The 56,431-nt window shown below is 48.5% G+C and carries 61 protein-coding genes and 1 pseudogene (1 of these 62 cut by a window edge); 25 read left to right on the forward strand and 37 right to left on the reverse strand.

Annotation, left to right across the window (positions count from 1 at the left end):
• From ABJO30_05970 to trmD, 3 genes are all read left to right on the forward strand, one after another.
• Positions 1–302: 30S ribosomal protein S16 (locus tag ABJO30_05970; protein MEP3232355.1), on the forward strand; the 302-nt coding region annotated here is incomplete at its 5' end.
• 75 nt (positions 303–377) lie between these two features.
• Positions 378–920: a ribosome maturation factor RimM gene (rimM, locus tag ABJO30_05975; GenBank protein MEP3232356.1), complete on the forward strand. Its 543-nt coding sequence runs from the start codon at positions 378–380 to the stop codon at positions 918–920.
• Positions 910–1,602, forward strand: coding sequence for a tRNA (guanosine(37)-N1)-methyltransferase TrmD (trmD, locus tag ABJO30_05980; GenBank protein MEP3232357.1), 693 nt, complete (start codon positions 910–912; stop codon positions 1,600–1,602). The genes rimM and trmD overlap by 11 nt, the downstream gene beginning before the upstream one ends.
• 100 nt (positions 1,603–1,702) lie before the next feature.
• On the opposite strand, the gene ABJO30_05985 is transcribed toward trmD, so the two are convergent.
• On the reverse strand, positions 1,703–1,930 hold the full coding sequence (locus ABJO30_05985) for a hypothetical protein (protein MEP3232358.1): 228 nt from the start codon (positions 1,928–1,930) through the stop codon (positions 1,703–1,705).
• Between the two features lie 144 nt (positions 1,931–2,074).
• Between ABJO30_05985 and ABJO30_05990 the strand changes: the two genes are divergently transcribed.
• From ABJO30_05990 to leuB, 3 genes are read left to right on the forward strand one after another with little or no spacing between them, the layout of a single operon-like run.
• Positions 2,075–2,335 carry a hypothetical protein gene (locus ABJO30_05990; protein ID MEP3232359.1) on the forward strand — a complete coding sequence of 87 codons (261 nt, stop codon included), beginning with the start codon at positions 2,075–2,077 and terminating at the stop codon, positions 2,333–2,335.
• A gap of 59 nt (positions 2,336–2,394) precedes the next feature.
• Positions 2,395–3,000 carry a 3-isopropylmalate dehydratase small subunit gene (gene leuD / locus ABJO30_05995; GenBank protein ID MEP3232360.1) on the forward strand — a complete coding sequence of 202 codons (606 nt, stop codon included), beginning with the start codon at positions 2,395–2,397 and terminating at the stop codon, positions 2,998–3,000.
• Positions 3,001–3,045: 45 nt separating this feature from the next.
• Positions 3,046–4,170, forward strand: coding sequence for a 3-isopropylmalate dehydrogenase (leuB, locus tag ABJO30_06000; GenBank protein MEP3232361.1), 1,125 nt, complete (start codon positions 3,046–3,048; stop codon positions 4,168–4,170).
• A gap of 36 nt (positions 4,171–4,206) precedes the next feature.
• On the opposite strand, the gene ABJO30_06005 is transcribed toward leuB, so the two are convergent.
• From ABJO30_06005 to ABJO30_06045, 9 genes are all read right to left on the reverse strand, one after another.
• On the reverse strand, positions 4,207–4,758 hold the full coding sequence (locus ABJO30_06005) for a hypothetical protein (protein ID MEP3232362.1): 552 nt from the start codon (positions 4,756–4,758) through the stop codon (positions 4,207–4,209).
• A gap of 10 nt (positions 4,759–4,768) precedes the next feature.
• Positions 4,769–5,305, reverse strand: a complete 537-nt coding sequence (locus ABJO30_06010) for a TadE/TadG family type IV pilus assembly protein (protein MEP3232363.1) — start codon at positions 5,303–5,305, stop codon at positions 4,769–4,771.
• A 31-nt stretch (positions 5,306–5,336) separates the two neighbouring features.
• On the reverse strand, positions 5,337–6,782 hold the full coding sequence (locus ABJO30_06015; GenBank protein MEP3232364.1) for a hypothetical protein: 1,446 nt from the start codon (positions 6,780–6,782) through the stop codon (positions 5,337–5,339).
• Between the two features lie 191 nt (positions 6,783–6,973).
• On the reverse strand, positions 6,974–7,561 hold the full coding sequence (locus ABJO30_06020) for a cob(I)yrinic acid a,c-diamide adenosyltransferase (GenBank protein MEP3232365.1): 588 nt from the start codon (positions 7,559–7,561) through the stop codon (positions 6,974–6,976).
• Between the two features lies 1 nt (position 7,562).
• Complete coding sequence (locus tag ABJO30_06025; protein ID MEP3232366.1) at positions 7,563–7,754, reverse strand: twin transmembrane helix small protein; 192 nt, start codon at positions 7,752–7,754, stop codon at positions 7,563–7,565.
• Between the two features lie 68 nt (positions 7,755–7,822).
• Positions 7,823–8,440 carry an HD domain-containing protein gene (locus ABJO30_06030; GenBank protein ID MEP3232367.1) on the reverse strand — a complete coding sequence of 206 codons (618 nt, stop codon included), beginning with the start codon at positions 8,438–8,440 and terminating at the stop codon, positions 7,823–7,825.
• A gap of 34 nt (positions 8,441–8,474) precedes the next feature.
• The gene (locus tag ABJO30_06035; GenBank protein ID MEP3232368.1) at positions 8,475–9,860 is read right to left on the reverse strand and encodes an aminotransferase class III-fold pyridoxal phosphate-dependent enzyme; all 1,386 of its coding nucleotides are present in this window, start codon (positions 9,858–9,860) and stop codon (positions 8,475–8,477) included.
• Positions 9,861–10,003: 143 nt separating this feature from the next.
• A complete protein-coding gene (locus ABJO30_06040) occupies positions 10,004–10,831 on the reverse strand; it encodes an SDR family NAD(P)-dependent oxidoreductase (protein MEP3232369.1) in 828 nt (275 codons plus the stop codon).
• Between the two features lie 4 nt (positions 10,832–10,835).
• A complete protein-coding gene (locus tag ABJO30_06045) occupies positions 10,836–11,747 on the reverse strand; it encodes a DMT family transporter (protein MEP3232370.1) in 912 nt (303 codons plus the stop codon).
• Between the two features lie 74 nt (positions 11,748–11,821).
• On the opposite strand from ABJO30_06045, the gene ABJO30_06050 reads away from it, so the two are divergent.
• The gene (locus tag ABJO30_06050; protein ID MEP3232371.1) at positions 11,822–12,793 is read left to right on the forward strand and encodes an AEC family transporter; all 972 of its coding nucleotides are present in this window, start codon (positions 11,822–11,824) and stop codon (positions 12,791–12,793) included.
• Here the strand turns inward: ABJO30_06050 and recQ are convergent.
• On the reverse strand, positions 12,790–14,601 hold the full coding sequence (gene recQ / locus ABJO30_06055) for a DNA helicase RecQ (protein MEP3232372.1): 1,812 nt from the start codon (positions 14,599–14,601) through the stop codon (positions 12,790–12,792). The two genes, ABJO30_06050 and recQ, sit on opposite strands and share 4 nt — an antisense overlap.
• A gap of 131 nt (positions 14,602–14,732) precedes the next feature.
• Here recQ and ABJO30_06060 point away from each other — a divergent pair, with 131 nt between their 5' ends.
• The 3 genes from ABJO30_06060 to ABJO30_06070 are packed head-to-tail and all read left to right on the forward strand — an operon-like array spanning position 14,733 to position 17,125.
• Entirely contained in the window at positions 14,733–15,263 is a 531-nt protein-coding gene (locus ABJO30_06060; protein MEP3232373.1) for a DUF805 domain-containing protein, read from the forward strand.
• A gap of 54 nt (positions 15,264–15,317) precedes the next feature.
• The gene (gene dapE, locus ABJO30_06065; protein ID MEP3232374.1) at positions 15,318–16,487 is read left to right on the forward strand and encodes a succinyl-diaminopimelate desuccinylase; all 1,170 of its coding nucleotides are present in this window, start codon (positions 15,318–15,320) and stop codon (positions 16,485–16,487) included.
• Positions 16,484–17,125, forward strand: coding sequence for a hypothetical protein (locus ABJO30_06070; GenBank protein ID MEP3232375.1), 642 nt, complete (start codon positions 16,484–16,486; stop codon positions 17,123–17,125). The genes dapE and ABJO30_06070 overlap by 4 nt, the downstream gene beginning before the upstream one ends.
• Here ABJO30_06070 and truA read toward each other — a convergent pair.
• The 4 genes from truA to ABJO30_06090 all read right to left on the reverse strand — a co-directional run bounded on the left by truA (position 17,119) and on the right by ABJO30_06090 (position 20,886).
• Complete coding sequence (truA, locus tag ABJO30_06075) at positions 17,119–17,856, reverse strand: tRNA pseudouridine(38-40) synthase TruA (GenBank protein MEP3232376.1); 738 nt, start codon at positions 17,854–17,856, stop codon at positions 17,119–17,121. The two genes, ABJO30_06070 and truA, sit on opposite strands and share 7 nt — an antisense overlap.
• A 1-nt stretch (position 17,857) precedes the next feature.
• Positions 17,858–18,784 (reverse strand): methionyl-tRNA formyltransferase, encoded by a 927-nt coding sequence (gene fmt / locus ABJO30_06080; GenBank protein ID MEP3232377.1) that lies wholly within the window; start codon positions 18,782–18,784, stop codon positions 17,858–17,860.
• A gap of 26 nt (positions 18,785–18,810) precedes the next feature.
• Positions 18,811–19,350 (reverse strand): peptide deformylase, encoded by a 540-nt coding sequence (gene def, locus ABJO30_06085; GenBank protein ID MEP3232378.1) that lies wholly within the window; start codon positions 19,348–19,350, stop codon positions 18,811–18,813.
• A gap of 87 nt (positions 19,351–19,437) precedes the next feature.
• Positions 19,438–20,886 carry a methyl-accepting chemotaxis protein gene (locus ABJO30_06090; protein ID MEP3232379.1) on the reverse strand — a complete coding sequence of 483 codons (1,449 nt, stop codon included), beginning with the start codon at positions 20,884–20,886 and terminating at the stop codon, positions 19,438–19,440.
• Positions 20,887–21,036: 150 nt separating this feature from the next.
• On the opposite strand from ABJO30_06090, the gene rmuC reads away from it, so the two are divergent.
• The gene (gene rmuC, locus ABJO30_06095) at positions 21,037–22,257 is read left to right on the forward strand and encodes a DNA recombination protein RmuC (GenBank protein ID MEP3232380.1); all 1,221 of its coding nucleotides are present in this window, start codon (positions 21,037–21,039) and stop codon (positions 22,255–22,257) included.
• Between the two features lie 98 nt (positions 22,258–22,355).
• On the opposite strand, the gene ABJO30_06100 is transcribed toward rmuC, so the two are convergent.
• The gene (locus ABJO30_06100; GenBank protein ID MEP3232381.1) at positions 22,356–23,030 is read right to left on the reverse strand and encodes an OmpA family protein; all 675 of its coding nucleotides are present in this window, start codon (positions 23,028–23,030) and stop codon (positions 22,356–22,358) included.
• A 157-nt stretch (positions 23,031–23,187) separates the two neighbouring features.
• Between ABJO30_06100 and ABJO30_06105 the strand changes: the two genes are divergently transcribed.
• Positions 23,188–23,946: a hypothetical protein gene (locus ABJO30_06105; protein ID MEP3232382.1), complete on the forward strand. Its 759-nt coding sequence runs from the start codon at positions 23,188–23,190 to the stop codon at positions 23,944–23,946.
• Positions 23,947–23,957: 11 nt separating this feature from the next.
• Positions 23,958–24,656 carry an SDR family NAD(P)-dependent oxidoreductase gene (locus ABJO30_06110; protein ID MEP3232383.1) on the forward strand — a complete coding sequence of 233 codons (699 nt, stop codon included), beginning with the start codon at positions 23,958–23,960 and terminating at the stop codon, positions 24,654–24,656.
• Positions 24,657–24,740: 84 nt separating this feature from the next.
• Here the strand turns inward: ABJO30_06110 and ABJO30_06115 are convergent, their stop codons facing one another.
• The 3 genes from ABJO30_06115 to dapD form a co-directional block, all read right to left on the reverse strand.
• A complete protein-coding gene (locus ABJO30_06115; GenBank protein MEP3232384.1) occupies positions 24,741–25,199 on the reverse strand; it encodes a DUF805 domain-containing protein in 459 nt (152 codons plus the stop codon).
• A gap of 51 nt (positions 25,200–25,250) precedes the next feature.
• The gene (locus ABJO30_06120; protein MEP3232385.1) at positions 25,251–26,735 is read right to left on the reverse strand and encodes an inorganic phosphate transporter; all 1,485 of its coding nucleotides are present in this window, start codon (positions 26,733–26,735) and stop codon (positions 25,251–25,253) included.
• 444 nt (positions 26,736–27,179) lie between these two features.
• A complete protein-coding gene (gene dapD, locus ABJO30_06125; GenBank protein ID MEP3232386.1) occupies positions 27,180–28,022 on the reverse strand; it encodes a 2,3,4,5-tetrahydropyridine-2,6-dicarboxylate N-succinyltransferase in 843 nt (280 codons plus the stop codon).
• A 134-nt stretch (positions 28,023–28,156) separates the two neighbouring features.
• Between dapD and ABJO30_06130 the strand changes: the two genes are divergently transcribed.
• Positions 28,157–29,002: a TIGR00730 family Rossman fold protein gene (locus ABJO30_06130; protein MEP3232387.1), complete on the forward strand. Its 846-nt coding sequence runs from the start codon at positions 28,157–28,159 to the stop codon at positions 29,000–29,002.
• 55 nt (positions 29,003–29,057) lie between these two features.
• On the forward strand, positions 29,058–29,948 hold the full coding sequence (locus ABJO30_06135) for a DMT family transporter (protein ID MEP3232388.1): 891 nt from the start codon (positions 29,058–29,060) through the stop codon (positions 29,946–29,948).
• On the opposite strand, the gene ABJO30_06140 is transcribed toward ABJO30_06135, so the two are convergent.
• Positions 29,927–31,084: an FAD-binding oxidoreductase gene (locus ABJO30_06140; protein ID MEP3232389.1), complete on the reverse strand. Its 1,158-nt coding sequence runs from the start codon at positions 31,082–31,084 to the stop codon at positions 29,927–29,929. The two genes, ABJO30_06135 and ABJO30_06140, sit on opposite strands and share 22 nt — an antisense overlap.
• Positions 31,085–31,123: 39 nt before the next feature.
• Between ABJO30_06140 and mnmD the strand changes: the two genes are divergently transcribed.
• Entirely contained in the window at positions 31,124–31,804 is a 681-nt protein-coding gene (mnmD, locus tag ABJO30_06145) for a tRNA (5-methylaminomethyl-2-thiouridine)(34)-methyltransferase MnmD (GenBank protein MEP3232390.1), read from the forward strand.
• On the opposite strand, the gene gluQRS is transcribed toward mnmD, so the two are convergent.
• Positions 31,801–32,637 (reverse strand): tRNA glutamyl-Q(34) synthetase GluQRS, encoded by an 837-nt coding sequence (gluQRS, locus tag ABJO30_06150; GenBank protein ID MEP3232391.1) that lies wholly within the window; start codon positions 32,635–32,637, stop codon positions 31,801–31,803. The genes mnmD and gluQRS overlap by 4 nt on opposite strands.
• 80 nt (positions 32,638–32,717) lie before the next feature.
• On the opposite strand from gluQRS, the gene ABJO30_06155 reads away from it, so the two are divergent.
• The 5 genes from ABJO30_06155 (at position 32,718) to ABJO30_06175 (ending at position 36,250) form a co-directional block, all read left to right on the forward strand.
• Entirely contained in the window at positions 32,718–33,359 is a 642-nt protein-coding gene (locus ABJO30_06155; GenBank protein MEP3232392.1) for a DNA-3-methyladenine glycosylase 2 family protein, read from the forward strand.
• An 8-nt stretch (positions 33,360–33,367) separates the two neighbouring features.
• A complete protein-coding gene (locus ABJO30_06160) occupies positions 33,368–34,033 on the forward strand; it encodes a dienelactone hydrolase family protein (GenBank protein ID MEP3232393.1) in 666 nt (221 codons plus the stop codon).
• A gap of 125 nt (positions 34,034–34,158) precedes the next feature.
• A complete protein-coding gene (locus ABJO30_06165) occupies positions 34,159–34,716 on the forward strand; it encodes an HNH endonuclease (protein MEP3232394.1) in 558 nt (185 codons plus the stop codon).
• A 53-nt stretch (positions 34,717–34,769) separates the two neighbouring features.
• A complete protein-coding gene (locus tag ABJO30_06170; protein MEP3232395.1) occupies positions 34,770–35,405 on the forward strand; it encodes an FMN-binding negative transcriptional regulator in 636 nt (211 codons plus the stop codon).
• Positions 35,402–36,250 carry a DMT family transporter gene (locus tag ABJO30_06175; GenBank protein ID MEP3232396.1) on the forward strand — a complete coding sequence of 283 codons (849 nt, stop codon included), beginning with the start codon at positions 35,402–35,404 and terminating at the stop codon, positions 36,248–36,250. The genes ABJO30_06170 and ABJO30_06175 overlap by 4 nt, the downstream gene beginning before the upstream one ends.
• A 62-nt stretch (positions 36,251–36,312) precedes the next feature.
• Here ABJO30_06175 and lpdA read toward each other — a convergent pair whose 3' ends face one another.
• From lpdA to ABJO30_06225, 10 genes are all read right to left on the reverse strand, one after another.
• Positions 36,313–37,713: a dihydrolipoyl dehydrogenase gene (gene lpdA / locus ABJO30_06180; GenBank protein ID MEP3232397.1), complete on the reverse strand. Its 1,401-nt coding sequence runs from the start codon at positions 37,711–37,713 to the stop codon at positions 36,313–36,315.
• Positions 37,714–37,725: 12 nt separating this feature from the next.
• Complete coding sequence (gene odhB / locus ABJO30_06185) at positions 37,726–39,255, reverse strand: 2-oxoglutarate dehydrogenase complex dihydrolipoyllysine-residue succinyltransferase (protein ID MEP3232398.1); 1,530 nt, start codon at positions 39,253–39,255, stop codon at positions 37,726–37,728.
• A 46-nt stretch (positions 39,256–39,301) separates the two neighbouring features.
• Positions 39,302–42,277: a 2-oxoglutarate dehydrogenase E1 component gene (locus ABJO30_06190; protein ID MEP3232399.1), complete on the reverse strand. Its 2,976-nt coding sequence runs from the start codon at positions 42,275–42,277 to the stop codon at positions 39,302–39,304.
• 188 nt (positions 42,278–42,465) lie between these two features.
• Entirely contained in the window at positions 42,466–43,362 is an 897-nt protein-coding gene (gene sucD / locus ABJO30_06195; GenBank protein ID MEP3232400.1) for a succinate--CoA ligase subunit alpha, read from the reverse strand.
• 22 nt (positions 43,363–43,384) lie between these two features.
• Positions 43,385–44,452: a hypothetical protein gene (locus ABJO30_06200; protein ID MEP3232401.1), complete on the reverse strand. Its 1,068-nt coding sequence runs from the start codon at positions 44,450–44,452 to the stop codon at positions 43,385–43,387.
• A 5-nt stretch (positions 44,453–44,457) separates the two neighbouring features.
• Positions 44,458–45,651, reverse strand: coding sequence for an ADP-forming succinate--CoA ligase subunit beta (sucC, locus tag ABJO30_06205; GenBank protein MEP3232402.1), 1,194 nt, complete (start codon positions 45,649–45,651; stop codon positions 44,458–44,460).
• 104 nt (positions 45,652–45,755) lie between these two features.
• Positions 45,756–46,718 carry a malate dehydrogenase gene (gene mdh / locus ABJO30_06210; protein MEP3232403.1) on the reverse strand — a complete coding sequence of 321 codons (963 nt, stop codon included), beginning with the start codon at positions 46,716–46,718 and terminating at the stop codon, positions 45,756–45,758.
• A gap of 190 nt (positions 46,719–46,908) precedes the next feature.
• The gene (gene zapE / locus ABJO30_06215; GenBank protein ID MEP3232404.1) at positions 46,909–48,060 is read right to left on the reverse strand and encodes a cell division protein ZapE; all 1,152 of its coding nucleotides are present in this window, start codon (positions 48,058–48,060) and stop codon (positions 46,909–46,911) included.
• A gap of 64 nt (positions 48,061–48,124) precedes the next feature.
• The gene (locus ABJO30_06220; protein ID MEP3232405.1) at positions 48,125–48,709 is read right to left on the reverse strand and encodes an AprI/Inh family metalloprotease inhibitor; all 585 of its coding nucleotides are present in this window, start codon (positions 48,707–48,709) and stop codon (positions 48,125–48,127) included.
• 175 nt (positions 48,710–48,884) lie between these two features.
• The gene (locus ABJO30_06225; GenBank protein ID MEP3232406.1) at positions 48,885–49,274 is read right to left on the reverse strand and encodes a DUF302 domain-containing protein; all 390 of its coding nucleotides are present in this window, start codon (positions 49,272–49,274) and stop codon (positions 48,885–48,887) included.
• A gap of 201 nt (positions 49,275–49,475) precedes the next feature.
• On the opposite strand from ABJO30_06225, the gene ABJO30_06230 reads away from it, so the two are divergent.
• Entirely contained in the window at positions 49,476–49,673 is a 198-nt protein-coding gene (locus ABJO30_06230; protein MEP3232407.1) for a hypothetical protein, read from the forward strand.
• 76 nt (positions 49,674–49,749) lie between these two features.
• On the opposite strand, the gene ABJO30_06235 is transcribed toward ABJO30_06230, so the two are convergent.
• The 5 genes from ABJO30_06235 to ABJO30_06255 all read right to left on the reverse strand — a co-directional run bounded on the left by ABJO30_06235 (position 49,750) and on the right by ABJO30_06255 (position 53,743).
• On the reverse strand, positions 49,750–50,532 hold the full coding sequence (locus ABJO30_06235; GenBank protein ID MEP3232408.1) for a succinate dehydrogenase iron-sulfur subunit: 783 nt from the start codon (positions 50,530–50,532) through the stop codon (positions 49,750–49,752).
• A gap of 69 nt (positions 50,533–50,601) precedes the next feature.
• Entirely contained in the window at positions 50,602–52,431 is a 1,830-nt protein-coding gene (gene sdhA, locus ABJO30_06240) for a succinate dehydrogenase flavoprotein subunit (protein MEP3232409.1), read from the reverse strand.
• Positions 52,432–52,468: 37 nt separating this feature from the next.
• Positions 52,469–52,837 carry a succinate dehydrogenase, hydrophobic membrane anchor protein gene (gene sdhD / locus ABJO30_06245; protein MEP3232410.1) on the reverse strand — a complete coding sequence of 123 codons (369 nt, stop codon included), beginning with the start codon at positions 52,835–52,837 and terminating at the stop codon, positions 52,469–52,471.
• A gap of 9 nt (positions 52,838–52,846) precedes the next feature.
• Positions 52,847–53,245, reverse strand: coding sequence for a succinate dehydrogenase, cytochrome b556 subunit (gene sdhC / locus ABJO30_06250; GenBank protein MEP3232411.1), 399 nt, complete (start codon positions 53,243–53,245; stop codon positions 52,847–52,849).
• Positions 53,246–53,539: 294 nt separating this feature from the next.
• A complete protein-coding gene (locus ABJO30_06255) occupies positions 53,540–53,743 on the reverse strand; it encodes a DUF1737 domain-containing protein (protein MEP3232412.1) in 204 nt (67 codons plus the stop codon).
• A gap of 326 nt (positions 53,744–54,069) precedes the next feature.
• On the opposite strand from ABJO30_06255, the gene ABJO30_06260 reads away from it, so the two are divergent.
• Positions 54,070–54,594, forward strand: coding sequence for a hypothetical protein (locus ABJO30_06260; GenBank protein ID MEP3232413.1), 525 nt, complete (start codon positions 54,070–54,072; stop codon positions 54,592–54,594).
• A gap of 2 nt (positions 54,595–54,596) precedes the next feature.
• Here ABJO30_06260 and ABJO30_06265 read toward each other — a convergent pair.
• Positions 54,597–54,731 (reverse strand): annotated as a pseudogene (locus tag ABJO30_06265) (DUF1737 domain-containing protein).
• Between the two features lie 93 nt (positions 54,732–54,824).
• On the opposite strand from ABJO30_06265, the gene ABJO30_06270 reads away from it, so the two are divergent.
• Both ABJO30_06270 and pdxY read left to right on the forward strand, forming a co-directional pair.
• Positions 54,825–55,679 carry a hypothetical protein gene (locus ABJO30_06270; protein MEP3232414.1) on the forward strand — a complete coding sequence of 285 codons (855 nt, stop codon included), beginning with the start codon at positions 54,825–54,827 and terminating at the stop codon, positions 55,677–55,679.
• A gap of 105 nt (positions 55,680–55,784) precedes the next feature.
• On the forward strand, positions 55,785–56,431 hold the 5' portion of the coding sequence (gene pdxY / locus ABJO30_06275) for a pyridoxal kinase (GenBank protein ID MEP3232415.1). Its footprint extends 256 nt past the window's final position; only the first 647 of its 903 coding nucleotides appear in the window; the start codon lies at positions 55,785–55,787; the stop codon falls past the right edge of the window.

Genomic DNA, 56,431 nt, shown 5'->3' on the forward strand with positions numbered 1-56,431 from the left:
CAAAAGACGCAGAAGACCGCGTGATCCTCGACCAAGAGCGTATCAAGCATTGGCTTGACCAAGGTGCACAACCAACTGACCGCGTTCTTCGCTTCCTTGATGCTGCTGGTCTTATGAAACGTGACGCACGCAACAACCCGAAAAAAGCGTTGCCAGGCAAAAAAGCTCAAGAGCGTATTGAAGAAGCTAAGCAAGCTGAAGAAGACGCAAAAGCTGCAGCTGAAGAAGCAAAAGCCGCTGAAGCTGCTGCTGCCGCAGCGCCTGCAGAAGAAGCACCAGCTGAAGAAACTGCAGCTGAATAGTTTTACGCCAACAAGCGTACTCGACAATAAGCAATGCCGGATCATGCCGGCATTGATTGGCGAGGGAGATCAGCGATGACACAAAAACGCATCTGCCTCGGCCAAATTGGCAAAGCCAACGGCATTCAAGGCCATGTCCGCGTCAAACCGTTTACCGGCGAACCAGAAGCTTTTTCTGATTACGGTATGCTGGAAGACGAAAGCGGAAAAACAAGCTTCAAAGTCGCAAGCCTTCGCTCCATTAAGGGCGGTATGCTTGTGGTTAAATTCAAAGGCGTGAACGACCGCAACGCGGCAGAAGCCTTAAATGGCACAAAGCTCTATATCGACCGCGACAAACTTCCCGAAGTCGACGACGAAGATGATTTCTACGTCGAAGACTTACTCGGTCTCGATGTTGTAACCACCACGGGCGACGCCTTTGGGCGGGTTGCCAATGTTGATAATTACGGCGCGGGCGATTTGATCGACATTAAACCTGACAACGGGCAAAGCGTGCTGGTTCCTTTCACCAAGGAAGCGGTTCCTGAAATTGATCTTGCAGGCCGCAAAATCACCATTGATACAGATGCTGCCGGACTTAACGGCGACAATAAGGTGCGCGGCGATGTCGGATAAACCGTGGCGCGCCAGCGTGCTCACCCTTTATCCCGACATTTTCCCCGGCCCACTCGGCGCCTCTCTTTCAGGCCGCGCGCTTGATGCAGATAAATGGGCCCTTGATACAGTCAACATTCGCGACTTCGGCGACGGCAAACACAAAAATGTCGACGACACACCCGCAGGCGGCGGCGCTGGCATGGTGCTACGCGCCGACGTGTTGGGTTCAGCAATAGACAGTATTCCAGACGACCGCCCCCGCCTCTTGATGAGCCCACGCGGCAAACCGCTCACACAAAAACGCGTGCGCGAATTGACTGAAGGTAATGGCGTGATCATCGTCTGCGGTCGCTTCGAAGGGGTCGATCAACGGGTCATTGATGGCCGCGACTTAGAAGAAGTCTCCATCGGCGATTACATCTTATCTGGCGGCGAAATCGCAGCCATCACCCTAATCGACGCCTGCGTGCGCCTACTACCCGGCGTCATGGGCGCAGAAGCATCTGGCGAAGACGAGAGCTTCGAAAGCGGCCTACTAGAATACCCGCACTACACCCGCCCAGCGATTTGGGAAGACCAAGAAATCCCATCAGTACTCACAAGCGGCAACCACAAACACGTCGATGAATGGCGCCAAGCAGAAGCCGAAGACATCACCCGCAAAAGGCGGCCTGATTTATGGGATACTTTTAAGAAGTGAGATGGGTGAGTGATCGCAAGATCTACGCCTCATTAACTCCAAACACCCATAAAAAAAGCGGCCCCAAAGGGCCGCTCATTTTTAAATATCGTCGTGCGTTTTAGCGCGGGCCAGCAAATCCAGCATCATTGCCATCTTCAACGCTTGGTAGTGTGCTTTCTTCAAAATTTGAAAACCCATCAAAGCTGGAACTCACACCGAATGTTGTTTCAGACGCAACAGATTGTGGTGCGTAGACTGTTTGGTCAGCACCCAATTGGCTTTCTGCAGCGGCAAAACCAGTTGTTAAAACCAAGGCAACACCTGCTGAGATCAATAGTTCTTTCATGATTATTCCTTTCGTATCTTCCAAAGAACCGAACAGATGGGAGACTTGGGAGGGACTGTTCGGCTTGGTTTTGATGTAAGAACTATTGGACAAAGAATAAGCCATCGTCCTAGAAACAAATTGTTCACAAAAAGCGAGACAATCATGGGTACTCAAGAAAACAAGAATGAAGCCGCTGCAAATCGGGCAAAACGTGATCTTGAGCGGGTTAACGCGCAAGGTGATACCATTGGCACATCTGCTGCCGCCCGCATGGCAACCAAAATGGGTGACCGTTTTAAAGCCAGTGATGCGGATCAAGACGATAAAATTGAAGTTTTAGGCACACGAATTGGTCGTGGGCTCGGTTTAATCGCTTTTATTGGCCTCGCGATCTATCTTTTCATCACCTATGTCTTGAACTAGACCCCTTTGCTCGGTTAGAACGACGCCAAGCCTTACAAAGCGTTGAGAAAGAGACTGTCATGGAAAAATTTGACAAGCTGTCTGGTGTTGCTGCACCGCTGCCAATTATCAATATTGATACGGATATGATTATCCCAAAACAATATTTGAAAACCATTCAAAGAACTGGCCTTGGAACAGGTCTCTTTTCTGAAATGCGTTACAATGAAGATGGCAGCACGAACGAAGACTTCGTTCTCAACAAGCCAGCCTACAAAGACGCCTCCATTCTTGTTGCAGGTGACAACTTTGGTTGCGGTTCCTCGCGCGAACATGCGCCTTGGGCGCTGCTGGATTATGGCATCCGTTGCATCATCTCAACCAGCTTTGCCGACATTTTCTATAACAACTGTTTTAAGAACGGTGTTTTGCCAATCGTCGTCAGCCAAGATGAGCTCGACAAGCTGATGGACGACGCCAATCGCGGTGCCAATGCGACCATGAGTGTTGACTTGGAAACACAAGAAATTAGCGGTCCAGATGGTGGCAAAATTGCTTTCGACATCGACCCATTCCGCAAACATTGCATGATGAACGGCCTTGATGACATCGGTCTTACGATGGAAAAAGCAGCCAATATTGATAGTTTTGAGGCGGATCTTTCTGCAAGCCGCCCTTGGGTATAAGCGCACGCGCTTCACCCCATTTTAAAATTCAAAGAGGATAAACCCATGGCGACCCATAAAGTATTGCTACTGCCCGGTGATGGCATTGGCCCTGAAGTATTCGACGAAGTTTCAAAAGTTATTGACTGGATGAACGCAGAAGGCGTGCTTGACGGCGATACGTTTGAAACCGAAACCGATCTTGTGGGTGGCGCTGCTTACGACGCGCATAAAGTATCAATCACTGACGATGCAATGAAGATTGCAATGGACGCAGACGCTGTCTTATTCGGCGCTGTTGGTGGACCTCAGTGGGACAACGTGGAATACGACCACCGCCCAGAAGCAGGCCTTCTTCGTCTACGTAAAGACCTTGGTTTATTCGCAAACCTTCGCCCTGCTATTTGCTACCCAGCACTTGCTGATTCCTCATCCCTTCGCCGCGATGTGATTGAAGGCCTCGACATTTTGATCGTGCGCGAATTAACCGGTGGTGTTTACTTCGGTGAACCAAAAGAGATCGTCGATCTTGGCAACGGCCAAAAACGCGCGGTTGATACGCAAGTTTATGAAACATATGAGATTGAGCGCATTGCAGAAGTAGCCTTCGACCTTGCTCGCACCCGCGATAACAAAGTCTGCTCAATGGAAAAACGCAATGTAATGAAATCTGGCTTCTTCTGGAACGAAGTCGTGACAGAAACACATGCGAAAAACTATTCAGACGTAGAGCTCAGCCACATGCTTGCAGACGCAGGCGGCATGCAACTTGTGCGCTGGCCAAAGCAGTTTGATGTGATTGTAACCGATAACTTGTTCGGCGATATGCTATCTGACGTTGCTGCCATGTTGACAGGCTCTCTTGGTATGCTGCCATCAGCATCTCTAGGTTCACCTGACGAGAAGACCGGCAAGCGCAAAGCCATGTATGAGCCAGTGCACGGTTCAGCCCCTGATATTGCAGGTCAAGGCGAAGCAAACCCAATCGCAATGATTGCGTCTTTTGCCATGATGTTGCGCTATTCGTTTAACAAAGTTGATGCAGCGACCCGCGTTGAAGGCGCCATCGCTTCCGTTTTAGACCAAGGCCTACGCACCGGAGACATCATGTCGGAAGGCATGACAAAAGTCGGCACAAACGGCATGGGTGCCGCTATTTTGGCTGAGATACAAAAAAGCTACGGAAAATAAGACCTCCGGCCCGTTTACCTCATCGAGGCTGGTGCATCAAACACGATCCACCAGTCGCACGAAGCGAGGGCGTCGAATTGCGTGTTCCATAAAGTCAACTTGCGCATCAAAGAAACCTTGAATTACGGGGTTATAAGACCCCTCAACAACAACCAGCATAACGCTTTCGGATGCTTCCATTGCTGGGAAATCATACCTTAGAATATCGTTATCTTGATGTTCTTCGCCATCGATGTTTGATGAACTCCAATTGACGAAATACTCATCTTCCGTGGCATTGTAAGAAACGCTCGTTAAAATGACCCTTAAATTATCGTCAGACACGACCAAGGATTGAGCCGTCGCGTAAAAATCATCCGCATTAGAATCGGTAACTTGAATACGCCTGGTGACCAAATCACTAAGCGTTGTTGCAGCGTGGAGGTACGAAGAGTTTACTCTTTGCACCTGAAAAAGTGTTGTGGACCCAATAAAAAGCAACGCAAATACAGGAAGAAGAAAGGCGCTTTCAATAGCGATCGACCCTTTAACTTCGCTCTTAAAAAATGATTTCCAGCTCCAAGTGCGGAAGGATTTTCTCAAAAACATATTCACCACCCTAACTCGGTTCATTTACAAATGCAGTCGACGAAATAATATTGTGCCTATCATCGGTTGTCGCAACTCTTAGAGCAAAGCCTATGCCCGGAAAGAAGAACTCGGTCGAGTAACAGGCCCGTAAGAAGATGGTACTGCTACCTATCCCGACGTTGAAATCAACAACTGGTCTTACCACCTGATTGCTAGAATTGAAGGTGATACATTCCGCATTATCGGTCGGAAGAGATGTCAAACCTGCAACCTCAGTCAATTCAAGGACCAACTTTTCTTCACAATCAGCCCCTGAGAGAGGGAAATTTTCGCAAATTTGCTCTTCCAAGTCAGCAATCGTAAGCCCAGACGTTCCAACAGAATTAATATAGATGTCTTTCGTCAATTGCTGGACCGAGCTATCAAACAAGACAACTCTGGTAAAATACCAACTGGATTCCAAAATGAAAAACGTCAGCGCAAGTATGATCGGGAACAGCATTGCGAATTCAATCGCGGAAACGCCACTCTTATCTTTGCGTAATTTTCTTAGAATGCGAAACATAATACAGCCATCGAAACGAGTGGCTAAGGGTCTAACCAGAGACCCTTAGCGTTGAAAGAGAACTACGGATCGCCTGAAACGCCGCCCCAATATTTAGGTTTTCAACCGCAAGGTGGTTGGAAGGTACAGAAGCGCAACTTTGCAAGAGAGCCGCCGCATCTGAGTTTTCATTGAGTTGGAAACCGATGGTGAAGACAGCCACGTTATTTTGGCGGAAAGCTTCACAAGCCTCGATGAAATACGCAGAAGCTGTTCCTTGACCAATCTGATGGGAAGAATTACCTCGTGCATAAATATTCTGGCGGTTTCCACTATCGCCATTGTTCGTAACATCAACAACAGATGGATCTCTTTGGCGAATCTGTGCGGTAATACCACCATCTGTCATGATAATCGCAACTTTAAGTGTTTCAGGATCATCAAAATCAGCTGGACGGCTCGCAAAACCACCACCAAGCTTTCCACGCCATTCTGGTGAAAGCGAATTAAGGCCCCAAGCAGTACCATGGTCAGTTCCAGTACCATCAGACAATGTTAGCTCATTAATCCGATCTTTAATCGCTTCAAAGTTACTTGAATTAAAAATAGCTTTGGATTTGTCACCAGGACACCATGGGTTACCAGTAACGTAGCGATAAAGCAGAGGAATTTGACCGCGCGAATGATCTGGAATTAACTCGCCTTCAAAATCATCACGTTCCAATTCGAGACAAGTGCCACCATTAGAAAATCTAAATCCTGCATCTTGAACGCCGTTACCAATATTATATTGAGCTCTGGAAGGGTTATGGTTCGCCGTATTAATTAAAGCCGCATAATCATCAAAGACAGGCCCAACATTAACCGAGCCGCCGTAAGGGATAAGATTAATCGACACTTCGGCCGCGTTGCCGTCATCACTAACGCTATCAACAAATTCGGTTGCCGCCGTTTTAAGTGCCGCTAATTTTGCACCGTTCATTGATGAGGAAACATCAAGAACCATAGCAATTTCTACCTTTGTACGACTTTGTATAGCTTGTGCATCCGCATTCACGCCAAGTACATCAACGCCGAATATTTGCATAAATGAAGTCGGCATATCATATTGCGCAGCAACACGTATCGTACGAGCATTAAGCGAACGGTCATTTTGAAGAATAGACACATTGATGCCATTTCGGACTTCTTCATCATCGAAGTTTGCTTTTATATAATCATCGATGGTTTCAGACGTCGGGCGCGCATTATCCAATGACGCGGCGGCCAAAACACCTGTTTCAACTGCACTTTGAAGCTGCGCTTCAATGTTTGATTGGCGCACAAGGTCCACTGCTGAACTACCTGCGAATGCTGTAAGAGTGGTCAATACCACGCCTGCATACACTGAGATACTGCCTCTTTTGTCACCACAAAAGCGACTAGCTGTGCTCTTAAGGTTTTTCAAATGGGTCTTGAAAGGGAAAAGTTCTGCTACTTTTTGATTTTTTTCTGACATCACTACTACTCTCACTTAATTTGATTGCAGCAGTTATAACAGTAAAAAATTTAGGCTCAGTAAAACGATTACCCGATTATTACTAAGTGGAATAAACTTTTTAGTAAGTCTTATCTATTGCCCATAAAATCGACACAGAAAGTAAAAAACATCAACAATATCAATAAAATAAGATATTTCTCTTAGCTCTATTATCGATTTTGGCCCGGCACCCAAAGCACATCTCCGCCTGCTTTAGCGTTCGTATAACGGCTCGCGACGAAAAAAAAGTCTGATAATCTATTTATATATTTATTGGCTGCAGCGCTCACTTCATTGTCGCCAACTTGGGTTAAAGCAACCATCAAACGTTCCGCACGACGAGATACTGTGCGAGCCATGTGGAGACCTGCAGCGGCAGGAGTTCCACCGGGAAGCACAAAAGACTTCAAAGGCTCGAGGTCCGCATTTAATGTATCAATCTCGCTTTCAATACGGTCAACTTGCGCGTCAACAATGCGTAATGGTTCATATCCCAAATCTTCACCCGTATCAGGTGTTGCAAGATCAGCCCCAAGATCAAACAGGTCGTTTTGAATACGAGCAAGCATATTGTCCAGCTCTTGAAGCTCTGGCACCTTGGCCGTTTCAATACGCACCATACCGAGACAAGCATTGGTTTCATCAACTGTGCCATAGGCCTCAATACGCAAATCACTTTTAAGACGACGCTCACCAGAACCAAGCGCTGTTGTGCCCGCATCACCCGTCTTCGTGTAAATCTTATTCAGCGTGACCATATCAGCTCCCAAATATCCAAAGCCCAAGCATCAAAACGCCAATTGCGATAAATTGCAAAAGCACGCGCATACGCATCAACTTTTGTGAAAGGTTCGCCGAGCCGCCCGTCGCCATGTTCTTGAGACCAAGGAAAAGCACGACGGCTACGCTGCCGAGTGCCAAGACAATCACAATTTTATAAAACAGTTCCAAATCGAACCCCTTTGTTGTTGAGCGGTATATCGCTGACTAGATCATATTCGTAAAGAGCTAGACGTGAATTAGCCACCCAAATGATCAAGTCCTATCGACTCACCTTCGCGAATGATCTCTGGGTCATAGGCTTTGCGAGCAAAGACCTCGCGCACCATCGGCTCGAAATACTCAATCGGTTTACTCTTATAATCAGGGTCGAAAGAAGATTGGTCCCAGCGCTCGCAGAAGATGGCGCAGGTGTCAAAACACGGATGGTCCTTAAACCGGTCCCGCGCATTTTCATCCCAACCATAATGATGCGCATAATAGATCATCTGAAAAATACCGTGGTGTTCAATCACCCACGACACTTCCCATCGCACAAAGGGACGGATTACTTCGGCAGAAAAGCGGTCATGGTTTTGTGGGGCAAGACCATCACCAACATCATGCAAGAGAGCGCCGACAATCCAATCTATATCAACGCCGTCTTCTTCCGCACGCGTGGCTGATTGAAGCGCATGATCAAGTCGCGTGATCTGATACCCTTCAATCGACACCTCACCTTGCCTGCGCAATTCGTCCAGCACACGATCAGGGGTCAACGCGAGATACGGCTTTTCAAGCTCATGCAAAAGCTCGTAGTCGGCTTTTGTGCCGTCTTTCATCTGCGTGAAGGAAACCGTCGGTTTATGATCGTTCATGGGAAACCCGCCCAAAGTTACAAAGGATCAACGCTTACGCAGTCACGCGCGTAATTGCGCCATCGATGGCAGTTAGGATCTCATCAATATCATCTTTTGTACAGATCAATGCAGGGCTGAGACACAACGTGTTGTTAAAGCCTTTCAGTGAACGATTGGTCACACCAATCACAACGGCACTTTCCTTAAAGCAATCACCAACAATCGCCTGAGCAATCGCCTCATTGATCGGTTCTTTGGTGCCGCGGTCCGCCACAAGCTCCGCACCGCAGAACAAGCCCTTGCCGCGTACATCACCGATGATTTGGTGTTTGCTTTTCAAACGCTCCAAGCCTTCAAGCACATATTCACCCATCGCTGTGGTATTTTCCAAAAGCTTCTCATCTTCCAAAATACGCATATTCTCAAGTGCAGCCGCTGGACCTGCCGTGCAACCGCCGAAGGTAGAAATATCGCGGAAATAGCTCATTGGATCAGACGGGTCCGCTTTGAAGTCTTGGAAAACAGCTTCTGTCGTCACTGTGCAAGAAATCGCTGCATAGCCAGAGGCAACCCCCTTCGCCATTGTCACCATATCAGGCTCAATGCCATAATGCTGATAGCCGAACCATGTGCCCGTGCGGCCCATGCCACAGACCACTTCATCAATGTGCAGCAACACATCATACTTCTTACAAATTTCCTGAACGCGCTCCCAATAGCCCTCTGGCGGGGTAATAACGCCGCCACCAGCAGTGATCGGCTCGAGACAGAGCGCACCAACCGTGTCAGGCCCTTCACGCAGGATCACGTCTTCAATGGCGTTAGCCGCGCGGATACCGTAATCATCCACATCGCCCCATTGCGAACGATACTCAAGACAATGCGGCACTTCCACAAAACCTGGTGTGAACGGACCATACTGACCCTTGCGCTCATCTTGACCACCAGCAGAAAGGCAAGCAATCGTGGTGCCGTGGTAGTCACGATCGCGGTACAGAATTTTGTGTTTCTTGCCGCCATATTTATTATAGGCAATCTGGCGCACCATCTTAAAGCATTTCTCATTCGCCTCAGAGCCAGAGTTTGAATAATAAACGCGGCTCATACCGGGCATTTTCTCAATCAAGCGCTCGGAGAACAAGGCACCTGGGATAGACCCCATGGAGCCCGCAAAATAATTCATCTTCACCAGTTGATCGCGCACAGCATCCGCAATGCTCTCACGGCCATAGCCAACGTTCACAGTCCATACACCGCCAGAGACGGCATCAAGATGCTCACGCCCTGCTTGGTTCCAAACCCGCATGCCTTTACCTTCAACAATGATTTGAGGATCAGCATCATCAAATTTTTGGTGTTGGGTAAGATGGTGCCAAACGTGGGCTTTATCAGCTTCAACAACGTGGCTTAGATCATTTTGTGTAAGAGGCAAATTCATGACCAGTGTCTCCAAATAACAAACAGGCGCTTTTATCTAAGGGTAATTGAACAGAAATTTTACGTGTTGAATAGAGGCAAGATGGTGCCAGAACAAAAGTTCTCAGGAACCAATCCTCAGCACGGTTGAAAGCTTATGAGCCATCACCCTTTTGCAAGAGGCCCATCAAGCAGACGGGTGGGTAATAAACGACGCATTGCATCAACCAGATAGGTCAGAGTTGTCACTGAATAGGCCGCTTTCGGTATTGGTGCTTCAGCCGCGTGGACAAGTTTTCTGAATACCGCTTCCGGCTCCAATTTAAAGACTGAAGATTTGGCTCCAGAGTTAAGCCGCTTTTTGCTGGCCGCATAGTCTTGGCTGTGCACCGTGTTTTCAAGGTCAATCTTCGCCTCTAGCATCGCCAATGCATTGGGCATGAACATCGTGTTGATCGGGCCGGGCCTGATGGAACTTGTGTAAATGCCGAACGGTTCCAACTCTATACGCATAGATGTGGCGAAGGCTTCAATCGCGTGCTTGGTCGCTGCATAGGGCGCGCGGTGTTTGCCTGACACGATGCCCAACACTGAGGAGCATTGCACAATCCGCCCTTCGCCCTGTTCACGCATCACCGGAATAAAACGCCGCGTTAATTCATGCCAGCCAAAGAAATTGGCTTCAAACTGTTCGCGCAGTGCATCGGTTGGTATATCTTCCACCGCGCCCAAAAGGCCGTAAGCCCCATTATTAAACAGCACATCAAGCCGCCCGCCAGTCTCAGCCAGCACTTGATCAGCGCAGGCATGGATGGAAGCTTCGTCCGTATAATCAAGATAGAACGTTGTGATGCCTTCCGCGTTTAGGCGGTCGATGTCTTCGGTCTTTCTGGCTGTCGCAAACACCTGCCAACCACGCGCTTTCATGCCATGGGCAGAAACATATCCAATGCCAGTGGAGCATCCTGTGATGAGTATGGTTTTAGCGGCCATTCGCTTACACCTTCTTCTTCGCATTCTTGCGTGAAAAAATATCAGACGCCAAGGCCACAGCCGCAGCAGTGATAAGCATGCCGACCACCTGCACGGTTGTCAGTGTATCACCGAATAAGTAGTAGCCTTCAACGGCCGAGAAAACTGGCACGAGATAAAAAACACTCGCAACCTTCGTCGCACCACCTTGTTGCAACAAATACATATAGAGCGTGAAGGCGATGCAAGAGAGGATCAAGGTCATCCATGCATAGCCAATGATCAGATCACGGGCGAAAATGAAATTGAAACTTTCGCTAAACAAAGCAATAGGCAGTGCCACCAAAAGCCCGCCGATCAACTGCAATCCTGGCTCTGTTTTAAAATTCATCGCGCCAACATATTTCTTTTGGAAAATCGAACCAAAAGTAATGCCAAGCACTGCAATAATATGCGCACCCACCGTGATGGCCGTAATGCCGCTCCCATCAAGACCCAGCTTAGGCGATACCACTAGCCCGCAACCAACAATGCCGATCAACAATCCAAGCCAATGACGAGGACTAATTTTCTCGCCCAAAATTGGACTAGCAAAGATCGCGGTCAACAAAGGCTGTAACCCGACAAGCAACGCGCTAACACCGGCAGGCATGCCATTTTTGACACCCCAAAATACAGCGCTCAAATAAACCCCATGGATCAACGCGCCTGACACAATGATTTTAAGTGCGCGCTCTTTGTTTGGCCAAACACCGCGCGAAAGCAAGCCGAACAGCAAAAGCACAATGGCCGCACCGCCAAACCGCAGGGTTAAAATAGATAAGGGTTCAGAATAGGGCGCAACAAGAGCTGCAACCACAAATCCGGTTGACCATAAAAACACAAAGAGAAGAGGAAGTCCGACACCCATGCGGCCACTTAGCCAGAAGCGATGCATAATAGCAATGCGATTTTATCACTCCTAAAAAGCTTTTAATCTGATAGTGATAGCGGCAAGGAGCATCCGCCTACATGTTGTCATTACTTCAAATCGTCCTACCTGTTTGTTTACTCGTGGTACTTGGGTTTTCCATTCGCTGGTTTGGCTTGGTAAAACCCAATGCAGATGAGATTATTGGCGATTTGGTCTTCAAAATTGCAATCCCCGTTTTACTGTTTCGTTTGATTGCTATTTCCAAATTGGACGACGCCAACCCGTGGACAATTTGGGCAAGTTACTTCATCCCTGTTGCGATTGTCTGGGTGTTTGCCGCTATTCTTTTGCCTTGGGCTTTTAAGCGGGAGGCCCTTTACGGCCTCATCGGTGGCATTGCTTCTGGGTTTGCCAATACAGTCCTTGTCGGCATTCCGCTCATTCTCCAAGCTTACGGCGAGGCGGGCATGGTCTCTCTCACCATTCTTCTTTCCGTGCACTTGCCCGTTATGTTTTTCGCCGCTGCTATCCACCACGATATCGCGGTCGCGATTGATGGGGAAGGCGGACAACCAGAAGAAACTTGGCCGCAAAAAATCAGTCGGCTGGTGATCACCGTTTTAAAAAACCCGATCATTATCGGCATTATTGCTGGCAGCGCCTTCCGCTTTTCAGGCCTCGACATGCCTGTGATTTTGCTTGATGTAACGGGTAAAATCTCTTCCATCGCTGGCCCGCTCGCCCTGATTGTACTTGGCATGGGTCTCAACAAATATGGCTTAAAGGGCAATGTCGGTCCCGCCACGATCACAACGTTCTTGAAACTCTTTGTGCATCCAGGCCTCGTGTTTGTGTTCGGCGCCTATGTCTTCGGTCTGCCGCCAGTGTTTACAGCAGGTCTGGTGCTTGCAGCCGCTGCTCCAACAGGCGTTAACGCCTATCTGTTTTCCCAGCATTTTGGAACGGGGCACGCTTTGGCTGCCAATTCGATATCCATATCAACACCGCTCTGCGTCATCACCACGACATTCTGGCTTGGGGTATTGGCAGCACACATAGGTGGTGGTTAGTCGAGCGCAATAACGCCTAAGAACGTCTCGCCAAAATTCTTGAGCTTTGCCGTGCCGACCCCTTTAACGGTAGCCATATCATCCAGCGTAGACGGGCGAATGACCGCCATCTCTTCCAGCGTTTTATCAGGGAAGATCACATAGGCTGGCACCCCCTTGGCCTTTGCCAATTCAAGACGCTTTTCTTTAAGCAGTGATAACAGCGTTTGGTCTCGATCTGAAATCTCGCGGCTGGCTTTTGATTTGTCGCGCTCTTTCGGTTTTTTAGAGCGAACAGCCACTTCTTCCAATCGGCATTCAAATTTGCCTTCGCCCCGCGAGAGTGCATTGCCTTTGTCGGTCATTTTCAAACCGCCATAGCCTGCAATATCGACCTCTAAAAAACCCGTCGATATCATTTGGCGCACCAGCGATTGCCAAAGCCCTTTGGTCATGCCGGATCCCACACCAAAGCAATCAACGCTGTTATGCCGCGCTTTGGTTATCTTCTCGGTTTTTGACCCGCGCAGCACGTCAATAATATGAGCTTGGCCATATCGCTCACCCGTTTCAAAAATCGCATCAAACACCATAAGCGCGTGTTCGCTGCTATCAGTTAGCTCAACTGGGTTTTCGCAAATATCGCAATTGCCACATGGTTCAGCACTCTCACCGAAGTAAGCAAGCAGCGCCTGCCGCCTGCAACTCATGCTATCGGCAAATTGCACCAAAGCATCCAGCCGCTTATTCTCGCGCCATTTGCGGTCATCGTCGCTGTCTTCTTGATCAATGAACTGGCGCCGCATGCGAATATCACCTGCACCAAACAGCATATGCGCTTCAGCTGGCGACCCATCACGGCCCGCGCGGCCAATCTCTTGGTAGTAGGCTTCAACACTGCCCGGCAAATCGGTATGAAAGACAAAGCGCACATCTGGCTTATCAATACCCATACCAAAGGCAATGGTGGCCGCCATAATAACGCCGCTCTCGGTGACGAACCGGTTTTGATGGTCGGAACGATCATCCGCCGTCAGCCCCGCATGATAGGCCAGCGCATTAAAGCCATCTTGCCTAAGAAGCTGTGCCACCTCTTCCGTCTTCTTACGAGACAGACAATAGATGATGCCACTTTCGCCGCGCCGCTTATCAACGAAGTTTAAAAGCTGGTCCTTCCAACTCGCCTTCGGCGTTACGTTGAGCTTGATGTTCGGGCGGTCAAAGCCGGATATGAAGCTTGAGAATTTACCTGAAAATAATTGCGTCTCAACATCTTTGCGCGTTGCTTCGTCGGCGGTGGCCGTAAGCGCTGCAATTGGCGTGTTGGGGAAGGCTTGCGAGAGCTTTCCAAGTTCTGCATATTCAGGCCGGAAGGCTGGACCCCACTGCGACATGCAATGCGCTTCATCAATGGCAAACAGGGTGATTGGTAATTTTGAAAGGGCAGACAACATCCGCTCTGTCATCAATCGTTCTGGTGCTAGATAAAGAATAGAGATTTCACCAGCAGCCACTCGCCGCCATGTGGCAACATTAGTATCGCGGTCGCGGGTGGAATTAATTGCTTCAGCGGCAACACCTGCAAGCTTCAAAGCGGAAACTTGGTCTTCCATTAGCGCGACCAAAGGCGAGATAACAACGCTCAATCCGCCAAGCGCCAATGCAGGCACTTGAAAGCAGAGTGATTTGCCCGCGCCCGTCGGCATAATCGCCAACACGCTTTCACCGTTCAGCAGGCAATCAACCACGCGCTCTTGGCCATCACGAAACTTGTCGTAACCAAACACGTCGTTAAGCACCGCCATTTTGGCTGCTTGCAAATCAGACATTAATGCCAAACCCATTCAATCATATCGAGTTGCATAAATGAGTCGGCAAGCAGGCAACACCGTCACAGGCGACTTTGACCAACTGATTTTAAGATCTTGTAGAGAGTTCCCCGTCATGCTTTGCGCGAATCATGACCAAAAACGCAGTAACACCCATGCAAAATCCAATGATTGCCCATTTCTCCCTTCAAGGCCGCCTTTCGATGGCAGCTTTCAGGCAGAATATTGTCATCGCACTGGCAATCGGCCTAGGTCTCGCATTTGGCATATCCTTCATTCTGTTTGGAACGATCCATCTGCCCCTACAGCCCTTCATGTGGAACCCTGATCCATTCCATCAAATGCTGTTTGTCTTGATCCCGCTATTTCTTGCTGCTCCATTGATCATTAAACGGTTGCAAGATCGCGGCAAAAAACCGCATCTATTCGCGCTTTTTGCAGGCCTTCTGGTCGGCATGCAATTGTTTGGCAGTTTTGATGCAACACCTGCCTATCTCCTACGTGATTTAACGCTAGAAAGTTTTGTCGCCCATTATGTCGTCTATACGCCCATCATTTTGCTGGGTTTGTGGATCTTGGTGAGCTGTAGTTTCTTGGACGGCACTGAGGGTCAAAACCAATACGGGCAAGCGCCTTTAAAGAGCGAAACAAGCGCCGCTTAATTGCGTTATCAAAGATGATTTGACGAGATGAAAAGCGAAAGCTAAATCTTAGTCATGACCGATAAAATTCCCCATAGTGTTGAAATCGCACAAGCCCTTGTTCGCTGCCCTTCTGTTACACCGGAAGAAGGCGGCGCCCTCACCTATCTTGAAGGCGTGTTGAAAGGCGCAGGCTTTGAAACGCACCGTGTCGTTTTCTCAGGCGATGGTTCTTATGACGTGGATAACCTCTATGCTCGTTTTGGCACCGGCGCACCGCATTTTTGTTATGGCGGCCACACAGATGTGGTGCCTGTGGGTGACCGTGAAGATTGGGACCACGATCCGTTTTGCGGCGACCTAATTGATGGCTATCTCTATGGCCGTGGTGCAGAAGACATGAAGGGCGGCGTTGCAGCCTTTGCAGCAGCAGCCATTCAATTCATTCGCGAACACCCCGACTTTGGTGGCTCAATCTCCATGCTCATCACGGGTGACGAAGAAGCTGATTCTATCAACGGCACGATCAAGCTCATCGAATGGGCACACCAGCGTGGTGAAGCGATTGACGCATCGATTGTCGGAGAACCAACAAATTCCGAGCGCGTTGGAACGACCATTAAAAATGGCAGACGCGGCAGCTATTCTGCCAGACTGACTGTGGAAGGCGTGCAAGGTCATGTTGCCTATCCAGAAGGCACACAAAATCCGATCACGGCAGCGCTTCCCCTGCTAAGCGCATTGACCTCTCCAGCCTTTGATGAAGGCAGCAAATATTTTCCGCCAACAAACCTCGAAATCACAACAGTCGATGTGAACAATCAGGCAAGCAACGTGGTGCCTGCAAAACTCACAGCGCGGTTTAATGTCCGTTTCAACGACCATTGGACTGGACAAACACTGACTGAAGAACTGGAACGCCGTCTAAGCGAAGCAGCGCCTGAAGGCACAGTTTATCATTTTGAACCCGTTAAACCTGTCAATGATGCATTCTTAACCGAAGCACCTGATCTTCTAGCACCGTTGCAAAAAGCTATTGCTGAAATTACAGGAGAGACCCCAAGTCTCTCAACGGCTGGTGGCACGTCTGATGCGCGCTTTATTAAAAACTATTGCCCCGTCGTCGAATTCGGCTTGGTGTTTAAAACATTGCATCAAGTGAATGAACGCACACCTGTCAAAGACATCGAAATTCTATGCGATGTCTATCAGGCCTTTTTGAAGAGATATTTCAAACAAGCATGATTTACAAACTGCCCCCTGATGAAATTCGCGCGTCAATCCTTGGCGTCATCAAGATTTTCAAGGGTGATGCAGATGCACTATCGCATTTCAATCTCAGTGCGGAAGGGTTCTGGCGATCATTCCAAGCCTTGTGGTTGATCCTTGTGCCCTATTTCATTGCAATGCTAGCAGAGCGCCACACACTTGTTGGCAATATGGGTATTGAGCTTGCAGCCTTTCCAAGCGCACAATTCTTCTTCGCCAAACTTTCAAACATTGGCCTTGAATGGATCATGATGCCCATCGCACTCGCCTTGCTTGCTGGCGTCCTTGGTATCAAACGCGAATATTCAAGCTACATTATCGCGCGCAATTGGGCATCCGTTCTGATGACATGGGTGTTCTTCATTCCAACACTCGCCTCAATTGCCAAATTGGTTTCAATCGAATTGGTGCTCTTTTTACAATTGGGGCTTTTGGGGGTAGTTGTCTTCTTCAGCTTCCGCATCGCACGGACCACTTTACAAAAACCTGCAAGCTTTTGCGCAACACTTGTCGGCATTGATTTTATGGCGGGCCTTTTGCTGTCACAGATTGTTTGGCGAACCTTCGGCCCAGCAGAAGTCGTCGAGTTTTTGAACACGCAGGTTATTCAATAATCCACTTGATAAAGACAAAGACCATCTGGCGGCGCAACAGGACCGCACCGACTCCTGTCGCACGCCTCTAATGCATTTTTAAAATCAGCCACGGCCCAGCGTTCACCACCAACTTGCACAAGCGAGCCCGCAATAGAGCGCACTTGATTGTGGAGGAATGAACGGGCTGAAACAAAAATTGAAATCTCATCACCATTACGCTCCACATTGATATGATCGATGCTCTTTACTGGCGATTTTGCTTGGCAGTGAACATGGCGGAATGTCGTATAATCATGGGTTCCAACCAAGCATTGCGCTGCCTCATGCATGGAAGTTACATCTAGATCGTGCTTCACATGCATGGCTTGCCCGCGATCAAAGGTGAGCGGTGGGCGGCGGTTGATAATGCGGTAATGATAGTGGCGAGCCTTCGCACTAAAGCGAGCATCAAATTCTTCGCTAACCTCTTCAACACCAAGGATCGCAATCGGGTTGGGTTTCAAATGAAAATTGAGCGCCTCGCGAACACGGTTTGCATCCCATGAGCCATTAAGGTCAACATGAGCCACCTGCCCTGTTGCATGCACACCTGCATCGGTGCGACCAGCGCCACCAATAAGGGCAGCTTCACCTGAAAAACCTAAAATTGCTTTTTCAATCTCTTCTTGAACTGACGGATGATCAGCCTGTCTTTGCCACCCGCGAAACGGGCGTCCGTCATATTCAATGATGAGTTTAAAACGCGCCATATTAGGTGAGCCGCATACCGGGAACGATCTTGTTCCCCTTCAAAAACTCTCCAGCACTCATAACACCTTTGCCAGAACGCTGGACAGACAAGAGTTGCACAGCACCTGAGCCGCACCCGATCGTCAACGTGTCATCAAGCACTTCACCCACAGGGCCGCTTTGATCGGTAAGCGATGTGCGTAGCACTTTTAAACGATGTACTTTGCCACCAATCTCAATCTCAGACCAAGCGCCCGGAAAGGGTGACAGACCGCGAATGTGATTATGAACGGCTTTCGCATCCAAAGACCAATCAATCCGCGTCTCATCTTTTGAGAGTTTATGGGCATAGGTCACACCCTCTTCTGCCTGCGGATGCGCCTCAAGACCAGTACGGGAAAGAGCACCCAAAGCGCGCGCCATCAAATCACCACCAAGCACCATCAACCGATCATGCAAATCACCAGCAGTCTCATCAGCGCCAATGGCCATACGTTCAGCCATCAACACAGGTCCCGTGTCTAACCCTTTTTCCATCTGCATCACCATCACACCGCTCTCCGCATCACCGCTCATAATCGCGCGATTGATCGGAGCCGCACCGCGCCAACGCGGCAAGAGCGATGCATGCAGGTTTAAACAGCCATAGGTAGGTGCTTCCAAGAGTGATGTTGGTAACAACAAGCCGTAAGCCACAACCACAGCAACATCCGCTTCATGGGCAATGAAGGCGTCCACATCGGCTTGCTCTTTGAAATTATCAGGCGTGAAAACTGGAATACCGAACTGCTCAGCCTTTTCATGCACTGGAGACTTGCGCAATTCCATACCGCGTCCAGCCTTGCGCGGTGGTTGGCTATAGGCTGCTACCACCTCATGGCCTTGGGCAATAATTTCCATCAATGTCGGGACGGAGAAATCAGGTGTCCCCATAAAGACAATGCGCATGGTCTACCAATCTGCTTGAACGCCTCTTAGAGGTTTCCAGCTTTTTTGAGTTTTGCAAATTTCTTGATCACACGATCACGCTTCAATTTGGAAAGGTAATCAATAAACAAGATGCCGTCCAAGTGATCGATCTCATGCTGAACACAGGTTGCTAGAAGCCCATCTGCTTTTAGCTCTTCTTCCTGTCCATTATAGCCGACATATTTGACAACCACCTCAGCAGGACGCTCGATCTCTGCATAGTATTCCGGGATTGAAAGGCAACCTTCTTCATAAGATGACATGTCATCCGACGACCAGACAATCTCAGGGTTCACCATGAAGATCGGCTGTGGCTTTACTGGTTCTTCGCTCTCATTATCTTCCGTGCGTCTGGCGCAGTCCATGGTGAGGATGCGCCGCGTCACACCAATTTGCGGGCCAGCAAGACCAATGCCCGGCGCGTCATACATTGTCTCCAACATATTATCGAGCAAACGGCGCAAATCATCGTCAACACGCTCAACAGGATCGCAAGCGACTTTTAGGATGGGATCAGGAATTTTAACAATATCGAGAATACTCATGCCCACGACATATGAAAAGCAAAAGGCCACGTCAATGGCGCGGCCCTTAGGGATAGAATGAAAATGTCTCTTATCAGCCTGACTTGATCAATCTTGCTTGTAAGCAAGGCGAATATTGCCCCAATGACGCCCTTGTACGATGATCGGCGCATTAAGCTCTTTCATCAAAACGAACACACCGCCGCCCATGTCACGACGATAGCTTTGCAGCAAGATTTCTTTTTGGTTTTGCGCTGCCCGCAAACCAATTCTGTCACGGAATAAATTGCGGTTACGACAATTAGCTGTGTTCCAAACGGGATCATTACCCATCGGCTTAGAAAACTTTTTGACATGAACCGGCACATAGCCTTCACGGTCTGCAATAATCAAAAAGACAATTTCAGATCTCGATTCAGCGATCGCATCATTGAGATGAGCAATTCGTTTTTCGATCAAAGGCAAGGATGGGGTCTTATAACGCGTCGGATTTGTGCCAGGAATCTCCTGATGATCGACGTTAAACAGATCGTTCAGCGAAATATCTCCGCTTTCCACTGCATTTTCCAGAACTTGCGACACCGTCTTTGCGTGATCACTAGCAATATTTAAAAACGCCGTCTCTTCCGTTTCCGCACCTGTTTGAAGAACGTCTGCCGTCAAATGATCCAGCTTGTCTGCAATTGATTGAAGCTGCGTGCTGAACTTCACGAGTTCGCCCGAAGAACTCGAGGATGCATTAGAAAGCTGATCGAATGCCTGTGAAAAGACAGAACAAGTATCATCAACTTGATTGGCATGGCCAGAAACGGCATTCGTCGATTGGTCTATCTGAGTAATCGCAGAACCGACAGTGGTCAAAATTTCATTGAATGATCCAGCACTCTCATTCACCGCTGCTGCTTTCATAGCTGCACCGCCTGATTGACTATTTAACTGATCCAATCCAGATCGCACACGTGTTATGGTCGTTTCAATTTCTGTGGTTGCAGCAGTGGTGTTTTGCGCAAGCTGTTTTACTTCACTGGCAACAACCGCAAACCCTTTGCCTGCTTCACCAGCACGAGCGGCCTCTATGGTTGCGTTGAGCGCCAAAAGGTTGGTTTGACGAGCAATCGTTTCAATTATACCCGTAACCGAACGAACGCTTTCCATCGCGTTGTTTAACTCTTCCATATTGGTATCAAAACCCGAAACATCGTCAATCAACTCTTGGATTGCGGTGATCGCTTCGTTCGCGGTTTGTTGAGATTGGCCGAGCTCTTTGTCCACGTGCTGCGCAACATTGCGCGCTGTGTCTATGCTGGCATTAATTTCACCGGTTCTCGCTTTAACAGTCTCAAGATCGCTTGAAAGAACACCAAATTGCTCAACTTCTTCAATTGAAGAAGCAGATATTTCCTGCATAGCGCCAGCAATTGCAGCCATGTCCAATCCAAATGCACTCAATTCCTTTGAAACCGTGCATAAAATTTCACGCATCTGAGTATTTTCAAACTCTAACTGCGCGCACTTATCTTCGATAGAAAAATCAAGACTAGAAGCAGCCAACACCATAAATCACCTCATATTAACCTGTATAATCCTGCAGGAACCTGGTTAATTTTCACTTAACATGGGAACAAATTCCGATACCGACTTAATGCTTCCAACGTTTTGAAAATCTTTACTTTGGCCGCTTGTTGAGAATCGGTGTATTCCTGCGCCATGTCATTTGAACAAATCGTCATCACTTTGGGCAATCGTTCCTTTTCTCTCGGTGAAATATTAATCGCCGGTGCAGGCTTAGCCCTTCTTCTGCTTTTCATGCTTTTGCTGATGGCATGGAAAAATGCATCACGCAGATCACACTTAGAGCGGTCTGCCCAAGCGCGCGCTGCGGAGATGGATTTGCGCATGGCTGAAGTGATGAAAGCGCAAGCCGAGATGGCGGGGCGCATGCAAACATTCGCAAATGTTTTTGGCACAAGCCAGCAAGACCTCACCAAATCCTTGGGCGACCGTATGGATACGATGAGCCATCGGCTTGGTCAAAACTTGGCAGAAACAACAAAATCCACCCATCAAAACTTGCAAGCGTTGGGTGAACGGCTAGCCGTTATTGATAAGGCGCAAACCAACATCACACAGCTTTCCAGCCAAGTTGTTGAGCTCCAAAATGTTCTGGCCAACAAACAAACGCGCGGTGCCTTTGGTCAAGCACGCATGGAGACCATTATCAAAGACGGTTTGCCGCAGGGTGCCTTTTCGTTTCAGGCAACGTTATCAAACAGCACGCGGCCAGATTGTTTGATCTATATGCCAAACGATGCCCCTTCGCTGGTGATCGATTCAAAGTTTCCTCTCGAAGCATGGAACACGGCGCGCCATAGCGACCAGCCAGATGAAATTCATGCAGCAAAAACACAGTTTCGCCGTGACGTTGATAAGCATGTCAAAGACATTGCATCCAAATATTTTATCACAGGCGAAACCCAAGACACTGCTTTTATGTTCGTGCCGTCTGAATCGATTTTTGCCGACATCCATGAGCATTATGAAGACATCGTACAAAAAGCCCATCGCTCACGCGTGGTGATTGTCTCCCCATCTTTGCTTATGTTGTCTATACAGGTGGTCCAATCCGTCCTCCGCGATCAACGCATGCGCGAACAGGCGCATATCATCCAAAAAGAAGTGATTGCCCTAATGGCAGATGTTTCAAGGTTGGATGATCGGGTCGGAAAGCTTCAAACGCATTTCTCACAAGCCAATCGCGATATTGATCAAATCATGACCTCGACAAAGAAAATCACAGGCCGTGGCAGTCGCATTGAAGCGTTGGATTTCTCAAAGGAAAACGATGCTGACGACACAGAGGTTTCTGCCGCGCCAGATGAAGCCCCTCTCAACCGCCCGATCCAACCAGATTTATTGGCTGGCGAATAGCGACGATAGAGCTCAATTCAATAAAAAAACTCAGCAAAGAAAAAAGCCCGGCTTGAACAAATCAAACCGGGCTTTTTAATGTTTAAAAGGTTCGGATCTTAAGTCTCTGTCAGCGGAGAAATTTGAATTTCTACGCGACGGTTAAGCGCCCGACCTTGTTCATTGTCATTGGAAGCAACCGGACGGGCTTCACCATAGCCTTGCACCAAGAAACGACGGCTATCAACGCCTGTGGTTGCAAGATATTGCGCAACATTCGTCGCACGGTTTTGTGACAGCACTTGGTTATCAGCATCACTACCAACGCTATCGGTATGGCCAACCACATCAACCAATGTTTTGTCATATTTCTTGAGCACAATACCGACAGAGTTCAACACAGGCTGGAACTGAGGCGACACCTGAGATTCACCCGTTGCAAACGTAGCGTTGCTTGGCAGGTTCAAAGTGATGTTATCGCCGTTACGCGTAACGCTAACACCTGTTCCTTGCAGTTGCTGGCGAAGCTCTGCTTCTTGGCGATCAAGATAAAGGCCCACACCGCCACCTGTTAGAGCACCAACGCCAGCGCCAATTAATGCGCCTTTACGGGCGGCTTTACCGCCACCAGTTAATGCGCCAATACCAGCGCCAGCCAAGGCGCCGCCAACGGCCCCAATACCAGTGCCTTTTACCAAATTAGAAGTTTTGGATTGCCCTGTGAAGGCATCTTGCGTTGTAAAACAGCCCGCAAGGCCCATCGAAAGAGCCGCCAAAGTGGCAGCTGTTGTCATAAATTTAGTCATCTGAGTTCTTCCTCATATACGAGATTTCTGCACTAAACTCTCAAAAGAAGGCGAATTTTGGATTAAGCAGCATGGTTAATAGGTAGTTGACCAAATTGCACAGGTTTGGAAAACTTGATTTCATTACGATTACTTACGGATTTTTATGATGAAATTTAATTTTTCCAGCCTGTTTTTATTTACCATTATTATCTCAACACCCCCTTCTTATGCAGAATCATTGCGAGAAATGAGCGAACTTGGCGGGGAGTGCATTGAAACTGACGGAAGTTTAAGTTGTGGCGAAGGCGATCTTGCACTCCACATCATCGATGGCACACAATCACCCGCCAACGCCGCATTCGCTGTTGGCTGGCGCGCGCCAGAGCGGGAGGATTGGCTTTTTGCAGAGCTCTATCTCGTGCGTTTATCAAATGGCAAAGCCATCCAACCTCTAAAAGCAAAGGTCGAATGGGTCAGCAAAACACAACTCGCCAATCATCAATCTGTTTTTGCAAGCTGGATGGGCAATAAACCGAATACTGGCGGCGGCTTCATGGTGGGGGTCAATGGAAAATGGAACACCCAAAGCCTTGAGATGTACCAATGGGCTGGCGAAGACGCACTCACCTTTGAAGGCGAAGTTCTGCCGAAGATTGGCGAAGCGCTTTACAATAAGCTTTATGAGGACAATCCGGACGTTGATCTCGGCGGCTATGTCTTATCCACCACCGAAGCCCCTCTAATTGGCCCTACCGAACACAAGCAATCAACCAAGCCTTTCACGGTCATTTTCACCGCTGTGTTTCAAGAACCGAAAGCCTCAACCCCGATTTATGAGTATGAAGTCGAAGTGAAGTTGGAGGGCTATAAATCATGGAGCCAACCCGTTATGACTTCTATCAGACCTCTTGAAACGAACTAATGGATAGATAAATGGCAAAACCTCGCGCTCTCATAGTTGGCGTTGGTGACGGCGTCTCCGCCTCCCTCGCCCGTGCCCTTAAAGCCCAAGGCTATAAAATCATCCTTGCCGCCCGCAACATCGAGAAGATTGCAGGGCTGATTGCAGAAACCAAAGCCGAAGCCCATGTTTGCGACATTGTGAAAGCTGAAGATGTCACAGCCCTTTTTGATGCAATCGAAGGGCGGCTGGAAGTCGTCATCGCCAACCCTGCACGGCGCGTGCGGGGACCGCTTACGGAAGTTGATCCTGCCGAGGTAAAAGCATCACTTGAAATCACAGCCTTCGGTTCTTTCTTGGTAGGGCAAGCAGCAGCAGAGCGCATGCTTGAACAAGAAATGGACGACGGTAAGCGCGGCACGATTTTATTCACTGGCGCATCAGCAGGCGTAAAAGGCTTCCCACAATCCGCAACCTTCGCCATGGGCAAATTTGCCCAGCGTGGTCTCGCCCAATCCATGGCACGAGAGCTCCACCCCCAAGGCGTGCATGTGGCATGGATCAACATCGACGGCGCCATAAAAAGTGCGACCCGCGAAGAACCAGCTGACAAGCCAGCTTCGATGTTAGACCCTGACGAGATTGCGAAAAATTACGTTCACCTGATCAATCAACAACGCTCAGCTTGGACGGATGAGCTTGTGGTTCGACCTTGGGTTGAGAAATTTTAAGAGCTGTAGATATTTAATCTTGCCCCTTAAACCGATATTGCCAGCTAACTCTATTCCCTAAGCGAACTCACGCCCCAAGCGCATTCACGCCAACGGATCTCGCCCATATTGGTTTGGTCCATCGGTGCCTTTAAGGGCGCCGCAGATAACTAGAAAATATAATGCGAGAAAGGACACCGCCAATTTTACAAACTGGATAACCCAAAACAGCAGGTTGCCCCCGTGGGCGACGATGCCATTAGGGTCTGATATCTCTGACGGAACAACGAATACGAGTATATAATGAAGGGCAAGATAGATAATGAATAGTTTTCCGTTCCTGCCGCGATCGTGCAACCGTTTCACGAAAAGGCAATAGTTGGAATACAAAAACATCACCAAGCATGATGCAATCAAGGCCATGGATTTGACCTGCAAATTAACAAGAAGAAACGTAAGGAATGTTATCAAAAGGGAGGCGGCTAACAAAGCCAACATTCCCATCCAAAATTGCCGACGCCCAATACGACCTTCAGTCGAAAGCAGTGTGTAAATCATCTCCATAACCATACCCCGAGCCAAACAGATAAATCAAAGGTTCACTGGGGAAAGGTATTAGCCACCAAGATTAGATAAAATCAAGAAGAACACAGCTGAGATGATCGCAGCGGCTGGCACTGTGATGAGCCATGCGGCGATGATAGTGAGGAAGTGTGAGCGACGCACGAGTTTTCTGTGCTTACGCTTTTTACTGCCAGATTTATCAACTTCGTGCTGGATGACCTCCCGCACTTCTTGTTTGCCTGTTGTTGCACGCCAGTGAATTTCACGGAAGAAGCCAACACCAAACACAGCACCAACCGCGATGTGGGTTGAGCTAACCGGCAAGCCGAGCCATGAGGCAACAATCACAGTGATCGCCGCAGACAAAGCCACGCAATAAGCGCGCAATGGGTTCAGCTTCGTGATTTGTTCGCCAACCATGCGGATGAGTTTAGGACCAAACAGCATCAAACCGAATGAGATACCAAAGGCACCAATAACCATAACCCAAATTGGGATAGACACTTTAGAAGCAACTTCGCCCGCTTCAATAGTGTGCACGATGGCAGCAAGGGGGCCGACAGCGTTTGCAACGTCATTCGCGCCATGCGCAAAAGATAACAAAGCAGCAGCACAAATAAGTGGGATCGTGAACAATTTGCGCACGGAATCTTTTGTGTTTGGCATCGTGCTTGATTGGCGTTGGATCAATGGACGCGTAAACAGATACGTCGCAACGAAGAAACCAGCACCAATGAGCAGCGCCACCTCAAGGTCAATCTTGATGATCTTCTTGAGGCCTTTAACCGCGAGATAAGCAGAAAATGCACCCGCCATAACAGCGATAAGCACCGGCACCCAACGCTGGGCTGCGGCAATTTTTTCTGTTCTGTCGGTAATTTTGGATTTGATGAACCATAAGAACATGGCGGCGATGACACCACCAAGCACAGGCGAGATCACCCAGCTTGCTGCAATCTGCGCCATTTTCGGCCAGTTCACAGCCGTCATGCCTGCAGCCGCAATACCTGCGCCCATAACACCACCAACAATTGAGTGCGTGGTAGAAACAGGAGCTCCAAGCCAAGTGGCAAGGTTAATCCATACAGCAGCAGACAAGAGCGCTGCAAACATGGCCCAAACAAAGATATGCGGATCACCCACAGCTGAAGGGAAGATAATGCCTTTGGAAATCGTTCCAACAACATCGCCACCAGCAAGAAGTGCACCAGCACTTTCAAAGATTGCGGCGATGATTAGAGCGCCAACAATCGAGAGCGCATTTGAACCAACCGCAGGTCCAACATTGTTTGCAACATCGTTCGCGCCAATGTTCAACGCCATGTAGGCGCCAACGGCTGCTGCTGCGATGATGATGTAGTTATCGGCGTGGAGTCCCAAAATGATGCTGACGATAAAGCCAACGGCGATAATGAAAGCAAATCCGAGGGATGGCGCTAAAAACTGCTGTCTTGTTGCTACCGTTGCCTGCTCAAGCGAAACGCGTGTTTTAAGATCGCGATCAAGCGTCTTGTTTGGTCTTGGATTCTTAACCATGGTTCCCTGCCCATTTAAAATTTAATCACCGGCCAATTTTGCGTACCTTTAGACAGAAACAATTTGCTTTATCAAGCTGTTTTTCGCTTATCTTACGAGCTTATCAACTGAATCGTATTTTTTATCGGTTTCACGAGGAAAGACTATAAGTTTCACGGAAAACTTGCTTAAGTTTCGCCCCTCCAGTTGAGCACTATAATTCGCAATTGATCAGAATTTAAAACGGGATCTGGGCTAAATTGGTTTGGCCCATTCGTGCCCTACAACAAATCACAGATAATAAGTAAAAAGAAAAGAGCGCTCGCAATGAGCGACGCCGCGGCTGGAATAAGCACTTAACTTAGATGCAGTCGCAACGCCTCAACGTTATAAAATGCAGCCAAAACAACAAAGGCGCAAAAGGATAAAACGCGAATTCATCCTCAGCTCGCCCCTGCTTAGCTATTAGTCGCGCAGCAGCTCATTGATGCTTGTTTTAGAGCGGGTTTTCTCATCCACGCGCTTTACGATAACCGCGCAGTAAAGGTTTGGACCCGGTGTGCCGTCTGGCAACGGTTTGCCTGGGAGCGTGCCAGAAACCACAACAGAATAAGGCGGCACTTCGCCCATGTAAATTTCGCCAGTGGCACGGTCGATGATTTTTGTCGAAGCGCCAAGGTATACGCCCATTGAAAGTACAGAGCCTTCACCAACGCGAACACCTTCAGCAACTTCGGCCCGTGCGCCAATGAAGCAATTATCTTCAATGATAACCGGACCAGCCTGCAAAGGCTCCAATACGCCGCCAATGCCAGCGCCGCCAGAAAGGTGCACGTTCTTACCAATCTGCGCACATGAACCAACAGTTGCCCATGTATCAACCATTGTGCCTGAATCAACATAAGCACCAAGGTTTACGAAAGAAGGCATCAACACCACGCCTGGTGCGATGTAAGCAGAATGGCGAACTGTACAATTTGGCACAGCGCGGAAGCCTGCGTCTTTCCATTGAGCTTCACCCCAACCGTTGAATTTAGACGGCACTTTATCCCACCAAGTCGCGCCATCCGGCCCGCCAGTAATGGTCGCCATATCATTAAGGCGGAAACCCAAAAGCACTGCTTTTTTAAGCCATTGGTTCACAACCCAATCATTGCCAGATTTCTCAGCAACACGCGCAGCGCCGCTATCCATCAGGTTCAATGCTTCTTGCACGGCCTCGCGCACCTCACCAGTTGTTCCAGTGTTGATGTTATCACGGTCGTCGAAGGCTTTTTCGATTGTGGCTTGAAGGTCAGCGTTGCTCATTGGGTCACTCATGTTGAAATGGTTATGAAGTTGACCGGAAATTATGCCAAACCCCGCAAAGACGCAATGCTTTTCGACGAATCAACTATAGCTATTTATCAACAGCAATATCAGCAGCGGTGAATGGAACAGACATGAGCGAGAAATCTGAACGGGTTGTAGGCAAGTTTAAAAGTTCATCCGACGACCTAGAAAAAGCGCAAGCGATCCCCGACACGCCCCAGACCCGAGCGCCCGCCTATCGGCTTGCTTTTGCAGATAATGACTTTCTCGTTTCTGAATATACCCGCAATATTCGCCTTCAACTGGAATATCTAAAACCAGAACTCACCCTGATTGAAGAGGGTATCCGATCTACCGTCGTACTCTTTGGTGGCGCTCGCATTCCAGAACCGGGCGGCGAAGCGTGGGCGGCGAAAACCGACATTGCACGCAAGAACCTTGAAGCAAACTCAAAATATTACCAAGAAGCCCGCGAATTTGCACAGCTCTCCTCCAAAGCATCACTCAAACATGACAACAAAGAATACGTCGTTGTCACAGGCGGTGGACCTGGCGTTATGGAAGCGGGCAATCGCGGTGCAGATGACGTGGGCGCAAAATCCATCGGCCTCAATATCGTGTTAGATCACGAACAAGCACCAAATGAATATATCACACCGGAGCTCTGCTTTAACTTCCATTATTTTGCCATCCGCAAAATGCACTTTTTAGTGCGGGCTAAAGCGGTTGCCGTTTTCCCCGGTGGCTTCGGCACGATGGATGAACTGTTTGAGACGCTCACGCTTATTCAAACAGGCCGAATGGAAGAAGTACCTGTCTTATTATTTGGCAAAGCTTTCTGGGAACGTGTCATCAATCTGGATGCTTTGGCAGAAGAAGGCACCATCTCACCAGATGATATCAACCTCTTCCATGTGGTTGACACAGCTCAAGAAGGTTGGGACATAGTCAAAGACTTTTACGGCGAAGAAAGCTAGGGACACACCCCCTTCCCGTTCTGCCCTTTAAAAACGAACTCCGAAAGCCTGCCTCGTGACAATTCGCAGAGCCACGCCGCTTGATCTGACCCTTATGGTCGGCACCATGATTATATGGGCGCTTGCGTTTATCGGCATGAAGATTGCCGTGCCAGAAACGGGGCCTTACTGGCTTTCTGCCTACCGTGCCCTTTTGGGGTTGATTGTGGTCCTGCCTCTCGCGCTTTGGTCCGGCTTAAAACTACCACAAGGCCAGAAACAATGGTTTTATATGGCCGTCATCGTCATATTGAACATTGTCTTCCCAATCATCTTAATTGGCTGGGCAGAGCTAACCCTTCAAGCAGGTGTCGCAGCCCTCTTGATGGGAACAGGACCATTCTTGGCGCTTTTCATCGGGCATATTCTCACCAAGGATGAACCGCTCACGCCAATGAAGTTCCTTGCTGTGTGCATGGGATTTGGCGGCGTGGTTGCTGTTGTTGGTGTTGATGCGCTATCCGCCATTGGCCGCGGCAATCTTTTCCCGCAGCTTGCTTTGATGCTGGCCTCTCTCATGTATGTAACAGCAGGCTTTACGATCCGCAAAATCGAACTGCCGCCGCTCTCGATCGCGGCCACATCACTCGGGCTGGGCTCAATGGCCCTCGTTCCGCTTAGTCTTGTAATGAGCGGCCCGTTTCCGACAGATTTCACCCCACCTGCTTTTTGGTGGCTGATGTTTACTGGTCTTGCTGGCACTGGTTTTGGTTTTCTCTCACGCTATTATCTGATCCAGAATATCGGCTATTCCATCTTCTCAATCGGCATCAACATGATCCCCGTTTTCGGCGTCATTGCTGGTGCGCTCATTTTGGGTGAGGTGATTGAATGGACAACAGCACTCGCACTTGTTTTGGTTGTTGGCGGATTGTTTGTGGCCCGCTATGACCCAAAGGGCGCTTGAGCCTTTTTCGCCTTATCAAGATGATAAGCAACGGTGAAGCTCTCTGGCAATTGCACCGTGCGTTCGCCACCTGTCATTTCTTCAACCAAAGCCTTCGCGACGCGGTGCGCGATGCCAAAGCTCACCTTAAACCCGCCCGTTGCAATATAGATCGGCTCGCCCTCAGTAAGCTTTCCAATAATCGGCTCCCGCTCATAGCATTTCGGACGAACAGACGCCCAGCGCTCGATGATCTCAGCATCGCGCAATTGCGGGCATAGCTGATAGGCTTTTTCGATAAAGGCGTCATCGTCGTCATTATAAGAAGTTGGATCACTCCAGACCTTTTCCGCCGTAGAACCAACACCACAAGTGCCATCTTCATGGGGCACGATATAAACGCCGTCATCAAAAACCACTGGCAAGTCTTCGCGCAGGTCAATCGCGAAGGAAACCGCTTGGCCTTTAATGCCTGTGCCAATATCAAGATCAAATTGATCGCGCAGGAAGTCGAAGGTTTGATAGCCCTGAGACAAGACAACTTGACCAACCGCTATATCTGCATGCCCATCTAAGAGCGCTTTGCCATCTCGGTAACCTGAAAAAGTAACGCCCTCAATTAATGTGCCACGCGCACTGACATAGGCTTTTAATACGTCCAGATAATCACGGGGGTGAACACGGGCCGCAAAAGTGTCGAGGATATAGCCATAAGGCGCATAATCTGGCGACAACCAATCTGCATAACGATCATCATGGCCTGTCAGAAAATCAAATGTCTCTTCGCGCTGGTGCCATGTCGTAAGTGCTGCTTCGCCTCGTTTCTTCGTCGTCTTGATGAAACCCTCTTCACGCAAAGGCATAAGACGCCCGACCCGTTGATAGCCAGCCTTTTTGCCTGTTGCCTCTTCAATAGCTGCAATATCGCTTGGTAGCTCATAAAGCGCTTCAAATTGGAACTGCTTCTTCTCAATCCAATTGGAAGGAAGATGGGGAATAAGCGCACCAAGAATGCCACCACTTGCGCCCGCGCCAACGCGGTCTTTATCCACCACAACAACGGAGAGGCCAGCATCTATCGCATGCTTTGCCACCCACAGGCCGACAATGCCGCCGCCAACAATCAGTACATCATAATTTTCAGTTTCACTTTTCATGAGCTGCAAGTAGAACAGTTGCAAGATAAAGGAAAGAGCATGAGCGATACGATCATTTGGGAAGACAACGAAACGCCCGTCGCTGTGCGCTTTGATGATCCGTATTATTCCAAAAAAGACGGCCGCGCCGAAACGCGGCATGTGTTTGTTGAAGGCAATCAATTGCCTGATCGTTTTGCCGCATGTGAGACCTTCCATGTGGCTGAACTTGGCTTTGGCACCGCGCTCAATTTTCTTGAGACAGTTCAAACATGGCAGCAGAACGCACCTGAAAACGCTCGCCTTATTTACACATCGTTTGAGCTTTACCCACTTTCAAAACAAGACATGACTCGCGCCCTCACACCATGGCCAGACCTGCTGGCGCTCGCAACGCCCTTCTTGGAGCAACTCAGCCTCCAATCAGGCGTCAATGAAATGGCGCAAGAAAACATCACGCTTCGGCTGGTGATTGGTGATGCGAATGACACCGTGCCGCAAACCACAACGCCTGTGGATGCATGGCACCTCGATGGCTTTAGCCCTGCAAAAAACCCTGAGCTTTGGAATGCTGAATTGATGCAATCAGTCGGGCAGCAAACAAAGCCAGAGGGAACCTTCGCAACCTACACAGCAGCAGGTTGGGTGAGACGCATGTTAGATGAGGCGGGTTTTGACGTTGAACGGGTTAAAGGCTTCGGCACCAAACGCCATATGAGCGTTGGCACAAAACGCAGTTAGAGATAAGCATCAACCTCATTATCATTCCATCCGATCAGGCGATGAATATCCGCAACACTCGCCCCATCATCACGCAAGGCTTTGAGCGCGGTTGATTTGACAGACTTGGACAATCGCTCACCTTGCTCATCGAGAATAAGTCGATGATGTTTATAGTCAGGGCTTGGCAGGTTCAGCATTTTTTGCAGCAGAAGATGGATGCTCGTCGAGGCTTCCAAATCGTGCCCCCGCACTACATGCGTCACCCCTTGCGCGGCATCGTCAATCACCACACTCAAATGATAACTCGTTGGCGTTTCCTTGCGTCCGAGAACCACATCCCCCCAAGCCTCAGCGCCCTCAATAGGGTAAAGCGACAAAGCCTGCTTCATATCAAGCCGCCACGCATAGGGTTTGCCGCTTTTCATCGCAGTCGCCCGTTCAGCCTCGCTCCACTCCCGTTCCAAGCCTGGATAGAGAGCCGCACCATCAGGATCACGCGGCCAAGCGGGGTGCTCTTTGACATGCTGTTTGATCTCACCACGCGACAAGAAACTTGGATAGATCAGCTCTTGATCACGCAAACTGTCGAGCGCTTCTTGATAAGACCCAAACCGCTCTGATTGGCGCAAAACTGGCTGTTCCCATTCAAGGCCCAGCCACGCCAAATCATCAAACATCGCCGCTTCCAATTGAGGCGTACAGCGTGCGGTATCAATATCTTCCACCCGCACCAAAAAATCCGCACCGACCCGCTTGGCGAGTTCAAAATTCAAGATCGCAGAATAAGCGTGCCCCAGATGCAAGGCACCATTGGGACTGGGGGCAAATCGGAAGGTCGGCTTGTCGTTCATATGTCGATTGACGACAATTGATGATGCTGCGTCAAGTGGAATTGATTGCACAGCTTTCATCTCCCTTTATAAATGGAAAGATGAAACCCATTAAAACCCTTGATGATGTGGCTAGAGGCTTGAGCGCCCTAAAAGTACTCGACCCGCGATTAATCCCCGTGATTAAAAGCGCCGATCCCGTGCCACTAAGGTTGCGCGAACCAACGCTCGGCAGCCTAATGAAAATCGTCGTCTCGCAACAAGTGTCCGTGCAAAGTGCAGCCGCCATTTGGGGGCGGTTTGAAGCTGTGTTTGATCCAGCATCACCCGCTCAAATTGCAAAAGCATCTGACGAGGATATGCAAGCCGTCGGCCTTTCTCGCCCAAAAATCAAAACCCTTCGCGCCATCGCCATTGAAGCGTTAGACAACAACCTCGATTGCCCTTCCCTCATGGGTAAGCAGCTAAATATGGTCAATGACCGTCTCACCTCTATTCATGGTGTTGGCCCTTGGACGGCAGAAGTTTTCGCCTTGTTTTGTCTTGGTCATCCAGACATTTTTCCCGTCGGCGATGTCGCCCTTCAACATGGCGTGCAGCAAGCCTTCAAGTTAGATGAGCGCCCCAAAGGTGACGTGCTTACTTCCATCGCAGAACAGTGGTCGCCTTGGCGTGGGGTTGCAGCCCGCCTCTTCTGGGCTTATTACGCAACATATAAAAAGCGCGACGCGCTTCCAGTTTAGGATCAATCATGTCTCATGCTCCCCTCACCGGCCCTCATGTCGAAGCTCAATCTGGCACAGCTAAAAGCCTTGTCATTCTCATCCACGGTTATGGCGCGAACGGCGATGATTTGATCGACATTGGCAAACAGCTTGCCCCGCACTTCCCAGACACTGCCTTCTCATCTCCACACGCACCGGAAGATTGTGCAATGTCACCGGGGGGCAAACAATGGTTTCCACTCACTCACAATCCAGGTGGGTTTCGCAGCGAAGAAGAATATTGGAACGGCGTGAACCATTCACAAGACGTGCTCAATGATTATATCGACAAAGAACTTGAACGCCTCAACCTTGATGAAAGCCAATGTGTGTTGCTTGGCTTTTCACAAGGCACCATGATGTCGTTCCACGTCGGCCTACGCCGCAAAAAGCAATTGGCTGGCATTATCGCCTTTTCTGGCGTGCTTACAGGTGACGAACGTTTGAATGATGACATTCAATCAAAACCACCTGTTCTGATCGTACACGGCGAAGAAGATCCAGTTATCCCAGTAGAAGCGGTGCCTCGTGCAACCAAAGCGCTGCGTGGTGTTGATATAGACGCGGAATGGCACATTGTTGCAGGGCTTGGCCACGGCATTGAACAGATGGGCTTGATGCTTGCTGCAAACTTCTTGCGCCGCACATTGTAACGCACGAATTAATTCTCAAGCATTGCGCCAATCTATCCATTTGTGGATCGCTTGACGCAAAAGGCTTCACATCTCCATATTAGTCCCTATAGTCTTAGGTGTACGGACAAGTGCTGGAGAATGAAGTGACTATTCACGTTTCACCGGAAGCCCACCCTACCCTCGTTCTCAACGCGGATTATCGCCCGTTGAGTTACTACCCCCTCTCGCTCTGGTCTTGGCAAGATGCTGTAAAAGCCGTGTTCCTTGATCGGGTAAATACCGTCTCAGAATACGACCACGCTGTTAGAAGCCCCTCAACAGAGTTTAAAATTCCAAGCGTGGTCTCGCTTAAGAACTACGTCAAACCCGCACGCTATCCAGCGTTCACTCGATTTAACGTCTTCTTGCGCGATCAATTCTCTTGCCAATATTGCGGCTCGAAAAAGGATCTCACCTTTGACCACTTAATCCCTCGCTCCAAAGGCGGGCAAACAACTTGGGAAAATGTGATCACAGCGTGCAGCCCATGCAATTTGCGCAAGGCCAATAAATCCTGTGCCCAAATCGGCATGCACCCTTATCAAGACCCGTTCCAACCGACCGTGTTCGAACTCCACAACAATGGCCGCCTCTTCCCACCTAATCATCTGCATGAAAGCTGGATGGATTATCTCTATTGGGATGCGGAGCTGATGCCGTAGGGGGAGAGGTTCTGTTACTAGAGGCTTATACCTACAACCAAACCACGGTACCTATGTTTCAACCTGCCATATTCCAAGAAGACCGCCTTGATGTGATGCATGGTCTTATGCGCACTCATCCGTTCGCGACGCTTATTTCCTCGGCAACAGGGGAATTGACGGCAGATCATGTTCCGTTGGTTTTGCATGATGAAGAAGGTGAGTTTGGTATCTTGCGCGGACATATCGCGGCAGGCAATCCGCTTTTCACAAAGACCGAAGGGGCACTCGATGTGCTGGGTGTTTTTCAAGGTCCGCAAACCTACATCACCCCCTCATGGTACGCCTCAAAACAAGAGCATGGCAAAGTGGTGCCGACATGGAACTATACCGTGGTTCATGCCCGTGGTGCCCTTACCTTCATCCGTGAGGAGAACTGGTTATTGCGCCATCTGCATGACCTTACCCAACAGCACGAAGGCCATCGCCAAAACCCATGGGCTGTATCAGACGCGCCGGAAGATTTTGTAAAACGACAATTGCGCGGGCTTGTTGGGTTTGAAATCCAAGTGACCAGCATCGAGGGCACATGGAAAGTAAGCCAGAATAAAAGTGATGCGGATAAAGCCGGCGTAACGTCAGGCCTCTTGGATGAAAACACGTCCAATGCCAATGAAATTTCAAGATCTGTGACCGAGCGCTCTCAATGAGCGGCATTGTCTTTGTGGCCGTTATAGGTGCCGCCCTCCTTCATGCCTGCTGGAATGCGCTGGTTAAAAGTGGGGCGGATAAAACGCTCAGCATGGGTGCCGTCATCATCGGCCATTTGCCAATTGCTTTAGTGCTCATTCCTTTCGTCCCTCTGCCAACAATGGAAAGCTTGCCTTATATAGCCGCGGGCATCGTGCTTCATTTTGGCTACCAGATGTTTTTGCTAAAGTCCTATCAAACCGGCGACCTCACCCAAGTCTATCCCATCGCCAGAGGCTCCGCGCCCCTCGTTGTTGCCTTGGTGTCTGTCTTGTTGCTTGAGGTTCACCTTGAGGGCTTAGAGATTCTTGCAATCACGATAATTGGCACGGGTATTATTAGCTTGGCTTTGGTCCGCCACTCTGACGGCCGGCGCAATAAACACGCAGCCATGCTGGCGTTGGTGACGGGATTATTCATCGCGTCCTATTCACTGGTTGATGGCCTCGGCGCACGGTTAGCTGGAACCGCACTTGGTTATTACAGCTGGCTCTCAGTTGCGAACGGAATGGCGATGATTGCCTATCTTCGCCTTAAATCACCTGAAACATTGCGAGCAATACCAACCAAAGGCATGCGCATCATGGTGCTGGGCGGAGGCGGATCGTTCATCGCTTACGCCATTGTCACATGGGCTTTCACACAAGCTCCGATCGCCTTGGTAACAGCACTTCGCGAAACCAGTATTATCTTCGCCCTACTAATCGGCGTATTTTTCCTGAAAGAACGACTAAACCTGATCAAAGTCTTTTCAACCTTCGCAACAATGCTCGGCGCGATCTTGCTGCGCTTTGCGCGGTCTTGAGTTCAAATAAAAAGGCCGCTCGATGAGCGGCCTTTTTAAATCTCGAACATACAAAACCAAATCTAGATATGGATCGGCTTTGCGAATGTTGCCAAGGCTGCTTCACGCACAGCTTCTGACATTGTTGGGTGAGCGTGGCATGTACGACCCAAATCTTCTGAGCTTCCGCCAAATTCCATCAGTACGGCTGCTTCGTGGATCATTTCGCCAGCGCCAAGGCCAACGATGTGAACACCAAGAACACGGTCTGTGGCTTTGTCTGCCAGAATTTTCACAAAACCATCTGTCGCATGCATTGCGCGCGCGCGGCCATTGGCAGTGAACGGGAAGTTGCCTTTGTTATAAGCAACACCTTCTGCTTTTAGCTCGTCCTCAGTTTTACCAACGGAGGCCACTTCTGGCATGGTGTAGACAACACTTGGGATCACATCATAATTCACATGACCATGTTGGCCTGAAAGAATTTCAGCAACCGCCATACCTTCGTCTTCCGCTTTATGCGCAAGCATTGGGCCAGCGACAACATCACCAATTGCGTAGATGCCATCAACGTTGGTTTTATAACCATGGTCGATAACAACGCGGCCACGTTCAGTTGCAATACCTGCAGCTTCAAGACCAAGTCCATCGGTGTAAGGCACGCGACCAGTAGAGATCAGCACGATGTCAGCGTCCAAGTTCACAGCATCGCCACCAGCAACCGGTTCATAAGTAACCGTTGCACCGTTGTCGTTCTTTTGAACGTCTGTCACTTTGGCTGACAGTTGGAAAGAAAGGCCCTGCTTCTTCAGCATGGACAAGAACTTCTTAGAGACTTCGCTGTCCATTGGGCCAAGAATTTTGCCCATGTACTCAACCACGGTTACTTCAGCACCAAGACGAGCCCATACAGAACCAAGCTCAAGGCCAATCACACCGCCGCCAACAACGACAACTTTCGCAGGCACCTTCTCAAGCACCAAAGCGCCCGTTGATGAAACGATGGTTTTCTCATCCACATCGATATCAAGACCTGGAATACCAGCCACATCAGAACCTGTCGCAATCACAATGTTCTTTGTTTCGACAATCTGTGTCACGCCGCTATCAGATGATACTTTCACCTTGCCTGCAGCTTCAATAGAACCCCAACCGATATAAGTATCGATGTTGTTCTTCTTAAACAGATAAGCAACGCCTGAAACATTGGCATCAACAACGCCATCTTTATGCGCCATCATCTGCTTGAGATCGAGTTCAGGCTTGCCAACTTTAATGCCGAGGCTTTCAAAGTTTTGGCCCGCTTCTGAAAACATTTCAGAAGCATGCAAAAGCGCTTTAGAAGGGATACAGCCAACATTGAGGCAGGTACCGCCAAAGGTTTCACGCTTTTCAACAACGGCAACTTTTAGTCCAAGTTGCGCTGCTTTAATCGCACAAACATAACCACCCGGGCCTGTACCAATTACGACAAGATCATACATGTTTGGTATCCTTTAGAGATCAAGAACGAGGCGTTGTGGGTCTTCAAGGCTCTCTTTAACGCGCACGAGGAAAGTAACCGCCTCTTTGCCGTCTACGATGCGGTGATCGTATGAAAGCGCTAGATACATCATTGGGCGAATAACAATCTCGCCACCAACAACAACCGGACGTTCTTGAATTTTGTGCATGCCCAAAATACCAGACTGCGGTGCGTTCAAGATCGGCGAAGACATGAGTGAGCCATAAACACCACCATTTGAAATGGTGAATGTACCGCCCTGCATGTCATCCATACCAAGCTTGCCATCACGACCGGCAGCACCGAGGCGACCGATTTCTTTTTCGATCTCAGCAATCGACATTTCGTCAGCATCGCGCACCACTGGCACAACAAGACCCTTCGGTGTGCCAACAGCAACACCGATGTGAGCAAAGTTTTTGTAGACGATGTCTTTGCCGTCAATCTCAGCATTCACTGCTGGAATTTCTTTCAACGCATGACAAACAGCTTTTGCGAAGAAACCCATAAAGCCAAGCTTCACGCCGTGCTTTTTCTCAAACAGGTCTTTGTACTGTTTGCGAAGATCCATCACAGGCTTCATGTCCACTTCGTTGTAAGTGGTGAGCATGGCAGCGGAGTTTTGTGCGTCTTTCAAACGACGAGCAATTGTCTGGCGAAGACGTGTCATTTTCACGCGTTCTTCACGTACTTCGTCATCAGCAGAAACAGGACCGCGCGGTGCAGCAGCAGCCGCAGGAGCAGACGAAGAAGCGCCAGATGCCATCGCATCCATCACGTCGCCTTTAAGAACCTGACCGCGTTTGCCGGAACCTGCAACAGAACCAGCATCAACATTGTTTTCAGCCATCATCTTTGCAGCAGAAGGTGCCGGCGGCATATCTGTACCCGCAGCAACTGGGGCAGGAGCAGCGGCAGCAGGAGCTGGCGCGCTTGCAGCAGGTGCAGCAGGCGCATCGCCAGCAGCCCCTTCTTCGATCAGAAGAACCACATCGCCTGGCGCAATAGTCGCACCTTCTTCATGGAGAATTTGGGCTATCTTGCCAGAAACAGGAGAGACAACTTCAAGAGCTGCTTTGTCTGTTTCAAGTTCGAACAACGCATCATCTGCGTTCACGACATCACCCACTTTTACGTACAAAGAACCGATATCAGCCTCTGTGACAGATTCGCCAGCACTTGGCGCAACCACTTCAATCATAGATCCCCCTTTGGAGCTTTCATTTGTTTCGACTGCGGCCACTACTGGTTGAGCAGCCGTTTCAGGTGATGCGCCGCTTGCCTCACCCTCTGCAATTGTTCCAAGAAGGGCACCAACGGCAACCGTTTCGCCCTCCATAATTATGGTTTCTGCTAACACGCCCGTTGCAGAAGCTGGCACATCAAGAGTTACCTTGTCTGTTTCCAGCTCTACAATTGGCTCATCCTTTCGGACCGCATCACCAACTTTTTTGTGCCATTGCCCGATCGTTGCTTCACTTACGGACTCACCGAGCGTCGGCACTCGGATTTCATTTGACATTGTTCAGTTCACTTCCATTGTCATTCTAAACAGCTCAACGCCTTGATCACGCAAAAGCGTCATCAATAAAGGCTTCAAGCTGCGCAAGGTGTGCTGACATCAATCCAGTTGCCGTCGCAGCTGAAGCTGGACGCCCTGCATAAACAGGCCGTGCATGAGTTGAGCCCACATGATTGAGCGCCCATTCCAAATACGGTTCAACAAATGTCCAGCTACCCATGTTCTTCGGTTCTTCCTGACACCAAACAATTTCAGCATTCTTAAAGCGTGTAAGCTCCGTGATCGCTGCCTTTGCTGGGAATGGGTAAAGCTGTTCAAGACGCATGATGTAGATATCATCAAGACCACGTTTTTTGCGGCCTTCATAAAGATCAAAATAAACCTTACCTGAACATAAAACCACTTTGCGAATGTCTTTGTCCGCAACCAGTTTTTCTTCAGTATGGTCCAGCTGCGCATCATCCCAAAGCACACGGTGGAAAGATGAATCCGCAGAGAATTCTTCAATCGTTGATGTACACATTTTGTGACGAAGCAAAGACTTCGGCGTCATCAAGATGAGCGGTTTTCTGAAATCGCGACGAAGTTGACGGCGCAAAATGTGGAAATAGTTTGCAGGCGTCGTACAGTTGGCAACTTGCATGTTGTCTTCCGCACACATTTGCAAGAAACGCTCGAGGCGCGCTGATGAGTGCTCTGGACCTTGGCCTTCATACCCGTGTGGGAGAAGGCAAACCAAACCAGACATCCGCAACCATTTGCGTTCAGCAGATGAGATAAACTGGTCGAAGAGAACCTGCGCCCCATTGGCGAAATCACCAAACTGCGCTTCCCACAAGATCAAGCCGTTCGGTTCTTGCATGGAATAACCATACTCATAACCCAGCACTGCTTCTTCAGACAACATCGAGTTAATCACGTCATATTCGGCTTGATTATCATCAATATTGTTGAGCGGAATGTAGCGCCCTTCCGTATCTTGATCATAAAGCACTGTATGGCGTTGCGAGAACGTACCGCGTTCACAATCTTGGCCAGATAAGCGAACAAGGTGGCCATCCATGCAAAGCGTACCAAAGGCTAGTGCTTCACCGGTTGCCCAGTCAAATCCCTTACCTGTCTCAAACATCTTCGCACGGTTTTTCATAAACCGTTTTATGGTTTTATGCGCATTGAAGTCGTCCGGTATTTTGGTGATAGCTTCACCAATCCGTTTCAACTCATCTAATTCAACACCCGTTTCACCGCGTCGCGCATCGTCTTCACGATCCGCTGTTTTAAGGCCAGACCATTCGCCATCAAGCCAGTCTGCTTTATTAGGCTTATAGGCTTGGCCCGCCTCATAATCAGCATCTAGCTTTGTGCGCCAGTCGCCTTTTGCTTTGTCGATGGCTTCTTGCGTCAACACACCTTCTGAAATCAACTTGTCAGCATAAAGCTCCAAAGTGGTTCGGTGTGAGCGGATTTTCTTGTACATTTTTGGCTGCGTAAATGACGGTTCATCACCCTCATTGTGGCCAAAGCGACGGTAGCAGAACATGTCGATGACGACAGGGCGACCAAATTGTTGACGGAATTCAATCGCCACTTTTGCCGCATAAACAACGGCCTCAGGGTCATCACCGTTCACATGGAAAATCGGTGCTTCAATGAGTTTTGCAACATCGGTTGGATAAGGCGAAGAACGCGACCAATTCGGATTGGTTGTGAAACCGATCTGGTTGTTGATCACGAAATGGATCGAACCGCCCGTACGGTGTCCTTTAAGGCCTGAAAGACCAAAACACTCCGCAACCACCCCTTGACCAGCAAAGGCTGCATCACCGTGCAACAACAATGGCAAAACATTGCTGCGGTCACGAGAACCGCGCTCATTAGGTTCATTGGTTTGGTCTTGTTTCGCACGCGCTTTACCCAATACCACTGGGTTCACGATCTCAAGGTGCGACGGGTTTGGCATCAATGAAAGGTGTACATTGTTGCCGTCAAATTCACGGTCAGAAGAAACGCCGAGGTGGTATTTAACATCACCTGAACCTTCCACATCATCTGGCGCATAAGAACCGCCTTTGAATTCATGGAAAATAGCTTCGTGAGGTTTGCCCATTACTTGGGACAGAATGTTCAAGCGGCCACGGTGTGCCATGCCGAAAACAATTTCTTCAACACCAAGCTGACCACCGCGTTTGATGATTTGCTCAAGAGCTGGAACCAATGATTCACCACCATCAAGACCAAAACGTTTGGTACCCGTGTAGCGAATATCAATGAATTTTTCGAAACCTTCAGCTTCAACCAATTTGTTGAAAATCGCCTTCTTACCGTTTTCGGTAAAGGCAATCTCTTTGTCTGGCCCTTCTATGCGCTGCTGTATCCAACTTTTAGCGATTGGATCAGAAATATGCATAAATTCAACGCCAAGCGTTGAACAATAGGTTCGTTGAAGGATCGCGACCATCTCTCTGATGGTTGTCGATTCGATACCTAGATAATTATCAATGAAGATTGGTCGATCATAATCTTCCTCGACAAAACCATAGTTTGTCGGATCAAGCTCGTTAAAGTCTTCTTTATTACCAGCAATCCCGAGTGGGTCGAGTTTAGCATGCAAATGACCACGGGCACGATAAGCGCGGATCATCATGATCGCGCGGATAGAATCTTGTGTCGCCTTTTGAACGTCTGCATCTGAAAGAGCTGCGCCTTTGGCAGCAATTTTCTTTCCAAGCGCTTTACTATCAAGCGGCTCATCGCCAACAGGCCCCCAATCGCCATCCATGGCCGAAACAAGTTCGCCATTTTCAGGGATTGGCCAATTATCGCGCTTCCAAGAAGCACCTTTGGCATTTTTGATGACGTCCGCCGCATCATCGCTTTCGCCAGCAAAAAATTGCTGCCATTCAGCGGTCACTGATTGCGGGTTTTCTTTATATTGTGCGTAAAGCTCTTCGATATAAGCTGCATTTGCGCCATACAAAAACGATGTATCGGCAAACATCTGGTTCGCATCTTCGCGTGCCATTTATTTATCACGGTTAAAAAACCGTGCTCTCCATAACCCCGGGCCTCACCATGAGGGCAGCCATCACATTGTCAGGCCGCATCAACCCGTCCTTAAATCAGAGAGTGGAGGGTTTATGCTTAATAAACCCTTCACTTTTTCTCAATCAGTTGAGAACTAAACCAGTTCTCATGAACATTTGGCTAATATTAGCCCTTCAATAGATCAACAAGTGTCACGCCAAGTTTTGCCGGAGACGGCGAAACGCGAATACCTGCTGCTTCCATTGCTTCGATTTTGTCTTCTGCGCCGCCTTTGCCGCCAGAAATAACAGCACCAGCGTGGCCCATTGTGCGGCCTGGAGGCGCCGTGCGGCCAGCGATAAAGCCAACGGTTGGTTTCTTGCGGCCTTTCTTAGCTTCGTCAGCCAAGAATTGCGCTGCTTCTTCTTCAGCAGAACCACCAATCTCACCAATCATGATAATGCTCTCAGTTGCATCATCTGCAAGGAACATTTCTAGCATGTCGATAAACTCAGTGCCTTTAACCGGATCACCACCAATACCAACAGCCGTTGTTTGACCAAGGCCTGCATTGGTTGTTTGGAACACGGCTTCATAAGTCAGTGTGCCAGAACGTGAAACGATGCCAACATTGCCTTTTTTGAAGATGTTACCTGGCATAATGCCGATCTTGCATTCTTCTGGTGTCAAAACACCTGGGCAGTTTGGACCGATCAAACGTGACGATGATTTATCAAGCTTCTCTTTCACTGCAACCATGTCGAGAACAGGAACGCCTTCAGTGATACAAACGATCAGTGGAATTTCTGCTTCAATCGCTTCAAGAATAGAGGCGGCTGTAAATTTTGGTGGCACGTAAATCACAGAAGCATCAGCGCCTGTTTGTTCACGGGCTTCAGCAACAGAATTGAAAATCGGCAGCTTACCGTTAGCGCCTTCCCATTCTTGACCGCCTTTACCAGGGGTTACACCACCAACCATTTGCGTGCCGTAAGCAAGCGCTGCATCTGTGTGGAAAGATCCGGTTTTGCCGGTCATGCCCTGACAGATAACTTTGGTGTCTTTGTTGATTAGAATTGACATAAATGAGTTCCTTAAGTCCGCGCTATCGAAGCGCTATAATGGAGGTGTAGAGATTAGTGTCTGCGCTACCGATAATTTTTCTTCCTGTCGCAAGACGAAAATTACCACGAGGGTGCACAGTGTTTATGATGGTGAGGCCTGCAAGTTTCTTGGTTTCAACAAGCCCACCTTGAGTTTCGAGAATGTGAACCAGCCCAGCCGCGTAATCAGCAACGTCGCTACCATTGAAGCTTACATCACATGCATCAGTTGAAGTTTGAAGCAAAAGAGTTCTATCAGCGTTGCGGAAGACCTGCGTTTTCTTCTCTGATACGATGAGCTCAAGATCGGCTTGGCCATTAAACAAGTTAGTGAAGTCACCCGACGGTCGAGTAATGCACTGATCAACATAGCGGTAAGCCAGTTCATTGTCAGTCAAAGCTCGGCCGATCCGTTCTGCTTTGGTGGTATTTGTAAGCCTTCTGCGGGCAAGTTCTGCTTTCAGCTTTTCAAGTTCGTTCAATTGCTGGTCGCGAATCCGAGCCGGTGTTAGCTTGACCTGTTCCGGTGTAATTTGACCCGTGCTCTGACGGCGTGCCAATTCTGCTTTAGCTTCCGCCAACTCTTTTTCGTTATTGAAGTTGCGCTTTGTGAGTTCTTGTTTGGCGTCCTTCAACTCCTGAATGAGTTCTGTCCGGCTTGCATCAGGTGAAATATCCAACCCCGGATCAGGGGATGCCGCTAAGTTTGCATCTGGAATAGCATCAGGAATAGCATTTGGAACATCAGCTTGACTGACATTTGGCGTACCACCCAAATTTCCACCTGGTATCACACGTCGGCTTGGATCGATTGGCACATCTGGAACTGCACCTGGTGTCACATCCACCGTATCAGAATCCTTCAAGCCCCCAGTTACCTGTTTCGCAGCCCTGCGCTCAGCCTTACGTCGCTTGCGCTCATCACCATCAAACAACCTGCCGAAGAAACCTTTTTTCTCTTCTTGGGCATAAGATGGAGATGGCACAAGCACGCTTGAAGCCATCAAGAAAGCAGTTCCGAAAATGAGGCCTTGCTTGACGCGAAGGCTAATTTTCGAGCGATAAGCCATTGGGATTACCCCTTTACAGCAGCAACAATTTTCTGGGCTGCATCATCAAGGTCATCAGCTGGAATAACATCCAGATCACTACCATCGATAATAGCTTTACCCTTTTCAACATTTGTTCCTTCAAGACGAACAACAAGCGGTACTTGCAATCCGACTTCTTTCACAGCCGTCAAAACACCTTCTGCAATAACATCACACTGCATGATACCACCGAAGATATTGACAAGAATACCCTTCACGTTTGGATCAGCCGTAATGATTTTAAAAGCAGCCGTTACTTTTTCAGTGGTTGCACCACCACCAACATCAAGGAAGTTAGCAGGTTCAGCACCATAAAGCTTGATGATGTCCATGGTCGCCATAGCAAGACCAGCACCGTTCACCATGCAACCGATGTTGCCATCAAGAGCAACATAAGCAAGATCATGCTTTGACGCTTCGATTTCTTTTGCATCTTCTTCTGAAAGGTCACGAAGTTCTTGCAAATCAGCATGACGGAATTCCGCGTTGCCATCAAAAGATACTTTCGCATCCAAAACGCGCAAGTGACCATCTTTCATGATGATAAGCGGGTTTACTTCCAACAGGCTCATGTCTGTTTCAACGAACGCTTTGTAAAGAATTGGGAAGAGGTTCATGCCATCGGCACGTGCATCGCCTGTAAGCTCAAAAGCATCACATACTTTGCCAGCAATCGCCGCATCACAGCCTACAGTTGGCTCAACATCGATTGTGTGGATTTTTTCCGGTGTCTCTTCAGCAACCGCCTCAATGTCCATGCCGCCTTCAGTTGAAGCAACAAAGGATACTTTGCCAGTTTCACGATTGACGAGGATTGAAAGATAAAGTTCGTTTTCAATATCCGCACCATCTTCAAGGTAAAGACGGTTTACTTGCTTACCTGCAGGGCCGGTTTGCTTTGTAACCAGCGTATTGCCAAACATTTCTGAAACATGAGAACGCGCTTCATCAGCGGAGAACGCCAAACGAACGCCGCCTTTTGCGTCTTCTGGCAATTCTTTGAATTTGCCTTTACCACGGCCACCGGCGTGAATTTGGCTTTTCACCACATAGACTGGACCGGGTAGCGCATCGAGTGCCGCATCGACATCGGCTGCGTTTAAAATCGGCACGCCTTCAGCAACCGGAGCACCAAAAGATTTCAACAAGGCTTTCGCCTGATATTCATGAATGTTCATTTCTCAAATCCATTTGAGGTTTTAGATACGTCGCACGTTTGCGACATTCGTTTATTCAAATGATGGCAGAGCCATCAAAAAAGCGCCCCATAGGGCGCCTTTAATTACTTAAGTTCAGGCGCCAGATTTTGGCATGCCTCAATCAAGCCCTTCACGGCATCGACTGATTTATCGAACATTTCCTGCTCTTCATCGCTCAGATTGATTTCAACAATACGCTCAATGCCTGCAGCACCGATGACTGTTGGAACACCAACATACAAATCAGATTGGCCATATTGACCTTCAAGAGCCGCCGCACATGGGAGAACGCGACGTTGGTCTTTGATGTAGCTCTCAGCCATTTGAACAGCAGAGGCTGCTGGTGCGTAGAAAGCTGAACCTGTTTTCAAAAGACCAACAATTTCCGCACCACCATCACGTGTACGCTGAACAATCTGGTCGAGTTTTTCTTGTGTCGTCCAACCCATAGTCACCAAATCTGGAAGCGGGATGCCTGCAACTGTTGAGTAACGTGTTGATGGAACCATTGTGTCGCCGTGGCCACCAAGAACGAAAGCTGTAACGTCTTTTACAGATACTTTGAATTCGTCAGCCAAGAAGTGACGGAAGCGAGCTGAATCAAGCACGCCAGCCATGCCAACTACTTTTTCTTTTGGAAGACCTGAGAATTTCTGCAAAGCCCAAACCATCGCATCAAGCGGGTTAGTGATGCAGATAACGAATGCATTTGGAGCATGCTTAGCAATGCCTTCACCAACAGCCTTCATGACTTTCAAGTTGACGCCGATAAGGTCGTCGCGGCTCATGCCTGGTTTGCGCGGAACGCCAGCTGTCACGATACATACATCGGCGCCAGCAATATCTTCATAAGATGATGTACCTTTAAGGTCGGCATCGAAGCCATCAACTGGAGATGATTCAGCGATGTCTAGAGCCTTGCCCTGTGGTACGCCATCTACGATGTCGAAGAGGACAACGTCGCCAAGTTCTTTAAGTCCAATGAGGTGAGCGAGCGTGCCGCCGATTTGACCTGCGCCGATCAAAGCAATTTTGCTACGAGCCATGTTAGTTTCCCTTAAGGTAAGGTTACGGATATTTCAGTTAAAGTTTGGGTACTCCTATTCATAAGGTAGCGCAACCCAATCACGCCTTTAAGACATTCCTTTCGACTAAAAAATAATACGTTTCTACCGTTTACGTAAAGTGGAGTTTTGGTTTGTTCTCAAAATTACCACCTAAAAAGGGTAATTTAAGCTATTGAGGCGCCTTCGCGCTGAGATATTCATCCGATTGCATTTCAATCAATCTTGATACGGTCCGGTCAAATTCGAAGGCTTCAACTTCACGCAAACCAGCGTTCAGCTCGGTTGGTGCCGCCGCTGCTGTTACCACTAGTTTCACGCCTGCGTCATAAATTGTATCTATCAGATTGATGAAACGCTTCGCTTCATTTCTCTTTTCAGCCGTGAAAGTTGGAATATCTTCAATAAACAGCGTGTGGAAACTCTGAGCAATTTTGAGATAATCCGTCGCACCCAAGGGCTTTTCGCAAAGGTCAGAAAAAGCAAATCGTGCCGTCCCTAATGCTGCCATCGGCACTTCGACCTGTCGCCCCTTGATAGTAAGTTCAAGCCGCTGCGGTTTCTCACCGCCAATGATCGCGCTCCATAACTCATCAAATTGGGCTGCAGATACATCATTCAATGGATGAGAATAAACTGGCTTATTGCCAAGCTTTTCTAATCTAAAATCAGTTCTCGCATCCAGCTTTGCCACATCGACGTTCTCTTTTAGCAAATCGATAAATGGCATAAAATCGGCACGTCTCAAGCCGTCTTTATACAGGTCATCAGGGTCGACATTCGAGGTTGCGATAATCACCACTTGGCGGGCAAATAACTGGGTGAACAAGCGTCGCATAATCATCGCATCAGCAATATCGCGCACGGTGAACTCATCGAAGCATAGAAGCCTCACCTCATCGGCAATTGCATTGGCAACAGGGACAATTGGATCATCACTTGTCACCTCACCACGCTTCAAAGCTTCGCGATGCCCATGAATACGATCATGCACATCGGCCATAAATTCATGGAAATGAACCCGTTGTTTTCGTCTTATATTGGAGGCGTCAAAAAACAAATCCATGAGCATGGTTTTACCCCGCCCAACAGAGCCCCAAATATAAAGCCCTTTTACATTCGTCCACGCCGATTTGCGTTTGCTAAACAACCAACCTAGGGAACTGGATTTATTGGCAAGTTTTCGCTCAGCAAGGTCAGTATTGACGGCATCGAGACGATCAATAACAGCGAGCTGTGCGACGTCCTCTTCAAGGCCGCCGCCTGTCACCAACTGACGATATTTAGATAAAATACTCGAAGGGGCTTTGTCTGAGTGAGGCATGAATCATTTATACGGGCTGCACCCGCCTTTTCAACTGCTCACGGACAAAAAGGATAGTGCGCGACTAGCGGAACACGCTAATTGAAGCGCCACCAGTTTCTGTTGTTCCATCAAAACGATTATCACCCGATACAACAAGACGCGCGATCAAGCCGCCAGTCTTATTAAATAATGACAACTGTTTCCCCGCTACGTTCCAAGCGCCAATTCCTAAAAGTTGGTCAGTGGAGCATTTACGGGTCGACGCTCTAAAGCCGCCAGTCCATGTTGTAAGACTTAGATTGAGTGCACATGAATCGGCATTGGTCGAAACATTCCAAGCACCCAATACTGCATTACGTCCAAAATTGATTGTTGGAGAAACGGAAACCGTTTGAACGCGGGTTACCCCAGAACTTGATGTTGGCAGTGTCGGTATAGCTTGCAAATCTTGCGCTTGACCACTTGCAGCCGCTCCAGCTTGAGCGGCATTTACAGAGGGCGTACCAACAGCAGGCGCGCTCCCAACAGGAGAAAGTTGGGTCGAAGCGACGGGAGAGATTGGCGCAGGTTGCAACGGCTCAGGCTGCGCAAGTTGCGGTGACACTGCTGTCGTCTGACAAGCAGCAAGTGCGCCACAAAGGCCTATCGCTAACGTTTGTAAATACATGTTTTTCATCGTGTTTAAAGCCCAGATACAACGACCATTACGTCATATTATCTAATTTAACGTATATTGTTGATTGCCACCATACAACCAAACATAGGTTTACATATAGAAGTTGTATAACTAACGCAACACTCTTGATGCGTGCAGATTGCGTTTTGGGTCGTGTTAATTCTGGCTACTTTGCCGCTGCGTCAGTTAACTTGTCCAATGCGCCACTTACTTTTGCAAATACTTCATCAGCACCTTCAATATCATATCGGGCTTTCAAAGCGGCCGGATCAAGGTAACCAATTTTAGTTTCGCGCGCTTCTTCAAACACCAAAACGCGGAGCGGCAGATCAAGACCCGCACGAATATTGTTTTGCATGATCGGCGTGCCAATTTTCGGATTACCAAAAATTACCAATGTAGCAGGCGCAAGTTCTGCCCCAACACTGCTTGCACCAGCGGCATGGTCAACAACGCCAAATACTTTAGCGCCTGCGCCTTCAATAGCCGCGGTTAGTTGAGACACTGTTTTTTCAACAGAGTGTGAGCTTGATTTAACGATCCAGTTGTCTGCCATTGCGGTTCCTACAAATAAAAACAGGGTTATAAATACAAAAAGGCAACGCATGCGGTGCTCCTATCATTCATTGTCTTTTCTACGTTGGTATTTAGGCGGACGCAAGGCAGGTCGATACCCCAATCTAAGTCACAATTTGGTGTTTCAGATATTCTTAAGGATCCTCTCTTAAAATGAGGGCTATTGTAAGGAGTATATATTATGTCAGCCCTTGGCGCCGTTAGTTCTTCGATTGCAACCCAAACCGCTCAAACGGTAGCGCTTGCAAATTCATTACAGCAATCTCAAGCCGTTGTTGGATTGCTCGAAGCTGGCCAGCAAAACCTTGAAGCCTTAGCTTCTAAAATTGAAGCCCCAACCCTTGATGGAACGGGCGCGCGTGTTGACCGACAGGTCTGACACAGCAACAATCAGATAACAAAAAAGCCGGCAGTTCAAAACTGCCGGCTTTTTTGTTTTGTTTAGTAGCAAGTGCCTAGATACGGCGCTCGACCATCATCTTTTTCACTTCCGCAATCGCTTTCGCCGGGTTCAAACCCTTCGGACAAGCCTGCGCACAATTCATGATTGTGTGACAGCGATAAAGGCGGAATGGATCTTCAAGATTATCCAAACGGTCGCCCGTTGCTTCGTCTCGGCTATCAATCAACCAACGATAGGCTTGAAGCAAAACAGCAGGGCCGAGATAGCGATCATCATTCCACCAGTAAGATGGGCATGATGTTGAACAACATGCACACAGAATGCACTCGTAAAGACCATCGAGTTTCTCGCGGTCATCACGGCTCTGGCCCCATTCCTTTTCAGGTGTTGCCGTATCTGTTTGCAGCCACGGTTCGATTGAACGGTGCTGCGCGTAGAAGTTCGTAAGATCAGGCACCAAGTCTTTAACGACTGGCAGGTGCGGCAATGGATAGATTTTCACCACATCACCTGCAACCTCATCCATACCTTTAAGGCAAGCAAGGTTATTCGTGCCGCCAATATTCATGGCGCAAGAACCACAAATACCCTCACGGCAAGAGCGGCGGAACGTCAGTGTCGGATCGACCTTATTTTTAATCCAGATCAAACCATCTAGCACCATCGGACCACAATCGTCGCGATCAACGAAGTATGTATCAATGGTTGGATTTTCCTGATCATCAGGATTCCAGCGATAAATGCGATACTCAGTAAGATTTGTCGCGCCATCCGGTTTAGGCCACGTTTTGCCCGCCGACATTGTTGAGTTTTTTGGAAGTGTTAGCTGAACCATTTTGAGTGCTCAATCATGTTGATTTTGTTTGTGAAGGTCGACATTTAAACAACATCGACCTGTCTAAAATTAGTAAACCCGCGCTTTAGGCTTGATATACGCAATTTCATTTGAAAGCGTATAGGTATGAACGGGACGATCTTCTAACGACACAGTCTTCTTGTCCGTATCAATGTAAGCCAAAGAATGGTGCATCCAGTTCTTATCATCGCGATCAGGGAAATCCTCATGCGCATGGGCGCCGCGGCTTTCTTTACGATTTTGCGCTGAATCCATTGTTACAACAGCCTGAGAAATCAAATTGTCGAACTCAAGCGTTTCAATCAGGTCTGAGTTCCAAACCAGTGAACGGTCTGTCACTTTGATATCGTCGGAAGAATTCCAAACCTGATGGATTTTATCATGGCCTTCATCAAGAATTTCAGTGGTACGGAACACCGCGCAATTGTTCTGCATTGTGTCTTGCATAGACGCACGCAGTTCTGCGGTTGATGTTGAACCATTTGCATAACGGAAATGATCAAGGCGCTCGATTGAATTGTGACCAGCATCTGCTGGCAGTTCGCGTTGTTGCTCGCCCGCTGTCACAGTTTCACTGCAACGAAGACCAGCCGCACGACCAAACACAACAAGGTCGATCAAAGAGTTTGAACCAAGACGGTTCGCACCATGAACGGACACACAAGCTGCTTCACCAATCGCCATAAGGCCTGGCACCACGCAATCAGGGTCACCATCAATTTTGTTGAGGACCTCGCCGTGGAAGTTAGTCGGAATACCGCCCATATTATAGTGAACTGTAGGGATCACAGGGATCGGCTCTTTCGTCACATCAACACCGGCGAAAACGCGGGCTGATTCTGAAATGCCCGGCAAACGCTCAGCCAGCAAAGCTGGATCAAGGTGGTCAAGGTGAAGGTGAATGTGGTCATTCTTCGCCCCAACGCCGCGTCCTTCACGAATTTCCATCGTCATTGAGCGGGAAACAACATCGCGAGACGCCAAATCTTTCGCACTCGGCGCATAACGCTCCATAAAGCGCTCACCCTCAGAGTTGGTAAGATAACCGCCTTCACCACGTGAACCCTCAGTAATCAATGCACCCGCACCATAAATGCCGGTTGGGTGGAACTGAACAAACTCCATGTCTTGCAAAGGAAGGCCTGCACGCAGAACCATCGCATTACCATCACCCGTACAGGTGTGGGCAGAGGTTGCCGAGAAATAGGCACGGCCATAACCGCCTGTTGCGAGAACTGTTTTCGATGCACGGAAACGGTGTAGTTCACCAGTTTCCATATCAAGCGCCACAACACCACGACACTCACCATCTTCCATGATCAAATCGATCGCGAAATACTCGATGAAAAACTCAGTGTCATAACGAAGAGACTGGCCATAAAGCGTGTGAAGGATTGCGTGACCAGTTCGGTCAGCCGCCGCACAAGTCCGTTGTGCTGCAACACCTTCGCCGTATTCAGTGGTCATGCCACCGAAGGGACGCTGATAAATTTTGCCATCTTCAGTCCGCGAGAAAGGCACACCAAAGTGCTCAAGCTCATACACTGCTTGCGGCGCTTCGCGGCAAAGATATTCAATTGCGTCTTGGTCGCCCAGCCAATCAGACCCCTTTACGGTGTCAAACATATGCCAGCGCCAATCATCTTGACCCATATTGCCGAGCGAGGCTGAAATACCGCCTTGCGCTGCAACCGTGTGCGAGCGTGTTGGAAATACTTTCGAGATACACGCTGTTTTCAAGCCAGCTTTCGCTGCACCCAAAGCTGCGCGCAAACCAGCGCCGCCTGCGCCAACAACGGCAACATCGAACGTGTGATCAATAAACGTGTAGGCACGACCATTCACATTAACTGTGTTCTTGGAGGTGTTTTCAGACATCAGTTGCTCCCGCAATCTGTAAATTTCTAACTAGGTACTAAAGCGCAAGCTTTAGAATGGAAAAGACGCTAATGCCGCCAACAACAATCGCGAAGAATGTGTTGCCCATAAGCGCTAAAATTTTGGTGGTCTCGTTGGTGATATAATCTTCAATAATCACCTGCATGCCCAAACGCATGTGAAACACGCCGCTTAGGATGAAGAGGAGGAAAAAGACAGCAACAAGAGGAGAAGACAAAGTCGCCACGACTTTTTCATATGATGCACCGCTGAGGCACACCAACAAGATGACGAACACAACAGACAGGAGAAGTGTTGAAACCGCCGATACACGTTGTTTCCAAAAATGATCTGTACCGTCTTTTGCAGACCCGAGACCACGAACTTTATTAAGTGATGTTTTCATGACCTGCTCCTATCTCACCGAATAACCAATGATCCAAACAAGGATCGTCAAAGCAACCGAGCCAACGGCCATGGCATAAGCCATCTTGGTTGCAAAATGCTTATCAAAGCCATGGCCCAAATCCCACATAAAGTGACGAATGCCGCCAAGTGCGTGATGGATCAAAGCCCATGTGTAACCAAACAAGATCAAACGCCCGATTACCGAACCGAAAAAGTCGTTCACAAAGGCGAAATAAGCTTCACTCGTTGCAGCAGCAGCGAGCCACCACACCAATAACAAGGTGCCAAAATACAGCGCCGCACCTGTGATGCGGTGTAAAATCGACATAACCATCGTTGGAATTGGTTTGTAAATTTGAAGGTGAGGTGAGAGCGGCCTTTTTGCTGCAGCATCTGCGCTTTTCATGTTCTCGTCATCCATTCCTAGTGTCGCGATGGCGCAACCCTATTTATTCATCAACAGTTTGTCATGCCCTCCTTTATTCCTATGCAGCAGGAACAATCCTGCAAGTAGGAACGCCTTGCTGAACCATCATCAACAAAGCAGACATTCAAACCCTTTTCGTAAAAACCCAGGCGCCGAAACCGAATAGGTGTTCTTTACCCTTTTAATGTGGTTGCCCGCAAAGGTCAAAGCACGACGGGATAAAAGTGTTTTTTCGTGAACGAAAATTCACCATAATGCGATCATTTGGATCTTCTATTGCTCGCCAAGCTTCATATCGGGGTGGTACTCTGTTCCTCGAACATGCTTATAAACCGCCTGCGCACAAAGCACCGTGCCGTCAGGTTTCACTGACGTGGTGGGCGATCCATGCAAATCCCAGCCTTTGTTCAAGGCGACCGTCACCTTATGACAAAAGGCTGCGTCATCAGAACCTGTGAGAAGGCGATAGAGTTTCATCGTTGATAATCCTTTTATATTTTTTAATTTATTCCACAAATACTTTCATTGAAAGCGATCAATAAAAATAAAAGCATTTAAATAATGGAACAAAAACATTTTTTATTAGCAGGAATACCAGTATTTAAAAAATGCTGGCTTTGGATTTTAATTATTTCCATTTTCAACTTGCTCATAATCATTCCGACCCTGTTAGATTTGCCAAAAACACGCAGCCTAGGACCAGTGCCAACCCTTATACATTTCAGCTGGATCCTTTTAGCCTACAAAGCTCATTGCATCATTTTAGATATCAAGAAAACACCAAAGGAATTTTATTTTGAAGCGTGGGGATTTTTTTCCGACTAATCCTTTTGGTATATATATGTTTTGCACCGCCAACCATCTTTGCTCATATACTATTTGGAGGATACTTTTCGCGCATTTCTCTACTAATTACTCTGTTTATTTCGGGTATTGGCCTGCTTATTTTCTCAAGGCTGGCCACCTATCTCCCAGCCTATATTGCAGGGATCTATCCTAGCATTAATTCTGCATTTCAGCGCGGAAAAGACAATTGGAAAAATATCTTTGGCTCTCTCTTGTTATTAAATATAATTATTTTTGTTACCACTCAAATTTATTCAAAAGGAATACTGGGTTTGGCAAAACAATTTATGACCGCTCATCCAGAAATTGTCGCTACTAAAGGGAATGATGCCGCACTTTTGCCGATTGCAGGATTCTCGCTAATCCTCACTATCCCAGTGTTTTTAATTTTGGGATACAGCGTGGCTTGCGGAGCCGTTATATTATCCCACGCTTATTTACGTGACCCATCGGTCAGGTTGGATTATAACGCCGATGCATGAGCACAAAGCACTGTACCGTCAGGCTTCACTGACGTCGTGGGCGACCCATGCAAATCCCAACCCTTGTTCAAGGCAGCAGTCACTTTGTGACAGAAAGCGGCGCCATCAGAGCCTGTAAGAAGACGGCAGAGTTTCATCGCCGATATTTCCCTTACATTTTCCAAATTTACTATTGATTATTTTATTTACTGTAATTTCATAACAATTTTACATACAATGGATGGATTATTATGAACTTTAGCAGAAATATTTTCGTAGAAGCTTTGTGCTTATTTGAAAAAATCCCTGTGCCGCTTTTTGTAAGCTTTGCAGTCATAGCTATCATTCAATTTACGGCGCGGCTAGGCACAGTTGAGGTAATTTTATCTGGAATTGTTGGCTTGGTAACAAGCTGTTATCTCGGATATCAAGTCCTCGCGACACTTTTAATACCAGACCGCGATCGCAGTTTTGACCTAAAAAACACTGCAGGGTTTGGATTTAGTCTTTTGATCTTATTTTTTGCATCATTTGCTCTATTATTCATCGTCGCCCTTGTCATCATTTTTCCACTAGTCGCTGTCGGCACAGCGACCGCTAAGGCCGCGTTAATTGCAACAGGCATCATCTTTGTCACGGCGCTTGGACTGACTCCTTTTTTGATTACCTATTTACCCGCCTCTGTCGTTGGTTATGGCCAAGGCATTATGCCAGCAATAGCCCGTGGATTTCGTCAATTAGGGTACATTCTTTCAAGATCATTTGTCGCAGTCATTGCGGGTTTTCTGCTGATCGTTTTGGTCACTTTATTGTTCTACCCCTTTGCACCACGAAATTTGGCCACGTCCATAGCACTCGGCAAGCCAGCTGATTTGTCGATCTGGCTTATAACCTTTACCTTTACCATGTCATTTATTGGATCTTATATCGGCTTAGTTAGTTATGTGATTACCGCGAGAGCCTTTCTTCTTGATGATCAAACATCTGAGTATATTGAAGAGCCCGTTTCTCAGCAGCGCACGTCACCTTCAAGATCAACAAGGCCAATGCAATCAGCGCCACAGTTAAATCGTCGCCGTAGTGGTCCCGCCTTTGGTCGCCGTTAGGGTTGCGAAGAGGGTGACGAGAACACTCTATTTTTGAATACCAACTTAGATGGTACTGATTGAGAATTTAGATGGTTTTGTCCGTTTTGCTTGCTATAAACTGACATGCAAAAAACTCTCTCTACTCTCGTCATAACAAGCCAAGTTGTCCGTGGTCGCATTGGAGCACGGGCATCAGTCTTTGCGCTGGAGCGGCTTGGGCATCCCGCTTGGTTCTTACCCACCATCACCCTGCCTTGGCATCCAGGTCATGGCAAAGGGCAGCGCATTGTTGCGCCCAGCGACGAGTTTGCAGCCATCATCGAAGATTTGATTGGAAACGATCAACTAGGCAATCTTGGCGGCATCATTACAGGCTATCTGGGCAACAGCGAACAAGCTGGCCCAATCGCCAAACTTATCAAAGCGGCAAAAAGCCATAATCCCAATCTGCTTTATTGCTGTGATCCTGTGATCGGTGATGAAGGCGGGCTTTATGTGCCTGAAGAAACAGCTGCGGCCATTCGCGATCAACTGCTCCCGCTTGCCGATCTCATCACGCCAAACCGTTTCGAGTTTGATTGGCTGACGGCAAAAACCCACGCCATCAATGAAGACATTGTGGAGACGGCCAAAACGCTTTCGCACCGCTATGTCGCCGTTACTTCTGCTTTCGCAATGATGAAACAATCACAAGGCACCCTGCTTTATGATAGCGGAGCAAATGACGCCCTGCTTGCCGAACATCGTTCTTTCGAAAACGCGCCCAATGG

The organism is Hyphomicrobiales bacterium (genome assembly GCA_039973685.1).
Taxonomy (GTDB): Bacteria; Pseudomonadota; Alphaproteobacteria; order Rhizobiales; family JACESI01; genus JACESI01.

Coding starts and splice junctions, on each gene's coding strand:
- rimM (MEP3232356.1), top strand. CDS start 378: ATGACACAAAAACGCATCTGCCTCGGCCAAATTGGCAAAGCCAACGGC.
- trmD (MEP3232357.1), top strand. CDS start 910: ATGTCGGATAAACCGTGGCGCGCCAGCGTGCTCACCCTTTATCCCGAC.
- ABJO30_05985 (MEP3232358.1), bottom strand. CDS start 1,930: ATGAAAGAACTATTGATCTCAGCAGGTGTTGCCTTGGTTTTAACAACT.
- ABJO30_05990 (MEP3232359.1), top strand. CDS start 2,075: ATGGGTACTCAAGAAAACAAGAATGAAGCCGCTGCAAATCGGGCAAAA.
- leuD (MEP3232360.1), top strand. CDS start 2,395: ATGGAAAAATTTGACAAGCTGTCTGGTGTTGCTGCACCGCTGCCAATT.
- leuB (MEP3232361.1), top strand. CDS start 3,046: ATGGCGACCCATAAAGTATTGCTACTGCCCGGTGATGGCATTGGCCCT.
- ABJO30_06005 (MEP3232362.1), bottom strand. CDS start 4,758: ATGTTTTTGAGAAAATCCTTCCGCACTTGGAGCTGGAAATCATTTTTT.
- ABJO30_06010 (MEP3232363.1), bottom strand. CDS start 5,305: ATGTTTCGCATTCTAAGAAAATTACGCAAAGATAAGAGTGGCGTTTCC.
- ABJO30_06015 (MEP3232364.1), bottom strand. CDS start 6,782: ATGTCAGAAAAAAATCAAAAAGTAGCAGAACTTTTCCCTTTCAAGACC.
- ABJO30_06020 (MEP3232365.1), bottom strand. CDS start 7,561: ATGGTCACGCTGAATAAGATTTACACGAAGACGGGTGATGCGGGCACA.
- ABJO30_06030 (MEP3232367.1), bottom strand. CDS start 8,440: ATGAACGATCATAAACCGACGGTTTCCTTCACGCAGATGAAAGACGGC.
- ABJO30_06035 (MEP3232368.1), bottom strand. CDS start 9,860: ATGAATTTGCCTCTTACACAAAATGATCTAAGCCACGTTGTTGAAGCT.
- ABJO30_06040 (MEP3232369.1), bottom strand. CDS start 10,831: ATGGCCGCTAAAACCATACTCATCACAGGATGCTCCACTGGCATTGGA.
- ABJO30_06045 (MEP3232370.1), bottom strand. CDS start 11,747: ATGCATCGCTTCTGGCTAAGTGGCCGCATGGGTGTCGGACTTCCTCTT.
- ABJO30_06050 (MEP3232371.1), top strand. CDS start 11,822: ATGTTGTCATTACTTCAAATCGTCCTACCTGTTTGTTTACTCGTGGTA.
- recQ (MEP3232372.1), bottom strand. CDS start 14,601: ATGTCTGATTTGCAAGCAGCCAAAATGGCGGTGCTTAACGACGTGTTT.
- ABJO30_06060 (MEP3232373.1), top strand. CDS start 14,733: ATGACCAAAAACGCAGTAACACCCATGCAAAATCCAATGATTGCCCAT.
- dapE (MEP3232374.1), top strand. CDS start 15,318: ATGACCGATAAAATTCCCCATAGTGTTGAAATCGCACAAGCCCTTGTT.
- ABJO30_06070 (MEP3232375.1), top strand. CDS start 16,484: ATGATTTACAAACTGCCCCCTGATGAAATTCGCGCGTCAATCCTTGGC.
- truA (MEP3232376.1), bottom strand. CDS start 17,856: ATGGCGCGTTTTAAACTCATCATTGAATATGACGGACGCCCGTTTCGC.
- fmt (MEP3232377.1), bottom strand. CDS start 18,784: ATGCGCATTGTCTTTATGGGGACACCTGATTTCTCCGTCCCGACATTG.
- def (MEP3232378.1), bottom strand. CDS start 19,350: ATGAGTATTCTCGATATTGTTAAAATTCCTGATCCCATCCTAAAAGTC.
- ABJO30_06090 (MEP3232379.1), bottom strand. CDS start 20,886: ATGGTGTTGGCTGCTTCTAGTCTTGATTTTTCTATCGAAGATAAGTGC.
- rmuC (MEP3232380.1), top strand. CDS start 21,037: ATGTCATTTGAACAAATCGTCATCACTTTGGGCAATCGTTCCTTTTCT.
- ABJO30_06100 (MEP3232381.1), bottom strand. CDS start 23,030: ATGACAACAGCTGCCACTTTGGCGGCTCTTTCGATGGGCCTTGCGGGC.
- ABJO30_06105 (MEP3232382.1), top strand. CDS start 23,188: ATGATGAAATTTAATTTTTCCAGCCTGTTTTTATTTACCATTATTATC.
- ABJO30_06110 (MEP3232383.1), top strand. CDS start 23,958: ATGGCAAAACCTCGCGCTCTCATAGTTGGCGTTGGTGACGGCGTCTCC.
- ABJO30_06115 (MEP3232384.1), bottom strand. CDS start 25,199: ATGGAGATGATTTACACACTGCTTTCGACTGAAGGTCGTATTGGGCGT.
- ABJO30_06120 (MEP3232385.1), bottom strand. CDS start 26,735: ATGGTTAAGAATCCAAGACCAAACAAGACGCTTGATCGCGATCTTAAA.
- dapD (MEP3232386.1), bottom strand. CDS start 28,022: ATGAGCAACGCTGACCTTCAAGCCACAATCGAAAAAGCCTTCGACGAC.
- ABJO30_06130 (MEP3232387.1), top strand. CDS start 28,157: ATGAGCGAGAAATCTGAACGGGTTGTAGGCAAGTTTAAAAGTTCATCC.
- ABJO30_06140 (MEP3232389.1), bottom strand. CDS start 31,084: ATGAAAAGTGAAACTGAAAATTATGATGTACTGATTGTTGGCGGCGGC.
- mnmD (MEP3232390.1), top strand. CDS start 31,124: ATGAGCGATACGATCATTTGGGAAGACAACGAAACGCCCGTCGCTGTG.
- gluQRS (MEP3232391.1), bottom strand. CDS start 32,637: ATGAACGACAAGCCGACCTTCCGATTTGCCCCCAGTCCCAATGGTGCC.
- ABJO30_06155 (MEP3232392.1), top strand. CDS start 32,718: ATGAAACCCATTAAAACCCTTGATGATGTGGCTAGAGGCTTGAGCGCC.
- ABJO30_06160 (MEP3232393.1), top strand. CDS start 33,368: ATGTCTCATGCTCCCCTCACCGGCCCTCATGTCGAAGCTCAATCTGGC.
- ABJO30_06170 (MEP3232395.1), top strand. CDS start 34,770: ATGTTTCAACCTGCCATATTCCAAGAAGACCGCCTTGATGTGATGCAT.
- ABJO30_06175 (MEP3232396.1), top strand. CDS start 35,402: ATGAGCGGCATTGTCTTTGTGGCCGTTATAGGTGCCGCCCTCCTTCAT.
- lpdA (MEP3232397.1), bottom strand. CDS start 37,713: ATGTATGATCTTGTCGTAATTGGTACAGGCCCGGGTGGTTATGTTTGT.
- odhB (MEP3232398.1), bottom strand. CDS start 39,255: ATGTCAAATGAAATCCGAGTGCCGACGCTCGGTGAGTCCGTAAGTGAA.
- ABJO30_06190 (MEP3232399.1), bottom strand. CDS start 42,277: ATGGCACGCGAAGATGCGAACCAGATGTTTGCCGATACATCGTTTTTG.
- sucD (MEP3232400.1), bottom strand. CDS start 43,362: ATGTCAATTCTAATCAACAAAGACACCAAAGTTATCTGTCAGGGCATG.
- ABJO30_06200 (MEP3232401.1), bottom strand. CDS start 44,452: ATGGCTTATCGCTCGAAAATTAGCCTTCGCGTCAAGCAAGGCCTCATT.
- sucC (MEP3232402.1), bottom strand. CDS start 45,651: ATGAACATTCATGAATATCAGGCGAAAGCCTTGTTGAAATCTTTTGGT.
- mdh (MEP3232403.1), bottom strand. CDS start 46,718: ATGGCTCGTAGCAAAATTGCTTTGATCGGCGCAGGTCAAATCGGCGGC.
- zapE (MEP3232404.1), bottom strand. CDS start 48,060: ATGCCTCACTCAGACAAAGCCCCTTCGAGTATTTTATCTAAATATCGT.
- ABJO30_06220 (MEP3232405.1), bottom strand. CDS start 48,709: ATGTATTTACAAACGTTAGCGATAGGCCTTTGTGGCGCACTTGCTGCT.
- ABJO30_06225 (MEP3232406.1), bottom strand. CDS start 49,274: ATGGCAGACAACTGGATCGTTAAATCAAGCTCACACTCTGTTGAAAAA.
- ABJO30_06230 (MEP3232407.1), top strand. CDS start 49,476: ATGTCAGCCCTTGGCGCCGTTAGTTCTTCGATTGCAACCCAAACCGCT.
- ABJO30_06235 (MEP3232408.1), bottom strand. CDS start 50,532: ATGGTTCAGCTAACACTTCCAAAAAACTCAACAATGTCGGCGGGCAAA.
- sdhA (MEP3232409.1), bottom strand. CDS start 52,431: ATGTCTGAAAACACCTCCAAGAACACAGTTAATGTGAATGGTCGTGCC.
- sdhD (MEP3232410.1), bottom strand. CDS start 52,837: ATGAAAACATCACTTAATAAAGTTCGTGGTCTCGGGTCTGCAAAAGAC.
- sdhC (MEP3232411.1), bottom strand. CDS start 53,245: ATGAAAAGCGCAGATGCTGCAGCAAAAAGGCCGCTCTCACCTCACCTT.
- ABJO30_06255 (MEP3232412.1), bottom strand. CDS start 53,743: ATGAAACTCTATCGCCTTCTCACAGGTTCTGATGACGCAGCCTTTTGT.
- ABJO30_06270 (MEP3232414.1), top strand. CDS start 54,825: ATGAACTTTAGCAGAAATATTTTCGTAGAAGCTTTGTGCTTATTTGAA.